Origin of the sequence: Mesorhizobium sp. M1D.F.Ca.ET.231.01.1.1, from assembly GCF_003999155.2 — a bacterium.
Classification (GTDB): Bacteria; Pseudomonadota; Alphaproteobacteria; order Rhizobiales; family Rhizobiaceae; genus Mesorhizobium.
In genome coordinates, this window is sequence record NZ_RZOZ02000018.1 from 1 (window position 1) to 57,671 (window position 57,671).

At 59.0% G+C, this 57,671-nt stretch carries 50 protein-coding genes (1 of these 50 running past the window's edge); 38 read left to right on the forward strand and 12 right to left on the reverse strand.

From position 1 onward, the window contains the following. The 9 genes from EN874_RS30115 to bhcD form a co-directional block, all read left to right on the forward strand. The coding region (locus tag EN874_RS30115; protein ID WP_135882253.1) for an alpha/beta fold hydrolase at positions 1 to 272 on the forward strand (272 nt) is incomplete at its 5' end. A 241-nt stretch (positions 273 to 513) separates the two neighbouring features. Then, complete coding sequence (locus EN874_RS30120) at positions 514 to 1,257, forward strand: SDR family NAD(P)-dependent oxidoreductase (RefSeq protein WP_245513779.1); 744 nt, start codon at positions 514 to 516, stop codon at positions 1,255 to 1,257. 36 nt (positions 1,258 to 1,293) lie between these two features. Continuing rightward, a complete protein-coding gene (locus EN874_RS30125) occupies positions 1,294 to 1,710 on the forward strand; it encodes a heme-binding protein (protein WP_127426777.1) in 417 nt (138 codons plus the stop codon). Between the two features lie 34 nt (positions 1,711 to 1,744). Further along, a complete protein-coding gene (locus EN874_RS30130) occupies positions 1,745 to 2,191 on the forward strand; it encodes an OsmC family protein (RefSeq protein WP_127426778.1) in 447 nt (148 codons plus the stop codon). Positions 2,192 to 2,318: 127 nt separating this feature from the next. Further along, a complete protein-coding gene (bhcC, locus tag EN874_RS30135) occupies positions 2,319 to 3,482 on the forward strand; it encodes a 3-hydroxy-D-aspartate aldolase BhcC (protein WP_127426779.1) in 1,164 nt (387 codons plus the stop codon). 112 nt (positions 3,483 to 3,594) lie between these two features. Next, complete coding sequence (locus EN874_RS30140; protein ID WP_127426780.1) at positions 3,595 to 4,662, forward strand: DUF4392 domain-containing protein; 1,068 nt, start codon at positions 3,595 to 3,597, stop codon at positions 4,660 to 4,662. Between the two features lie 47 nt (positions 4,663 to 4,709). Beyond that, a complete protein-coding gene (gene bhcA, locus EN874_RS30145; protein WP_127426781.1) occupies positions 4,710 to 5,900 on the forward strand; it encodes an L-aspartate--glyoxylate aminotransferase BhcA in 1,191 nt (396 codons plus the stop codon). A 15-nt stretch (positions 5,901 to 5,915) separates the two neighbouring features. Next, on the forward strand, positions 5,916 to 6,863 hold the full coding sequence (gene bhcB, locus EN874_RS30150; protein WP_127426782.1) for a beta-hydroxyaspartate dehydratase BhcB: 948 nt from the start codon (positions 5,916 to 5,918) through the stop codon (positions 6,861 to 6,863). Between the two features lie 79 nt (positions 6,864 to 6,942). Then, on the forward strand, positions 6,943 to 7,908 hold the full coding sequence (bhcD, locus tag EN874_RS30155; RefSeq protein ID WP_127426783.1) for an iminosuccinate reductase BhcD: 966 nt from the start codon (positions 6,943 to 6,945) through the stop codon (positions 7,906 to 7,908). Between the two features lie 246 nt (positions 7,909 to 8,154). Here bhcD and EN874_RS30160 read toward each other — a convergent pair whose 3' ends face one another. Genes EN874_RS30160 through EN874_RS30175 form a run of 4 tightly spaced genes read right to left on the reverse strand, consistent with a single transcriptional unit; the run spans position 8,155 to position 11,992 of the window. After that, positions 8,155 to 8,700 carry a thioesterase family protein gene (locus EN874_RS30160; protein WP_348631756.1) on the reverse strand — a complete coding sequence of 182 codons (546 nt, stop codon included), beginning with the start codon at positions 8,698 to 8,700 and terminating at the stop codon, positions 8,155 to 8,157. Further along, a complete protein-coding gene (locus EN874_RS30165; RefSeq protein ID WP_168247669.1) occupies positions 8,693 to 9,211 on the reverse strand; it encodes a thioesterase family protein in 519 nt (172 codons plus the stop codon). The genes EN874_RS30160 and EN874_RS30165 overlap by 8 nt, the downstream gene beginning before the upstream one ends. Position 9,212: 1 nt before the next feature. Further along, entirely contained in the window at positions 9,213 to 10,892 is a 1,680-nt protein-coding gene (locus EN874_RS30170; RefSeq protein WP_127426785.1) for a biotin carboxylase N-terminal domain-containing protein, read from the reverse strand. Between the two features lie 20 nt (positions 10,893 to 10,912). Further along, a complete protein-coding gene (locus tag EN874_RS30175; protein WP_168247670.1) occupies positions 10,913 to 11,992 on the reverse strand; it encodes an ABC transporter ATP-binding protein in 1,080 nt (359 codons plus the stop codon). 219 nt (positions 11,993 to 12,211) lie between these two features. Here EN874_RS30175 and EN874_RS30180 point away from each other — a divergent pair, with 219 nt between their 5' ends. The 10 genes from EN874_RS30180 (at position 12,212) to EN874_RS30225 (ending at position 24,106) form a co-directional block, all read left to right on the forward strand. Then, positions 12,212 to 13,297: an extracellular solute-binding protein gene (locus EN874_RS30180; RefSeq protein WP_127426787.1), complete on the forward strand. Its 1,086-nt coding sequence runs from the start codon at positions 12,212 to 12,214 to the stop codon at positions 13,295 to 13,297. 22 nt (positions 13,298 to 13,319) lie between these two features. Further along, positions 13,320 to 13,970: a TetR/AcrR family transcriptional regulator gene (locus EN874_RS30185; protein WP_127426788.1), complete on the forward strand. Its 651-nt coding sequence runs from the start codon at positions 13,320 to 13,322 to the stop codon at positions 13,968 to 13,970. A 32-nt stretch (positions 13,971 to 14,002) separates the two neighbouring features. Continuing rightward, positions 14,003 to 15,574 (forward strand): AMP-binding protein, encoded by a 1,572-nt coding sequence (locus EN874_RS30190; protein WP_127426789.1) that lies wholly within the window; start codon positions 14,003 to 14,005, stop codon positions 15,572 to 15,574. A 2-nt stretch (positions 15,575 to 15,576) separates the two neighbouring features. Continuing rightward, positions 15,577 to 17,124, forward strand: coding sequence for a carboxyl transferase domain-containing protein (locus tag EN874_RS30195; RefSeq protein ID WP_168247671.1), 1,548 nt, complete (start codon positions 15,577 to 15,579; stop codon positions 17,122 to 17,124). Then, positions 17,121 to 18,809, forward strand: a complete 1,689-nt coding sequence (locus EN874_RS30200; protein ID WP_127426791.1) for an ABC transporter permease subunit — start codon at positions 17,121 to 17,123, stop codon at positions 18,807 to 18,809. Before EN874_RS30195 ends, EN874_RS30200 begins: the two co-directional genes overlap by 4 nt. A gap of 17 nt (positions 18,810 to 18,826) precedes the next feature. Then, positions 18,827 to 20,005, forward strand: coding sequence for a hypothetical protein (locus EN874_RS30205; RefSeq protein ID WP_127426792.1), 1,179 nt, complete (start codon positions 18,827 to 18,829; stop codon positions 20,003 to 20,005). Further along, positions 20,002 to 20,409, forward strand: coding sequence for an OB-fold domain-containing protein (locus EN874_RS30210; RefSeq protein ID WP_127426793.1), 408 nt, complete (start codon positions 20,002 to 20,004; stop codon positions 20,407 to 20,409). Before EN874_RS30205 ends, EN874_RS30210 begins: the two co-directional genes overlap by 4 nt. Position 20,410: 1 nt before the next feature. Then, positions 20,411 to 20,854, forward strand: a complete 444-nt coding sequence (locus EN874_RS30215) for a MaoC/PaaZ C-terminal domain-containing protein (protein WP_127426794.1) — start codon at positions 20,411 to 20,413, stop codon at positions 20,852 to 20,854. Next, positions 20,854 to 21,591, forward strand: coding sequence for an SDR family NAD(P)-dependent oxidoreductase (locus tag EN874_RS30220; protein WP_127426795.1), 738 nt, complete (start codon positions 20,854 to 20,856; stop codon positions 21,589 to 21,591). Before EN874_RS30215 ends, EN874_RS30220 begins: the two co-directional genes overlap by 1 nt. Positions 21,592 to 21,655: 64 nt before the next feature. Then, the gene (locus EN874_RS30225) at positions 21,656 to 24,106 is read left to right on the forward strand and encodes an FAD-dependent oxidoreductase (protein ID WP_127426796.1); all 2,451 of its coding nucleotides are present in this window, start codon (positions 21,656 to 21,658) and stop codon (positions 24,104 to 24,106) included. A gap of 272 nt (positions 24,107 to 24,378) precedes the next feature. Here EN874_RS30225 and EN874_RS30230 read toward each other — a convergent pair whose 3' ends face one another. The 4 genes from EN874_RS30230 to EN874_RS33895 all read right to left on the reverse strand — a co-directional run bounded on the left by EN874_RS30230 (position 24,379) and on the right by EN874_RS33895 (position 28,846). Further along, positions 24,379 to 25,884, reverse strand: a complete 1,506-nt coding sequence (locus EN874_RS30230) for an aldehyde dehydrogenase family protein (RefSeq protein WP_127426797.1) — start codon at positions 25,882 to 25,884, stop codon at positions 24,379 to 24,381. A gap of 191 nt (positions 25,885 to 26,075) precedes the next feature. Continuing rightward, positions 26,076 to 27,224, reverse strand: a complete 1,149-nt coding sequence (locus tag EN874_RS30235) for an alpha-hydroxy acid oxidase (RefSeq protein ID WP_245513761.1) — start codon at positions 27,222 to 27,224, stop codon at positions 26,076 to 26,078. Positions 27,225 to 27,287: 63 nt separating this feature from the next. After that, a complete protein-coding gene (locus tag EN874_RS30240) occupies positions 27,288 to 28,688 on the reverse strand; it encodes a cytosine permease (protein WP_127426798.1) in 1,401 nt (466 codons plus the stop codon). Next, positions 28,685 to 28,846 (reverse strand): hypothetical protein, encoded by a 162-nt coding sequence (locus tag EN874_RS33895; RefSeq protein ID WP_165349819.1) that lies wholly within the window; start codon positions 28,844 to 28,846, stop codon positions 28,685 to 28,687. Before EN874_RS33895 ends, EN874_RS30240 begins: the two co-directional genes overlap by 4 nt. Before the next feature lie 236 nt (positions 28,847 to 29,082). Between EN874_RS33895 and EN874_RS30245 the strand changes: the two genes are divergently transcribed. After that, positions 29,083 to 29,697: a helix-turn-helix domain-containing protein gene (locus EN874_RS30245; protein ID WP_245513763.1), complete on the forward strand. Its 615-nt coding sequence runs from the start codon at positions 29,083 to 29,085 to the stop codon at positions 29,695 to 29,697. A gap of 88 nt (positions 29,698 to 29,785) precedes the next feature. On the opposite strand, the gene EN874_RS30250 is transcribed toward EN874_RS30245, so the two are convergent. Continuing rightward, the gene (locus EN874_RS30250; RefSeq protein WP_127426799.1) at positions 29,786 to 31,369 is read right to left on the reverse strand and encodes an ABC transporter substrate-binding protein; all 1,584 of its coding nucleotides are present in this window, start codon (positions 31,367 to 31,369) and stop codon (positions 29,786 to 29,788) included. A gap of 542 nt (positions 31,370 to 31,911) precedes the next feature. Between EN874_RS30250 and EN874_RS30255 the strand changes: the two genes are divergently transcribed. From EN874_RS30255 to EN874_RS30290, 8 genes are all read left to right on the forward strand, one after another. Beyond that, complete coding sequence (locus EN874_RS30255) at positions 31,912 to 33,282, forward strand: MmgE/PrpD family protein (protein WP_168247672.1); 1,371 nt, start codon at positions 31,912 to 31,914, stop codon at positions 33,280 to 33,282. Between the two features lie 179 nt (positions 33,283 to 33,461). Beyond that, positions 33,462 to 34,910, forward strand: coding sequence for an NAD-dependent succinate-semialdehyde dehydrogenase (locus EN874_RS30260; RefSeq protein WP_168247674.1), 1,449 nt, complete (start codon positions 33,462 to 33,464; stop codon positions 34,908 to 34,910). A 633-nt stretch (positions 34,911 to 35,543) separates the two neighbouring features. Then, positions 35,544 to 36,743: an ABC transporter substrate-binding protein gene (locus EN874_RS30265; RefSeq protein ID WP_127426801.1), complete on the forward strand. Its 1,200-nt coding sequence runs from the start codon at positions 35,544 to 35,546 to the stop codon at positions 36,741 to 36,743. 65 nt (positions 36,744 to 36,808) lie between these two features. Continuing rightward, positions 36,809 to 37,561, forward strand: coding sequence for an ABC transporter ATP-binding protein (locus EN874_RS30270; protein WP_127426802.1), 753 nt, complete (start codon positions 36,809 to 36,811; stop codon positions 37,559 to 37,561). A gap of 7 nt (positions 37,562 to 37,568) precedes the next feature. Continuing rightward, positions 37,569 to 38,483, forward strand: coding sequence for a branched-chain amino acid ABC transporter permease (locus EN874_RS30275; RefSeq protein ID WP_127426803.1), 915 nt, complete (start codon positions 37,569 to 37,571; stop codon positions 38,481 to 38,483). Between the two features lie 53 nt (positions 38,484 to 38,536). Beyond that, positions 38,537 to 39,565, forward strand: a complete 1,029-nt coding sequence (locus EN874_RS30280) for a branched-chain amino acid ABC transporter permease (protein ID WP_245513765.1) — start codon at positions 38,537 to 38,539, stop codon at positions 39,563 to 39,565. 103 nt (positions 39,566 to 39,668) lie between these two features. After that, positions 39,669 to 40,925, forward strand: coding sequence for an aminotransferase class V-fold PLP-dependent enzyme (locus tag EN874_RS30285; RefSeq protein ID WP_127426805.1), 1,257 nt, complete (start codon positions 39,669 to 39,671; stop codon positions 40,923 to 40,925). 160 nt (positions 40,926 to 41,085) lie between these two features. Next, positions 41,086 to 42,522 carry an FAD-binding oxidoreductase gene (locus EN874_RS30290; protein WP_245513767.1) on the forward strand — a complete coding sequence of 479 codons (1,437 nt, stop codon included), beginning with the start codon at positions 41,086 to 41,088 and terminating at the stop codon, positions 42,520 to 42,522. A 39-nt stretch (positions 42,523 to 42,561) separates the two neighbouring features. On the opposite strand, the gene EN874_RS30295 is transcribed toward EN874_RS30290, so the two are convergent. Further along, positions 42,562 to 43,359 (reverse strand): IclR family transcriptional regulator C-terminal domain-containing protein, encoded by a 798-nt coding sequence (locus tag EN874_RS30295; RefSeq protein ID WP_168247673.1) that lies wholly within the window; start codon positions 43,357 to 43,359, stop codon positions 42,562 to 42,564. Between the two features lie 358 nt (positions 43,360 to 43,717). Between EN874_RS30295 and EN874_RS30300 the strand changes: the two genes are divergently transcribed. The 9 genes from EN874_RS30300 (at position 43,718) to EN874_RS30340 (ending at position 54,107) form a co-directional block, all read left to right on the forward strand. Then, entirely contained in the window at positions 43,718 to 44,440 is a 723-nt protein-coding gene (locus EN874_RS30300; protein WP_127426807.1) for an ABC transporter ATP-binding protein, read from the forward strand. A 236-nt stretch (positions 44,441 to 44,676) separates the two neighbouring features. Next, on the forward strand, positions 44,677 to 45,555 hold the full coding sequence (locus EN874_RS30305) for a 3-keto-5-aminohexanoate cleavage protein (protein WP_127426808.1): 879 nt from the start codon (positions 44,677 to 44,679) through the stop codon (positions 45,553 to 45,555). A gap of 357 nt (positions 45,556 to 45,912) precedes the next feature. Next, on the forward strand, positions 45,913 to 47,937 hold the full coding sequence (locus tag EN874_RS30310) for a hydantoinase/oxoprolinase family protein (RefSeq protein WP_127426809.1): 2,025 nt from the start codon (positions 45,913 to 45,915) through the stop codon (positions 47,935 to 47,937). 8 nt (positions 47,938 to 47,945) lie between these two features. Further along, the gene (locus tag EN874_RS30315; protein WP_245513769.1) at positions 47,946 to 49,643 is read left to right on the forward strand and encodes a hydantoinase B/oxoprolinase family protein; all 1,698 of its coding nucleotides are present in this window, start codon (positions 47,946 to 47,948) and stop codon (positions 49,641 to 49,643) included. After that, positions 49,582 to 51,072 carry an aminotransferase class III-fold pyridoxal phosphate-dependent enzyme gene (locus EN874_RS30320; protein ID WP_127426810.1) on the forward strand — a complete coding sequence of 497 codons (1,491 nt, stop codon included), beginning with the start codon at positions 49,582 to 49,584 and terminating at the stop codon, positions 51,070 to 51,072. Before EN874_RS30315 ends, EN874_RS30320 begins: the two co-directional genes overlap by 62 nt. A 43-nt stretch (positions 51,073 to 51,115) precedes the next feature. Then, a complete protein-coding gene (locus EN874_RS30325) occupies positions 51,116 to 51,568 on the forward strand; it encodes a PaaI family thioesterase (RefSeq protein ID WP_127426811.1) in 453 nt (150 codons plus the stop codon). Between the two features lie 16 nt (positions 51,569 to 51,584). Next, a complete protein-coding gene (locus EN874_RS30330) occupies positions 51,585 to 52,799 on the forward strand; it encodes a pyridoxal phosphate-dependent aminotransferase (RefSeq protein ID WP_127426812.1) in 1,215 nt (404 codons plus the stop codon). Positions 52,800 to 52,815: 16 nt separating this feature from the next. Then, complete coding sequence (locus EN874_RS30335; protein ID WP_127426813.1) at positions 52,816 to 53,709, forward strand: NAD(P)-dependent oxidoreductase; 894 nt, start codon at positions 52,816 to 52,818, stop codon at positions 53,707 to 53,709. Between the two features lie 176 nt (positions 53,710 to 53,885). Continuing rightward, on the forward strand, positions 53,886 to 54,107 hold the full coding sequence (locus EN874_RS30340) for a hypothetical protein (protein WP_127426814.1): 222 nt from the start codon (positions 53,886 to 53,888) through the stop codon (positions 54,105 to 54,107). A gap of 64 nt (positions 54,108 to 54,171) precedes the next feature. Here the strand turns inward: EN874_RS30340 and EN874_RS30345 are convergent, their stop codons facing one another. Together EN874_RS30345 and EN874_RS30350 are read right to left on the reverse strand one after the other, a co-directional pair. Next, complete coding sequence (locus tag EN874_RS30345; RefSeq protein ID WP_127426815.1) at positions 54,172 to 55,065, reverse strand: LysR family transcriptional regulator; 894 nt, start codon at positions 55,063 to 55,065, stop codon at positions 54,172 to 54,174. A 216-nt stretch (positions 55,066 to 55,281) separates the two neighbouring features. Beyond that, complete coding sequence (locus EN874_RS30350) at positions 55,282 to 56,112, reverse strand: putative hydro-lyase (protein ID WP_127426816.1); 831 nt, start codon at positions 56,110 to 56,112, stop codon at positions 55,282 to 55,284. Between the two features lie 555 nt (positions 56,113 to 56,667). On the opposite strand from EN874_RS30350, the gene EN874_RS30355 reads away from it, so the two are divergent. Beyond that, positions 56,668 to 57,671, forward strand: the 5' portion of a protein-coding gene (locus EN874_RS30355) for a GMC family oxidoreductase (RefSeq protein ID WP_127426817.1). Its footprint extends 655 nt past the window's final position; 1,004 of the gene's 1,659 nt are visible here — the first part of the coding sequence; its start codon is at positions 56,668 to 56,670; its stop codon lies beyond the right edge, outside the window.

Sequence of the window (57,671 nt, forward strand, 5' to 3'; positions counted from 1 at the left end):
TGGAGGGCGTGCCCGAAGCGCTGACGGCCATCGCCGACACCATCGCCGACAACAACGGACAGCGCCAGTCGATCGCCAACCAACTCGCCAATCTCAAATGCCCGGTGCTCCTGATCTGGGGCGACCACGACCAGATCGTGCCCGTGCCCCAGGCCGCAGACCTGCCCGCCAACGCAAAGCTCACCGTCATCCAGGACGCCGGCCATATGCCGCAGATGGAGGCAGCTTCAACCGTCAATATCCACATCACTCAAAACATCAAGGGTGAGTGAGGATGCCTCGACGCCCTATTCGATTATTTTTGAGGCAAACATGTAAACGTTAACATTTAGCGCACCGGCTGAAGAGGAGCGGCTTCCGCTTTGGGCATCCATCGACTGGGCTGCCGCTCGCAAAGTGAACTGAAACAAGCGAACCGGAAGGCGCCCGATACGCGCCATGCGACCTCGCCAACAGGAGTAGGAGGCCGCAAGTGTCTTTGAACGGATCAGGAGACGATCAATGTCCGAACGTATGGCTGGAAAGCGTGCTCTTGTGACCGGGGGGGTCGCCAACATCGGCCTCGCCATTGTCGAGGCGTTCGTCGCCGAGGGCGCGATCGTCTCGGTCGTCGATATCGACGCGGCGAGAGGTGTCGATCTCGAGCGACGCTTCGGCGGGAAAGTCAAATTCGTGCAAGCCGATCTTTCTAAAGAGCAGGACATCAAGGATGCGATCGCCACGGCTGCAAAATGGATGAACGGCATCGACACCTTGTGCCTAAACGCCGGCATCCAGCTTTCGGGCAGAGCCGAGACTTTCTCGACTGCGGATTGGGACAAGGTATTTGCAATCAACGTGAGAGCGAATTTCGTCTTTGTGCGTGAATCCCTGAGTTTTCTCAGGCAGGGCGGAAAGTCGTCAGTTGTCATGATGTCCTCGCTTGCCGGCAAGCGCGGAGCACCAGGTCTAACGTGCTATTCGTCCTCGAAGGCCGCGGTCATCGGTCTGGCGACTACCCTTGCGCTTGAGCTGGCATCGGAGGGCATTCGCGTCAATGCCGTGTGCCCCGGATGGATCGACACACCGTTCAACCAGCCCGTCATCAACTTTATGGGGGGCCGCGAGAAGCAGGAAGCGGCTGCCAAGGCCGTCATCCCGCTCGGCCGGCAGGCGACCGCGCAGGAAGTCGCGCCGCTGTTTGTCTATCTCGCTTCCGATGAATCCTCCTACGTGACCGCGCAGGCGATCAACGTTGACGGTGGCATCTACAACTAACCTGCATCTCGGCACCAACCAGGGCAAGCAACCATCATGACCAAAGCTATTACGCATGAATCCGCATTCAAGGCTCTCCAGGCCGGCGCGGCAAAGGCAAGAGAGATGTCGGAGCCGTCGTCCCTGGCGATCGTCGACCAAGGCGGCAATTTGCTGGCCTTCATGCGAGTGGACGATGCCGCCCTCTCAACGGTGGAGATCGCCCAGAGCAAGGCCTACACGGCGCTCGCTTTGCGTTCCCCGTCCGGAAACTGGCTCGAGGCCGTTCAGCCGGGTGCCCCGCTCTATGGTCTCGAAGCCTGCGGCGGCAGGCGGCAGTTCGTGGTTTTCGGCGGAGGCTTACCGGTGCGCGACGGCAAGACCGTCATCGGTGGCGTCGGCGTGTCCGGCGGCCCTGCCGAGACCGACGTGGCAATCGCCGAAGTCATGATCGCCAGTCTTCAGCTGGCATGAGTGCCGTAGACCCATCCAAGAAAGGTTATCCAAGATGTCAAAACACAAGGTTCGTCTGGAATGGACTGCCACGCCACATCCTCAGCAGCCGACATACGACCGCGACCATAAAGCAATCATCAGCCCGCAAGTGACGATCCCCGTGTCGGCGGCCGCGGAATTCCTTGGCAACGCCGCACTGGCTGACCCGGAACAGCTGCTGGTGAACGCGTTGGCAAGCTGCCACATGTTGTACTTCCTGGCGATCTGCGAAGGCAGCGGCTACAAGGTTACAAGTTATGTCGACGAGGCGGTCGGCGAGGTTTCCAAAAACCCGGAAGGCGCCCAGGCCGTCACGTCGATCACACTGCACCCTGTCGTGACCTTTGGCTCCGACAAGCGGCCGGACCGCCAGGCGCTGGAGCGTCTTCATCATCGTGCTCACAAGGGCTGCTTCATAGCCAATTCGATCAAGTCGAATGTGACCATCGACTTGGGTTGATCTTTGGCGGGTCAACGTCAGGTCCCTGCCGACGATCAACGCAATCCGGAAGCAGTCGATGTCGATGTCTCCAAGTAACCCTCGGGTGTGCCCGGCCGCTCTTGCCTCTTTTTTGGGAGATTAGGAAATGAACGTGGGAACGAACCTCAAAGACATGGAAGTCGGCTTCGACGTGCCGGCCCTTCCTGGAATGAGCGTCGACGAAATCCAGACCCCTTGCCTGATCCTCGATCTTGATGCGCTCGAGGCCAACATCCGCAAAATGGGTGATTATGCCAAGGCCCACAAAATGCGCCATCGGGCCCATGGCAAGATGCACAAGTCCGTGGATGTCCTGCGCCTGCAGCAGGAACTGGGCGGTGCCGTCGGCGTCTGTTGTCAAAAAGTATCCGAAGCGGAGGTGTTTGTTCGCGCAGGGGTCAAGGATGTGCTGGTGTCGAACCAGGTTCGTGATCCGGTAAAGATCGATCGTCTGGCGCGCCTGCCGCTGCTTGGGGCGCGGATTATCGTCTGCGTCGATGATCTCCAGAACGTGGGCGAGTTGTCGGCTGCGGCCCAGAAGCACAATACCTTGATCGAATGCTTCGTCGAAATCGACTGCGGTGCCGGACGCTGCGGCGTCACCACGAGCGCGGCCGTGGTCGAGCTTGCCAAGGCCATCAATGCCGCGCCGGGCCTAAAATTCACGGGTGTTCAGGCCTACCAGGGGGCTATGCAGCACATCGAGAAGTACGAGGATCGACAGGTCAAGCTTGATGTCGCGATTGCACAGGTCAAGGATGCCGTCCAGGCACTTAATGCCATTGCCCTCGAGCCTGAGCTTGTCAGCGGCGGCGGCACGGGCAGCTATTATTTCGAGAGTACTTCTGGCGTCTACAACGAGCTCCAGTGCGGCAGCTATGCCTTCATGGATGCTGACTACGGCCGGGTTCTCGATCAGGCAGGAAAGCGGATCGACCAGGGCGAATGGCGCAACGCACTCTTCATTCTCACCAGCGTCATGAGCCACTCGAAGCCTGATAAAGCCATCTGCGACGCCGGGCTCAAAGTGCAGTCAGTCGATTCCGGATTGCCCTTTGTCTACGGCCGCAATGACGTGAAATACGTCAAGGCGACGGACGAGCACGGCGTTATCGAGGATCCGAACGGTGTGCTGAAGGTAAACGACAAGCTGCGACTGGTTCCCGGCCACTGCGATCCAACCTGCAATGTGCACGATTGGTATGTCGGCGTGCGCAACGGCAAGGTCGAAACGCTGTGGCCGGTTTCCGCCCGCGGCAAGGCTTATTGAGCGGCGGTCCCTCGGCCGCTGGTCCTGCAGGTGAGACCTGGCGTTGGGCCGAGATCGGAAGCGGCTGTTCCGGCTATCGCGACCGCGCCAATTTTGAATTGGAGCAAATACCATGCTTGATCCGCTGAGTCAGAGCGGCAAAAACATCGCCAAGACGATCGAGAACTTCATGACCCTCGACCTGACCGGCGTCGGGTTGATCGGCAGCATCTATGACGCGCTGCAGAAACGCCAGCCAGGTCCGGCGTGCATGAACGCTGCCAGTCTGATCTGCGAGCGTGTACGGCAGGTCAGCGGCCCGGTCGTGATCGCGACGGGTTTTCCCGAAGGTGCCGGTGTGCCCGAAACCGACGGCCCGGTTGGGGCCGCCCTCCTGGCGCGCGCCCTGTTTTTGGGGCTCGGTGTCGAGACCATCATTGTGACCGACAATGACTGGGTTGAAATGATGATCGGCACCTGCCGTGGTGCGGGGTTGGCGCCGTTGCCATTTCCCGCTGACGGGCTGATCAGACCGGTGGACTTCATACGCCCGGTCTACATCCGCGGCGTGCCGAAAGAGAAGGCCGGTTGCACGGCCATAACGGACGCGCTGCTCGATGTCACCAAACCCTCCCTGGTGATCTCGATCGAGCGGCCCGGCCGCAATGACCGGGGCCTGTACCACGGCCTTGGCGGCCGGCCACTCGACGGTCTTGTGGCCGACCTGGACCAGTTCTTCCTTCGCGCCAAATCCCAGAACATTCCCTTCATCGCGATCGGCGACGGCGGCAACGAACTGGGCATGGGCGTGATCGCAGATGATCTCAAGGCATTCTCGCCCAAAGCCGAGGATAGTGGGCATCCGGGCCGCGGTGGCGTTGCGGCCGCAACGGCAGCTGATCATCTCATCGTCTCGAACGTCTCCAACTGGGGTGCCACCGGTCTGATCGCGGCACTTTCTGCGCTCCTTCAGAAGCCGTCGGTCTTTCACGATGGCGAACTGGAACGCAGATGCATCGAGCAGTGCGTGGCCTTCGGCGGCGTCGACGGGATGTTTATGGGACCCGAGCCTGCCGTGGACGGCATTTCCGCGACGGAGTGGGCCGGGCTTGTCACCAGTCTGCGCAACACGCTCGAACGGCTGAGCGGCCGCGTCGTCGGCTGGAAGGGCCAAACAGGCGACTGGCGTCAATTGAAGTAATGCCAGGCGCGTTATCCAGGTCGTTCACTCATAGGAAGGTGCAGCCAATGTTCAGCCAGAATCCGATCTTCATCCCTGGCCCCACCAATATTCCGGAGGTGTTGCGCAGGGCCGTCGATATGCCAACCGTCGACCACCGCAGTCCAATGTTTGCGAAAATTCTGCATCCAGCCCTGGAAGGGGTGAAGAAGGTGATCAGGACGGAGCGGTCTGACATCTTTGTCTTCCCGTCCACCGGCACCGGCGGGTGGGAGACCGCGATCACCAACACACTTTCGCCCGGCGACAAGGTCCTTGCTACGCGTAACGGCATGTTCAGCCATAAATGGATCGACATGTGCAAGCGCCATGGACTTGATGTCGAAGTGGTGGTGCAGGAATGGGGCGAGGGCATTCCCGTCGGTCGCTTCGAAGAGATACTGACGGCAGATAAGGCTCACCGCATCAAAGCAGTTCTTGCCACCCACAACGAGACGGCGACAGGCGTTTGTTCCGACATAGCCGCAGTGAGGAAGGCTATGGATGATGCAGGGCATCCGGCACTTCTGTTTGTCGACGGTGTAAGTTCGATTGGATCGATCGATTTTCGCATGGATGAGTGGAGGATCGATGTCGCCGTTGCCGGAAGCCAGAAAGGCTTTATGCTGCCGCCAGGCTTGGCGATTGTCGCATTTTCGCCCGTTGCGCTTGAAGCGGTCGCAAAGTCAAGGCTGCCACGCACATTCTTCGATGTTCGGGACATGGCGAGCGGATATGCCAACAACGGTTATCCCTACACGCCGCCGGTTGGTCTGCTGAATGGTCTGAAGGTTGCAACCGAAATCCTCTTGGACGAGGGCGTCGAGAACGTGTTTTTGCGCCACCGTCGCATCGCGGAAGGCGTCCGCCGTGCCGTCGATGCATGGGGCCTGCATCTTTGCGCTGCACGGCCCGAACTTTATTCCGATACAGTCAGTGCTATCCGAGTTCCGGAAGGTTTTGACGCCAACAGGATCATCGCGCAGGCCCTCCACACCTATGGCGTCGCGTTTGGAACGGGGCTCGGCGACGTCGCCGGCAAGGTCTTCCGGATAGGTCATCTTGGAAGCCTGACCGATGTGATGGCCCTCTCGGGTATTGCCGCGGCGGAGATGGCCATGGTCGACGTGGGTCTTGACGTGAGGTTGGGATCGGGCGTCGCCGCCGCGCAGGAGCACTATCGACGCAATCAAGCCAGGCATCACCCTTTGGCGGCCTGAAGGCGGATCGGACACATGAAAATTCCAACAATTGGTGACGTGCTGACTGCTCGCGAGCGGATTGCCCCGTACTGTCACCGCACGCCGATCTTGACGTCGCGCGTGCTCAACGAACTGAGCGGTGCCCAGCTCTATTTCAAGTGCGAGAACTTTCAGAAGGCCGGAGCTTTCAAGGTCAGAGGTGCCTCCAATGCCGTTTTCGGCCTGTCGAAAGATCAAGCAAGGAAGGGCGTTGCGACCCATTCCAGCGGAAATCACGGGACCTGCCTTTCATACGCCGCCGGGCGCCGGGGCATAGCCTGTACTGTTGTCATGCCGCGAACTGCCCCCCAGGCCAAAAAAGATGCCGTCAGTGGATACGGTGGCCGTGTTGTCGAGTGCGAGCCGTCGACATCCAGCCGCGAAGCGGTCTTCGCCGATGTGGTGGGGGAGACGGGGGCCGAATTTGTCCACCCCTACAACGACCACCGTGTGATCGCGGGCCAGGCCACATGCGCGGCCGAACTGGTGGATCAGGTCGAAGGGCTTGATGCGGTGGTCGCGCCAATTGGGGGAGGGGGGATGGTTTCTGGGACTTGCCTGACGCTCGCAAGCCTGGCGCCGAAGGTAAAGACCTTCGCAGCCGAACCTGAAAAGGCTGATGATGCATATCGCAGTTTCAAAGCTGGGCACATCATCGCCGACGATGCGCCGGACACCGTCGCGGATGGGCTCAAAGTCCCGTTGAAGGAACTCACCTGGCATTTCGTCAGCAACTACGTCAGCGATATTCATACTGCATCCGAACAAGAAATCGTCGATGCCATGAAGCTGATCTGGAAGCGACTGAAGATCGTCATGGAGCCTTCAAGTGCCCTACCACTTGCCACAATCTTAAAGCACCCCGAGGTCTTTTCGGGAAAGCGAGTAGGCGTCATCATCACAGGCGGCAATGTCGACCTGGAAAAGTTGCCGTGGAACTAAGGCGATGCGAGCGACGCTTTCGGCCGAGCAGATCCGTGGCGCGGTCGGGCAATCGCTCGCGAGCCAACAGGGCTGACCCATGATCATTATTCCCGAACACGCAATAGCTGAGCTCGTCTCGCCCGCAGACTGCTTGACCGCGGTCGAAGGGGTGTTTGCTTCCATGTCTAACCGGTCGGCCTACAATTTTCCCGTTGTTAGGGAAGCAATCGGCCATGCCGACGCGTTGTACGGCTTCAAATCCGGGTTTGATCGGGACAGGTTGGTTCTGGGTCTCAAATCCGGCGGGTTCTGGCCCGGCAATATCCAGCGCGGCCTTGCCAACCACCAATCGACGATCTTTCTTTTCGACGCGGACACTGGCCGGTGTCGCGCCGTCGTGGGCGGCAATCTGCTGACCGCTATGCGGACAGCCGCGGCATCAGCGATTTCGATTAAGTATCTTGCACGCCCGAAAGCGAAGATTATTGGCATGATCGGCGCCGGCCATCAGTCGACCTTCCAACTCAAGGCCGCTCTCGACCAGCGGCCGTTCGAAAAGGTCGTTGCCTGGAACATCGATCCTTCAATGCTGGTGCGCCTGGAGGCGGTTGCGAAGGAAAGAGGTCTTCCATTTGAATCAGTCGATCTTGACCAATTGGGTCGGGAAGCTGATGTGATCATAACGATCACTTCTTCGTTCAAGCCCATTTTGATGGCATCGCAGGTCCGGCCAGGTACCCATATTGCCTGCATGGGGACCGACACCAAGGGCAAACAGGAAGTGGAAGCCGAACTCATGGCCGAGGCGACCGTTTTTGCCGATGAGATCACGCAATCGGCGACAATTGGCGAGGCACAGCACGCGGTGGGGCAAGGCCTTATTTGCCGGGGCGACATTGTCGAGATCGGTGCGGTAATCCGCGGCGATCATTTTGGTCGGACCGACGCCGAAGAGATTACTCTGTTCGACGGAACAGGCGTGGGATTGCAAGATTTGGCCGTCGCCTCGGCAGCCGTCGAGAGGGCGATCTTGAAGGGCATCGCCTTAGACGTGGATTTCTAGGAGGCCGCAGTTGCGGTGGGCTGAGTGCGTATTCCGGTGATGCCGGACGGCTATTCCAATCTACTTGGCCAGATCCTAGTTATCTTGCACTGTACTTCGGGCGACAGGCGCTCGACTGAACACGGTCACGAACGCCACGAGCAACAGGTGCAGTCATTGCCGCTGGCCCGGGCTTTAGCGCCCATACGAGAGCGGCCGATAAGACAGATCCAATCTGACTATCGTGTTCTGGCGTAGGCAGAAGCCCTAGTTCAGTTCAATGTGCCTGCCCGCTCGGTCAGGTGTGGGCAAGATTGAATGGGCGTCTGTCATAGCCTGGATTTTCTTCCTGACCTCGCTTGGAAACGGCGTTACCTTCGGTCCGGACAGATCTACATGCAATGACAGGGTTTCGGACGTTGCCGCCAGCCAGCCGTCGACGTGGTGGATTTCCTGGTAGGTGCTTATCCTTTTCTCGTCGTGGTCGAGAACCTGCAATTTGACCACTATTTTGTCGCCCTTGTGCAAAGGGCGAACAAAGCAAAGGTGTGTTTCCGCGGTGTAGTAAGAGAGCCTGAGCAGCTCAGTGTAGGCCGCACCCATCCCCATAAGCTCAAAGGCGCCTTCCGCACCGCGGTCGAAGATGACACCATAGTAACCGAGCGTGAGCTGGCCCTCGGAATTGCACCACTCGGACTCAAGCTGAATGGGCCGAGAGATATACGGTGAAGGTAATGTCATGAGGGTCCTCGCTGTCTTCAAGCGTTCCAAGCCGGTTGACGCGCATTCTTTGACCGGGCGCTGGTCACGCATCCACGCTGCCCAACTGAGCCCCTAAGCCCTTGGGCCGCAGGATTGGCCTCCACTTACCAAGGGCTTTTTCCAGGCAATCCGACATGTAGGGGGTCATAGGCGTTCTCTTGCGCCTTGACGTATCGACATGCAGCATCAAGTGCTCGCCCGTCGCCACGGTCAGATCGCGAGCCAAGTCCACCACATATTGGTAGATGTGCAAGCGCACGGAATCATATCCGATCATTTCAGTAAACACGCGTAGCGGCGTCCCTACGCGACATTCCTTCAGATTGCGCATCACCCCGTGAACGGAAAAGAAGCTGTAGCCCTGTAGGCGGTAGTCCTCGGTGAAACCAAGAGCCCTCAAAAAGTTTTCGCCCGCGTCAGCCAAAACCTTGTAATACTGCCATTCCGTCATATGACCGTTGTAGTCGATCCAGATCGGATCGACGGCGGTCTCCAAAGTCAGCAACGCATTTGCCTGCGGCGTCTCGTCGGGGGCTCCCGCATTGAACCTGGCGACGGGCACGTCAGTTGACCCCCATGATATCAGCGTCCATTTCAATGAACGATCCCTGGCCGACATTTATCTTGGCAACGATGCCGGCGATTTCGGCCACGACGGGCTGCTCCATCTTCATCGCTTCCATTATGGCCACCGTGTCCCCTGGGCTGATGGCATCTCCCTCTTGAACGCATACCTCCATTATCAGGCCCGATAGCGGCGCCTTGATGCCGATGCGATAGGGCGGCGGCTCCGTTTCCGAGGAGGCAGACAGCTCCTGCTCGTCAGGCAGGGCCTCTGGAAGCCTGACCGCCGGCGCCGCGCTTCCCACGGTGAATGACTTTGCTGCCTCGGCCAGTCGTTCAAGTTCGGCGTCGATCCAGCGGGTATGTACTTTGAAGTCCTCAGCGACAGGTGCAGAAAACTCGGGAGATATCAGGATGGCCTGGTGGAGAGGCGTGATTGTCGTAAGGCCTGCAACCCGGAGCTCGCCCAGCGCGCGCCGAGCTCGAGCCAGGGCGTCTGCCCGATCCTGGCCGGCAACGATGACCTTGCCAATCATGGAATCGTAGTACGGGGGCACCGTGTCGCCATCGGCATAGCCGAAATCAATGCGAACGCCTGGCCCGGCCGGGAGTTGCATGCCAGCAATGTGGCCGGGGGTCGGGCGGAAATCGGCCCAGGGGTCTTCAGCATTGATCCTGAACTCGATCGCGTGTCCCCGAACTGCAGGAAAGCTCGCTGGCAGCGGCTCGCCCTCGGCGATCCTGAACATCTCTCGAATGAGGTCGACCCCTGTCACTTCCTCCGTCACTGGATGTTCGACCTGAATTCGTGTGTTCACCTCCAGGAAGAAAATGTCGCCATCGCTTGTCAGCAGAAACTCGCAGGTTGCAGCCCCTTGATATCCGACCGCCGAAAGAACAGCCGAGGAAGCCTCTGTCAGCCGGGCGGTTTGCTCGGGCGTAAGGAACGGAGCCGGGGCTTCTTCCACCAGTTTCTGATGTCGCCGTTGCAAAGTGCAATCGCGCGTCGACACCACGGCCACGCTGCCGTAGGCATCCGCCAGGCATTGCGTTTCGATATGCCGGGCATGCTCGATGTAGCGCTCTATGAAGCACTCGGGCCGCCCGAATGCGAGCTCGGCTTCGCGGCGCGCGGCGGCGATTTGCCCTTCGAGGTCAGCCTTGTGGCGAACGATCCGCATGCCCCGCCCGCCACCGCCGTTCTGAGCCTTTACGATTACCGGCAAGCCATGTTCCTCGACGAACAGGCGCGCTCTTTCGGTTGTCAGCTCATCCTCCTCCCAAGAAGGAAGCAAGGGCGCTCCGGCGCGCCTTGCAATCGCTCGGGCGGCGACCTTGTCGCCCAACTGCGCGATAGCCTCAGGCGAAGGCCCGATCCAGATCAGGCCGGCCGCTTGCGCGGCCGCCGCAAATGTTTCGTTCTCCGAGAGCAAACCATAGCCCGGATGAACAGCGTCAACTCCGGCCCGTGCCGCGATGGCAAGGATCGCCTCCTGGTTCAGGTATGTCTCGCGCGGGGCGTTTCCCTTCAGGACGTGGCATTCGTCAGCGCTTCGCGCATGCATGGCCTGCCGATCGGCTTCCGAGGCAATGGCAACGGACGTGTAGCCGGCGTCCTTGCAGGCGCGCACTATGCGGAGTGCGATTTCCCCACGATTGGCTATCAGGATTTTCTTCATGGTATCGCCCATCAAGTTCGTCAGCTATCGAGAAGAACGGCAGCGGAGCGGTCCCATGTGATTGAGACTTCCTCGTCCGCCTTCGGGAGTTCAGTCTTGCTGCACTCGACCAGGATTTCTTTGCCGTCAGGTGCCACGACCGTCACGAGGCATCTGCTACCCAAAAACAGGGTCCGCCTGACCTTGACTTTCAGGGGCTGCGCAAGCGCAGCGTCGGCTGCTCGGCCCGGATTGAAAAAGATGTCTTCGGGTCTCACCAACAGCGCTAGGCTCGACGCTTTCGCCCGCTCGGCTGTGCGTTTGGCCAGGCTTACGGGGCCATAGGTGGTCATTGCGGTGTCGTCTTGCACGAACTGGGCATCGATCAAATTGGCCTCACCCAGGAATTTCGCGACGAACCGCGAGCGCGGTCGCGAGTAAAGATCACTTGGTGTGGAATACTGCAAAATCTCTCCGTGTGACATGACGGCAATCTTGTCAGAAAGGATGAAAGCCTCCTCCTGATCATGCGTCACGTAGACCGCGGTGATGCCGGTTCGCTGCTGCAGTTCGCGAAGATCTGCGCCGAGTTGCTGGCGCAGCCGGCGATCCAATGCACCCATTGGCTCGTCTAGGAGTAGAAGCGACGGACGATAGGCCAATGCGCGTCCAATCGCTACCCGTTGCTGCTGACCGCCGCTCAGTTGGCCAACCGTGTGCTCGGCGGAGTGGGACAACTCGATCAGGTCGAGAATCTCTTTGACGCGCACCTCTCGGTCAGTGGCGCTCCAATTGTGCAGCTTCAAGGGGTAGGCAATGTTCTCGGCGACATTCATATGCGGAAAGAGCGCATAGTTCTGAAAGACAAACCCGATGTTGCGGGCCTGGACGGGCAGGGCGGTGACGTCCGTATCGCCGATGCGAATATGACCCCGGGTAGGCGTAATCAGACCGGCGAGGGCACGCAAAAGCGTGGTCTTTCCAGAACCTGACGGTCCCAGCAACGTACAGAACTGGCCGCCCGGCACATGCAGCCTCGTGGACTTCAGGCCGACGAAGCCGTTCGGGAATCGCAATTCGAGCTCGTCAATCGTGATGCTGTTCGCGGCGGTCGGCGACAAGGCATGTTCAACAGTTCGGGAAGCTCGCATAACAGTCCGTTTTATCACGTTTGTCCAAAAACAGGTCAGCGCTTGGCGGCCGCTGGGCGATCATAGCGCCCTCAATGTCCCTAATGCAAGGCGGCTTCCGTGCTAACTTTGCTCAATTTGTGCCTTGACGGCTCCACGCTCCGGTGTTTTTAATATGACAGTTGTAATAAAACAAGGAAGGGGAATGGCATGACATCGCTTAAGGCACTTGCATGCGCGCTGATTTGCAGCGTTGGCGCACACTCAATTGCATTCGCGGCAGAGGTTTTACCCAAGCAGGTGCGCGACAAAATCAAGGGCGAGCTTGTCTGGCATGACGCATCCGGGGGAGCGACGACCCGGGCCCGGGACGAGACCACCAACAAAGACTTCGCCGGAGAGACCGGCATTACAATCAAGTCGGACTTCAACGCCGATACCACGAAGTTCTTCGCCGCGGAGGATTCCGGTGCCCAGATTCCGTGGAGCTTGATCGAGTTCCCGACCAAGGGCGATTTCATTCGGGCGCGTGATGCCGGGTACGTCGAGAAGCTCGATCCTTCGATCGTCGACTTCTCCAAGTTGGACAAGGACGCCCACGACGATTACGGCGTCGATGTGATGCGTTACGGCATTGTCCTGACCTACAATACGCAGAAGTTTTCCGAGGCCAATGCCCCGACCAGCCTGCGCGACCTGTATGACCTTTCCAAGTTTCCGGGAAAGCGCTGCATGTTCAAGTACCCGCAATTCGGCGCGGTCCTTGAGTCCGCACTTCTTGCCGACGGCATTTCGCGCGAAAAGCTCTACCCGCTCGATCTCGACAAGGCCTTTGCCAAGCTCGACTCGATCAAGTCCAGCATCCTTTGGTGGAGCAATGGCGACGATGCCATCCGGCTGCTGTCGAGCGGTGAGTGCTCGATAGGCGTAGCCTGGAGTGGCCGCGTCTACAATGCCGTGAAGAACGACAAGGCGCCACTTGCGATCGCCTGGCAGGACTCGCTTTATTCATCGGCCGTCTATGCCGTGCCGAAAGGAGCTCCAAACGCGGTCGCGGGACAAGCAATGATCGCTCATTTCATTGCCGATACCGAAGGCCAGAAGGCTCTGGTGAAGCAAATCACCTACGCAACGGGCATCGCAGACCTGGCGCCGGCCGACTATGGCGAAGATGTTGCGGCGTGGATTGTAGCGGGCGACAATGCCAAGAAGGCGATTCTGGAGAACGCCGACTACTACGCCAAGAACCTTCCTGACGTGGTTGATCGGTTCAATCGTTGGGTCGCTCTGAACTGACCCTGCCGGAGACCTTCACGCCATGCCACGGATTGTGAACCACAACGAACGGCGACGCCAGATATGCGATGTCCTTCTGGACATCGTGGCCGAGTCCGGGATGACGGGGGTCACTATCCGTGCCGTGGCGGAACGCTCGGGCTGGTCGACCGGCGTCATCGGTCATTACTTCCACGGTCGTCAGGACCTGTTGCTCGGTGGTTTGCGCCGGGCGGCCGAAATTCTGGCAGAGCACAATACGCGGGTCCTCACCACACTCGATGGCCTCCAGGCGCTCGAGCAGATTCTTGAGGGCAGTGTTCCGCTAGACAGCCGGCGGCTGGCCCTGAGCAGAATTTTCTTCTTCTTCTTCGTGGAAGCAATAACCGACAAGCAGTTACGCGAAGAGGTCGAGTCTTACCTGGTAGGCTGGCGCAAGTCGGTAGCGACCGCTTTGCGGCGCGCTCAAGAGCATGGCGACCTTCCAGGCGACATCGACCGAAAGGCAATAGCGACGGACCTTGTTGGACTGGCAGATGGCCTGAGCCTGCATGCCCTCCTCGACGAGGATGTAATGGCCCGATTGCGTGAGCAGTCGCCGGTGCGTTTCTGGATCCGGCGCCTCACAACCATTGCGTCGCCTGGTGGCGCAAGCGGTCCTGCGTCGCCAGTTGAGATGCGTGCGACTGGCTAGCGTCGCTCGTCAAACTTTGTGGAAGCAACACCATGGTCAGCTCTAATCTGAGTGCGCTCGGCTGCGTATCGTCGATCCTTGGGGATTACGGCCCCCAGGCTCTGCAGCAGCCCGACAAGGTTGCGCTTGTCTGGGAGAATGGCTCACGGACATATGCTCAGTTGCGAGAGCGAGCTCTTCGGCTTGCCGCTGCGCTGCGCGGCATGGGTCTGCAGACCGGCGATCGCGTCGCGACGCTGCTGTTCAATCGCGGCGAGACCTTCGAGCTTTATTTTGCATGCGCCTACGCGGGACTGACTTTCGTTCCCGTGAGCTTCCGGCTGACCTCACCCGAGATAGCGTCGATCCTTAACGACTGCGAAGCCGCCGTGGTCTTCACGGAACCTGATTTGATGGCCACGCTCGAAAGCGCGCTGCCGTCCCTCGACCGGCAGCCTCGCATCGTGATGCTGGAGAATGTTGCTGGTGGTGCCGAATTCGAAAGGCTGGCCACAACGATCGCACCGATTGGCGCACCCATCCCAAATGATGTGCACATGATCCTCTACACATCAGGCACGACCGGTCGTCCCAAAGGGGTTGCCATGCGGTCCCAGGCGATCGTCTGGTGCGCCATGCAGCAGGTTACGCAATTCCGCGGCCTCGACCATAGCTCTGTCATGCTGCTCAACGCACCTATGTTCAACACGGCTGCGATGAACGAAAGTTCTGTTCCGACCTTTTTCGTCGGCGGCACGGTGGCGATCATGCCCAGCCGCGGTTGGAGCGCCGGGCGTCTGATCGACTTCATCGGTCGGTGGCGTGTGACCCACGTGCTTATGTTTCCCTCGATGTTCCGCGATCTGATCGCCGCCGACAACGATGAGCGCGTGCCTCTCGATACAATGTCATGGTGGTACACAGGGGGCGAGAACTGTCCTCCGGCGCTGATGGCCGAAGTCCGCCGGCGCTGGCCGCACATCAGCCTGACGATCTCGTACGGATCGACTGAATCGGGCATGGCGACGCTTATCGAAGGCGACGACATCGAAAGGCACCCCGGCTCAGTCGGCAGGGTCGTGCCCGGACAGTCGATCCGCCTTCTCGATCCCGACGGCGCAGAGGTGCCTGTCGGTGAGGTGGGCGAGGTCTGGACGGCGGGTCCATCGGTGATGAGGAACTATTGGCAAAGCCCTCAGCTCGATGCTGATACCGTTCGCGATGGTTGGCTCAAGATCGGCGACCTTGCCCGCATGGACGAGGGAGGTTGGATCTACATTGTCGGTCGCACCAAGGACCTGATCATCTCCAAAGGGCAGAATATCTATCCGGCCGAAATCGAGAATGCGTTGCGGCAGCATCCCGCAGTTCTCGATGTCGCGGTCGTCGGCGTGCCGGATCCGGAGTTTGGCGAAGCCGTGTGCGCCTGCGTGATCTTGCGCAAGGGAGAGCTCGCCGGAAAGGACGAAATCCTCGGTTTCGCGCTACAGCGCCTCGCCTCATACAAGAAGCCGCGGCACATGTTTTTCATGGAAACATTTCCAGTCCGCAACGCGACCAAGATCGACAAAGCCGAGCTCGCCCGTATCTGCGCGACGATGCTCGCCGATAGCGTAGGAGCATGACCATGGCCAGCCTTCCGCATGCTGAGTGGACGCCCTTACTCGAAGAACTTGAGCGGCGCCGCGTCGTCGCCATGGCCTCAGGCGGCCCTGACCGAGTGGCGCGCGAGCACAAGAATGGCCGATCGACCGCGCGTGAGCGCATCCTCAAGCTAGTCGACGACGGAAGCTTCCTGGAGATCGGAACTTTCGTGACTACCCCGACGAAGGACGGAGCATTGCTGGCGTCCACATTTGTCTGTGGGCTCTGTGAGATCGACGGGCGTCCCGTTGCCATCGGGGCAGAGGACTTCAGTGTCGAGGGAGGCGGCGTTGGCGTGCACCTGCCGCGCTACAAAGGTGGCTGGACCGGTTTCATTGAAGAATTCGCGTTCGGCTATCGTATCCCGCTGATTTTGCTCATCAATGGCGTGGGCGGCTCCGTCATCCTGCAGGAAGCCATAGGCTATCCGGAGCTGCAGGCGGCCAAGCCAACTTTTCCAATGTTCGACATCATGGAACGGGTGCCGGTTCTGACCGCCGTCCTTGGCCCGACGGCAGGGAGTTCTGCTGCCCGAGCGCACCTGTCGCATTTTTCCGTAATGACCAAGGACAACGGCTGCCTGTTCGCCGGCGGACCACCGGTCGTCAAGCAGGCGCTGGGGCTTGAGATCGACAAGTTCGCGCTGGGCGGCGTCGACGTGCATGTCCGCACCTCCGGCATCATCGACAATCAGGCGCAAAATGAAGACGATGCCCTGGCCATGCTGCGGCAGGTATTTTCCTATCTGCCGAATAATGTGAGCGAGGCTCCCTCCGTCCAGCCAACCTGGTCGGCGAATGACCAGGAAGAGATCCTGGCGATCGTCTCCCCAAGTGCCCGCCGCATCTATGATGCGCAGGCACTGCTGCGCTGCGTGGCGGACACCGACAGTTTCTTCGAGATAGCACCCGACTATGGCCGATCAGTGCGCACGGGTCTCGGGCGCATAGAAGGGCATGTGGTCGGCTTGATTGGCTCGGACAATCGGTTCCTGGCCGGCTCGCTTGATGTGTCTTCCTCGCTCAAGCAAATGAAATTTGTGGAGCTGTGCGATCGCTTCCACATCCCGATCGCCTACCTCGCGGACGTGCCGGGCTTTCTGGTCGGGCCGAAAGCCGAAGAAGCCGGCGTCCTGAAATTTGGTGCAATGGCGTTGCGGGCGATCCAGAAGGCACAGGTTCCCGTCTACACCGTGCAAGTGCGTCGCTCCTATGGTCTGGGCGGAGTAGCCACCGGTAGCGCCAACCCCATGAGCTTACGCCTAAGCTGGCCAAGCGCTGCCTGGGGCGACATGCCGGTCGAGGGCGGAGTCGAGGCCGCATTCCGTTCAGAGTTGAATGCGGTTGCTCCTGATGAGCGGCCCGCCTTGAAGGAGAAGCTCACCAAGCGGTTTGAAGCGCAGACTTCCGTCTGGCGCGCGATCGAAAACTTCTCCGCCGAGGAAATGATCGATCCCCGTCATACGCGCGGCCACCTGGCCCGGCTTGTCAAATTATTCTACGCGCGCCCAGCCACAAGTCCGGCGTCATGACGAGCGCAGTTGCGGTCGGCGGCGGACGCGTTGCCATGCGAGCTCGGCGCCTCGCTTTGGTGGCGCCGGCAGGTGTTCTGTTCGGCTTGATGCTGTTCTGGCCCCTCTACAGCATCCTGCTGCGCAGCCTGAACCAGCGTGGCCGGGCCGTCTTCGACAGCATCTATTGGGGGAACTATCTAGCGATCGCGAAGGACGACCTGCTCCGGCAGGTGGTTTTGGAAAGTCTGATGCTTGCGATCGCCGCGACGGCAATCACCGTCATGCTGGCCTTCCCGACCGCCTACATCATTTCACGTCTGTCGCGCCAGATGTCATCACTTATGATGGTCGTCATCGTGATGCCCTTCTGGGTGTCCATCATCGTCAGGCTCTTTGCTTTTACGACGATCTTGGGGCAGCAGGGAATCATAAACACAGGCCTTGCCGCGTTCGATCTCGGGCCGCTGCCGCTCCTCTACAATACCTTTGCGACCATCACCGGCATGGTCGCCTATCTGCTCCCGTACCTGATACTGATCCTGGTCTCCGCCATGCGAGCAATCGACGTCTCGCTGCTGACCGCGGCTCGAACGATGGGCGCCGCCGAGCGCCGTGTCTTCCTGGATGTTTATTTCCCGCAGATACGGCCGACATTGCTGAGTGGGACCGTGCTCGTGTTCGTGCTGGCGCTGGGCTTTTTTCTAACGCCTGCGATCCTTGGCGGGCCGCACAACCTGACCATCCCGATCTTCATCCAGCAGCAAATCCAGATCTATCAGTGGGGCAAGGCTGCGGCGATGGGCGTGGTGCTGCTGCTGGTATCCACGCTGGGCTACCTGATCGCCCTGCGCGTTGGCGGCAAAGGGATATTGGCTCCGGTCCAGTCAGGCACGCGCGGTGCAGCGGCAGACGAGCCACTAAGGTTGACTGGAACCACTCTCATTTGCGCGGCTGCGCTTGGCGCGGTGATGATCATTTTGATCCTGCCGCTCCTCATCGTCATCCCCACTGCCTTTACCGAGACGACCCAGATTCGTTTTCCGCCCGTCGGCTTCACTTGGAAGTGGTTCGCCGAAGTCGTCACGTCCGACACTTGGGTCGAAGCCTTCCTTAAAAGTGTGCGGGTTGGCTTGGCGACCGCGGTTTTATCGACATTGTCCGGTCTTGCGCTCGCACGCGCCGGGGCGCGCATGGGCTCCGGTTTCTGGCAGGGCGTGATCCAGGTGATTGCAATCGCGCCGCTGATCGTTCCCGTGATCCTTCTGGCGATCGGCATTTTCGATGTCCAGGGCAGACTGGGTCTGATTGGTACCGACGCGGGGCTGGTCCTCGCGCATGCCGTGCTTTGCGTTCCGCTGACGTTTTTGGTGCTGGCTAACGCCCTGTCCTTTGTCGACATATCGATGGAGCAGGCGTCATGGACCATGGGTGCCGGCAACATAAGAGCCTTCTGGTCCATCGTCGTGCCGAACATCATCCCCGCCGTCATCGGTTCCTTGATCATCTCCTTCGTGACGTCTTGGGACGAAGCGGTCATCGCGATGTTCCAGACCAGTTTCGACAAGACCCTGCCGGTCACCATCTATTCGCTCCTGCGCAGCGGCATCACCCCCGCCGTATCGGCCGTCGCGGCGATTGTTACAGCTCCGGTCCTTGTAGGCGCACTGATCTACGGCGTTCGGTCCGCCAGAAAAGCCGGCTGAAAAGAAGAGGAACGCGAATGAGTTCAAACGACAGCTTTCCAACAGGCTCCGCCTGCATTGTGGGCGCCTACGAGTCGCCACGGCGAAAGGCACCCAACATCCATCCTTTCCAGATCCACGCGGAGGTAGTTGCCGGGGCGTTGGCGGATGCAGGCTTGACGGTCGCCGATGTCGACGGCTTTGCCACGGCTGCGTCATTTCCTGCCGAGGCCGGCTGGCAGCTGTCAGCGGTGGAAGTCGCGGAATATGTCGGCCTACGCCCGTCCTGGCTTTGCAGCACCGACATCGGAGGGGCAATGACGCTGAGCCACGTCGGCAATGCCGTTGCTGCCATCCGTGCCGGCCTCTGCAAGGTTGTCGTCATCAGCTACGCTGCCTCGGGGCGATCTTGGCGCCTGCCGGCGACCGACTTCAACACCGGTCCCACCGGTCCAGGCCAATATGAGGTTCCATACGGGGTCTCGACGATCTCCGCCTATGCGCTTGCCGCGACCCGCTATATGCACCAGTTCGGATTGAAACCGGAGCAATTGGCGCAAATCGCGGTGCAGATGCGGGCGTACGCCAACCGCAACCCGCAAGCCATGTATCGCGACCTGATCACTGTCGACGACGTCTTGTCGTCGACCATGATCTCGACACCCCTGCATAAACTCGATTGTTGCGTGGTGAGCGATTCTGGCGGCGCGATCATCGTGACATCGCGTGATCAAGCGCGCGACACCCGACGCGGTGGCCCGGCGGTGCTCGGTTTTGGAGAAGCAATCAGCCACGGGCAGATAAACCAGATGGCTGACCTTACAACCACAGCCGCCGAGTTTTCCGGACGCCGCGCCTTTGCCAGTGCTGGGCTGACGCCCGAAGATATTCGCGTCGCCCAGATCTACGACTCCTTCACGATCACAGTGGCTTTGACGCTCGAGGCGCTCGGATTTGTCAAACGGGGTGAGGTTGGTGACTTCATCGCCTCTGGCCAGCTCGGTCCCGACGGTCGTCTGCCGATCAACACGGATGGCGGAGGTCTTTCTTCCAACCATTCCGGGCGCCGCGGCATGTACGCCGTGATCGAAGCGGTCCGTCAGCTGCGCGGAGATAGCCCCGGCCTGCAACTGCGCTCTCCTGAGCTTTGCCTCGTCAACGGTACCGGCGGTTGGCTCTCGGCCACCGCCACGCTGATCCTGGGAGCCGCAAAATGACTGAGATGGATTCGATCCTTCCCGTACAGGACGCGGTTTCGAGCGTTTGGTTCGATGCCGCCAAAAACGGCAAATTGCTGTTGCAGCGCGATCCGCTCAGTGGTCGCTTCCAATATTATCCACGCGCTCACGTCATTGGCGCACCCGACCGAGAGCCGGAATGGATTGAGGCGTCGGGTGAAGCCACGCTTCATTCCTACACGATCGTGAAGCGGTCGGTTCACCCGCAGTTTGCCAGCTTCATACCCTTTACCCTGGCCATCGTCGAATTGGCTGAGGGCCCGCGCATGACGACATGGATTGTGGACGTGCCGGAAGAAAATCTTCGCTGCGACATGAGCCTGAAGGTCGCCTTCCGCGAAATACACCCCGGGCTGATCATGCCCTGTTTTACAAAGGTCTGACATGGAAATTACATTCGACAGGATCGAAGTCGGCGCCGAATATATTTCGGCAGGCCGCACCATCTGCGAAGCCGACATCGTCAACTTCGCCGGTGTCACAGGCGATTTCAATTCCCTCCATATGGACGACCAGTGGGTCAGGGCCAACACGCCTTATTCGGGCCGCATAGCCCATGGACTGCTGGTTCACGCCATTGGTGAAGGATTGCGCTGTCCCGAATTGGATAGCTGGGTAATCCTGGCTTTCCTGGAGACGCAAAGACGCATGCTCTTGCCGGTCTCGCCGGGCGATCGTCTTCAGCAGACCTATCGGGTCGCTTCGAAAAAACCGACATCAAAGGATCCATCAAAAGGCGTCGTCGAAGTTGATGTCGTGATCACCAACCAGAACGGAGAGACCGTCCAGTCTGGTTACAACAGATATATGATTGGCGGAGCAGCCTGATGCGTGGTCTGAAGGACAGGGTGGTGCTTGTCACCGGCGCGGCACAAGGCATCGGCAAAGCCACAGCCAAGCGGCTGGCTGATGAAGAGATGGTGGTGGCCGTGGCGGACCGCAATTTCGCCGGCGCGGAGGCGGTAGCCGGGGAGATCTCTGCTGCGACGGGTCAGGCGCTAGCGCTATTCCTGGATGTTACCAGTCGTGTGAGCTGGACTGAATGCGTCGCGCGCGTGGTGGACACATTCGGAGGCCTGGATGGGCTTGTCAACAACGCAGGGATGACGCGTGACAGTTCGCTGTTGAAGATGAAAGACGACGATTGGAATGATGTGATCGACGTCAATCTGCGAGGTCCTTGGCTGGGATGCCAGATCGCGATTCCGCACATGACGGCCAAGGGCGGTTCTATTGTCAATCTTTCATCGGAAGCGCGGTGGGGAGCGTTCGGGCAGTCCAACTACTCATCCGCCAAGTCCGGCCTGGTAGGCCTGACCCGCACCGTCGCATTCGAACATGCTCGTCATCGCGTGCGGGTGAACGCGGTCGCGCCCGGAACGATAACCACGGCGATGGTGGAGGCGGTTCCAGCTGATGTCCGCAAAGGCTGGTTGCAGAATATCCCCCTGCGTCGGGAGGGGGATCCTTCTGAAATCGCTTCCGTGGTCGCCTTCCTTCTTTCCGATGATGCAAGCTATGTCACAGGCCAGATCATCGGTGTGAATGGCGGGTCCATCATCTGACAGCTCCTTCGATCACTGCCCCTCGGGTCGACTGGGCATGATCAGCAATCCAAAGGCATGAGACATGAATATTCCTTCCAAGGCTGACGTCGTGATCGTTGGCGGTGGGGTCGCGGGCTGCTCGATCGCCTACCACCTGGCAAAAATCGGCATCACGGATGTGGTGCTTTGCGAGCGCCGTCAATTGACGTGCGGCACGACCTGGCATGCCGCAGGTTTGGTCACCCAGTTGCGCGCCACGCAACGCATGACAGAGCTGGCGAAATATACTGGCGAACTGTTCATGAGCCTTGAGGAAGAGACCGGCCAGGCCACGGGCTACAAGCGAAACGGCTCGTTACGCATCGCGACAACGCCGGCCCGGTATGAGGAATTGGCGCGAGGCGCCTCGATGGGGCGCAACTTCGGGCTTCCCGTCGAGGCCATGACGCCGGGGGAGATCAAGGAGCGATGGGGGCCGGTCAATCTCGACGGCATCGTTGGAGGGTTCTGGTTCCCGCATGACGGTCAAGTCAATCCGGCCGATGTCACAATGGCATACGCGAAAGGCGCCAGAACCGGTGGGGTTCACATCATTGAAAACTTGCCAGTGACGAAGATCCTGGTCGAGAACGGCCATGCCGTGGGCGTAATGACCGAACAAGGCAGGATCGACGCCCGCACTGTCGTGATCTGCGGCGGTATGTGGTCGCGGGATTTGGCGGCCGAGATCGGCGTCACCATGCCGCTACACGCTGCTGAACATTTCTATGTGGTCACCGAGGCAATTCCCGATCTGCCGCGCAACCTTCCGGTTATGTTCCTCGGGGACGAGTGGACCTATTATAAGGAAGATGCCGGCAAGCTGCTTGTCGGGTTTTTTGAGCCGGTAGCAAAACCTTGGGGCCAGAACGGCATCTCAACGGATTTCTGCTTCGACGCCCTTCCAGACGATATCGACCACATCGCGCCGCATCTGGAGGCTGCGGCCAATCGTGTGCCTCTGCTGGCCCAAACCGGGATGCAGCTCTTTTTCAACGGGCCAGAAAGCTTCACCGCTGACGGCCGCTATCTGCTCGGCGAGACGGCTGAAGTCTCCGGGCTATACTGCGCTACCGGCTTCAATTCGCTCGGAATCCTGTCGTCAGGCGGGGTGGGTAAGTCGCTTGCGGCCTGGATCCGTGACGGTCGGCCGCCGGTCGAACTGATAGACGTTGACGTACGCCGCACCCAAAGCTTCCAGCGAAACCGTAAATACCTCGAGCATCGCACCGTGGAGACTTTGGGTCTCAATTTCGACATGCATTGGCCGAGCCGACAGTTCGTCTCCGCCCGCGGTGTGCGGCGCTCTCCCTTTCATGACCGGCTGGTCGCAGCCGGAGCGTTCATGACCGAGGCGGCGGGATGGGAACGACCTGGCTTCTACGGCACGGCGCAAGAGGTCGCGAATATTGAGTATTCCTACTATCGCCCGAGCTGGTTTGCCAATGTCGGTGTGGAGTGCCGCAACACGCAAGAGAATGTGACACTTTTCGATCATAGCTGTTTCGTGAAGTATCGGGTCGAGGGCCCCGATGCCCTCAAGACCATGAACTGGATCTGCGCCGGGGATTGCGATGTTGAAATTGGTCGCGTCGTCTATACCCAGTGGCTGAACGAGTCCGGCGGCATTGAGGCCGACGTCACCGTTACCCGCATGGCGGAGGATGCATTCCTCATCGTGACGGTCGCCGTTTCGCAACGGCGCGATCTGGCTTGGTTCAAACGGCACCTGCCAGAAGGTGCGCGAGTTTGCATCTCGGATGTCACCTCCGGCCTTCCGATGATTGCATTGATGGGCCCAAAGACGCGCCAGCTCATGTCGCGCGTCTCACCGGATGACTTCGCCAACGATGCCTTCCCCTTTGGCACCAGTCGCGAGATCGATCTTGGCTATGCCCGCGTCCGCGCCAGCCGGCTGACCTTCGTCGGAGAACTCGGCTACGAAATCTATGTCGAGAGCGAGTTTGCCGCGCATGTTTACGAAGAGATCCTGGAGGCTGGACGAGATCTGGGCCTTCGACACGGCGGCTTCTTCGCTCTGAATTCCCTGCGCATGGAAAAGGGATATCGCCACTGGGGTCATGATATTGGCGAGGAGGATACGCCCTACAATGGTGGTGTGGGGTTCGCGGTCTCGCTCGATAAGTCCGGTGGCTTTCTAGGCCGAGATGCTCTGATCAAGCAGAAATCCGAAGGGATCACGAAACGCCGGCTGGTGCAGGTAAAGCTGTCGGGCGGGCCAGAGATGCCCATGCTCTATCATAATGAGCCGCTCATGCGCGACGGCAACCTTATTGGTTCCATCACCTCTGGTGCCTACGGTCACCGAGTTGGCGCGTCACTCGGGCTTGGTTATGTGAACAACGCAGAAGGGGTCACGAAGGAGTGGCTGGCAACAGGCAGGTGGGAAGTAGAAATCGCGATGAAACGCTATGCCGTGGAGGTTCAGTTCGGGCCTTGGTATGACCCGCAGAACCTTCGTGTACGCAATTGAAAGCTCTGATGCGTTTCGGGGAAAGCTGCGCAGCGGTTTTGGGAAACGATCCGTCAAACAAAGCCAACTCGTTGATGTCGCGAAAGTTTTAGATTCGCGCACACCAACTTCGCTAATCCGCGTCGCCGCGCCAGTGGCTGGCGCGGGATGGCGACGATGCCCTGAATATGCAGCGAGCCTACGTGCAGCGTGCAGCCTAGTTGCCGGGACGTTCAACGCACCATGCTGCGATGGTGCGTTGTCGCCACTAATGGAGCCTGCGGATTGTGCCCTTATGGGCGAAAGCTCTCCTCTTTGGAGTATGGAAACCACCAAAAGTCCTGCGTGGACGCCTTGGGATCGATCATGACGAATTTGGTGTTTTGAAACTGAGCCAAACCCTCCGGCCCCAATTGCCGCCCGGTTCCAGAAAGCTTGCGCCCTCCAAATGGCAGGGCATCATTGTCCAGCAAGGGTGCATTTATCCAAACGATTCCGGACTCAAACTCCCGGACGGCACGCATGGTCTCGTCCATGTCGAGGCTGTAGAGGTAGGCGCCGAGGCCGAAACGTGACCGGTTCGCGAGTGTCATTGCTTCGTCGAAGCTCGACACCGAGCAGAGCGGGGCAACCGGTCCAAACGACTCTTCATTGAGAATTTCAAACTCTGGAGCAACGTCGGTGAGAACGGTTGGTTCTACAAACCATCCCTGATTCATATGGGCTGGACGACCTCCTCCAGCTTTTACGCGAGCTCCCTGTTGACGGGCATGCGCAATCATCGCCTCGAAGCGGTCTCGCTGCTTACGGGTTGCCATGGGACCAATATCGACATGGTCAAGGCCGTTGCCGATCCTTAGCTTCTTCGTCTCAACGGCCAACTGTTCAGCGAATTTGTCGTAGATCGATTCATGAACGTAAAACCGCTCAGCCGACGTGCATACCTGGCCGCAGTTCAAGTAGGCGGCAAATGCCGCTCCACGAGCCGCTATCTCCAGGGGTGCCGACGGCATGACGATAAAGGGATCATTTCCCGAAGCTTCGATGAGGCAAGGCTTGAACGTTTCGGCGCATGTTCTTGCAACCTGCTGCCCCACGCTGACAGAGCCCGTATATGCTACGCCGTGGGTTTTAGGGCTTGCCACGAGGCGCTGGCCGACCCTAGGACCTCCTGTAACAACCTGGAACAATCCAGGGGGAAGCGTTGAAAACAGCTCGGCAAATTTGAGCGTCGTGAGACTTGTCTGCTCATGCGGCTTCACGATCACGGCATTGCCCGCTGCGAGTGCGGCTGCTGCTTCCCAGCAAAGAAGCACGAGAGGAAAATTGAACGGTAGAACGATCACCACCGTCCCAAGCGGCTCCTTGACACTGAAATGAAATTGCCCGGGCACGGTTGTGCCAGCCAACCTCCCGGCCTCGTGGCGAGCCATCTCGGCATAGTAGTCAATCGCAGTAGCGCACCAAGAGACCTCATCGACGGCCTCCTTGTACGGCTTGCCTTCTTCAAGCGTCAAAGGCAGGCCATAAAGAGCCTTCTTGCTCCTGATATTGGCGGCGATATCATGGAGTAAGACAGCCCGACTTCTAGGATCGATTTCCCCCCACCGCTTCCTGGCGGACATGGCGGCCTCGAGGGCATCATCTATCTCGGCGTCAGTTGCATCGGCGATCCATCCGACAGGCCTTTCGGTCGCGGGATCAATGACATCAAAACGGGTCGCCGATTCGCTTCGCACGTAACGTGCATCGATATAGAGCGACCCGGAGAGCCGCTCGAGTTCCGAAATTGCGTTCATATGTGCTTCCTTCCCTCGGGCTGATGGGCGTTTAATAATTTTAACGGTATGTCATTTTTTTTTAACGCACAAGGGAGCGCCGCGAGCCGGTCACATCGATTTCAATGAGATTGGGGCACCATATTCACCCGAAACCAGCATTGGGCAGGAGACGGAGTTGCGAATACTTGGCGGCCTAAGAGGCTGGATCCCTACGCCTTTGCAAGCAGGCTGCGATCGATTTCTTTCAGCGATCTGCAGCCACTCATAGCCATTGCCACATCGAGCTCCTCACCAAGATTTTGCATCATCCGCAGGGCGCCCGCCGATCCAGCTATAGCGGTGCCATAGAGCAGGCTTCGGCCAAGCAGAACCGCCTTCGCTCCGCTCGCAAGCAACTTGAAAATATCCGAGCCTCGCTGCACGCCGCTGTCTGCAAGGACGGTCAGACGATCACCAACCGCATCAGCAATGTCAGGCAGGACCTCAATAGGCGCGACGGCTCCGTCGAGGTTTCGTCCCCCGTGGTTGGAGACTACGATACCATCTGCGCCGATCTTCAAAGCCAACAGGGCATCGTCTGTGCGCAGGATCCCTTTGATGACCAGATTTCCCTTCCAGTTCGTCCGAATGCGACGGACGCAATCCCAATCCAGATTAGGCGCCAAAGACATCGAACGCGCACTCCCTCGGCTCAGGATGTTGGCCCTATATTCAGAAGGATAGTTGGCGAAGTTCGGCAGGCCCCCAGCCGCAAGATAGCGGCCTAGGACCCCGACCGCCCATCGCGGATGCGTCGCTACATCGAAGACATTGCGCGGCGCGAATCTGAAAGGAATATCGAAGCCATTGCGGACGTTGTATTCCCGCTTTGGAAGAACCGGTGTATCGACGGTCACAACCAATGTTCGGGCGCCGTTTGTCCAGGCTTTTTCAATAAGGTCTTGGGAAAGTTCTTCCCTGTCCCACAGATAAAGCTGAAACCAGATCGGCGTGCCAACAGCTGTTGCAATCTCGCCAACCCCGGTGATCGCTTCTGTCGCTGCACAAAAAGGGATTCCATATGCTGCTGCTGCTCTGGCCAACTCGATCTCGCCTTTGAACCAGACCAGACCTGCGAATGCGGTCGGCGCAGCCAGCAAAGGCGCGCTATAGGTTTCGCCGAAGATCTCGACCTTCTGCGAACGAGGGCTTCCTCCCGTGAGCACTCGTGGCAGGATTCTAGCCGCTTCAAACTGGCGCCTGTTGTGGCGCAGGCTGAACTCATCTCCTGTCCCGCGATCCACGAATTCAAAGATGCCGCGGGGAAGCTTGGCCTTGGCCAATTCTCGCGCCTCACTGTAGTTGAGAAAGTCGACCAAGAAGTCCCTCGATAAGCCACAATGTGGCGGGGGTACCGTACCCCCGCCAGCACCGAGCAGAGCTCAATATCCTCCCTTTCCGGCCGGGCGCACGAAAAGGATCGTCAGAAGCCAGTAGACACCTCCGCCCACGACGGCGGTCGGAAGCGATGCCGTCAGATATTCATAAGGAAAGCGGCTCGCGTAGGATATCGGATTGAGAATATAGTTGTAGGTCACAAATCCGCAGACCATTGCAATGATCGAAGCAGGATTGAAGCCTCCCCAGTATCGATACTCGGCGTTGGGGCCGGTCTCAAAAAGGCCACGAACGTTCACGTTGCCACGCCGGATGAAATAGTAATCCACAATTTGGATGCCGCAAAGTGGAGCAAATCCAAGTCCGATAAACGCCAGGAAAGTCCCGAAGTTTGCAAAAAACATCTCAGGTATTAGCAGCCCCACGATAGCCACTGGCGCCAAGGAGATCGCCAGAAGTACCGGCCATGGGGATCTCGACAAAACGGGAATGTGGCGGAGTCCTATCGAGGAGGCGTAGACGCCGGCTACTGCAGTTCCGAGATTGGCCGCTGCCACGAAAATCAAGGCGACAACGCCGTAAATCGGTCCGCCGATTGTTCTCAACCACTGCGCGGGATCGGAGACCTGAAGAACCAGAATGCCTGCTATTCCGATCGCGCACAAAAGCGGAACCGGCGCGCCCATTCCTAGCATGATCGGAAGAGCGGCGGTGCGCCCGTTGGGGGCCATTCGTACCATAGCGCCTATATAGGGCCACCAGGACAGCAGCGAGACGATGCCGATCTCGATCCCCGTTACGTAGTTCCATTGCGCGTCGGCGTTAGCAGAAGCTGGCACGGCCGAGATGAGCTTATCCCATTCGTGGGTAAGCAACACGTAGAGCATCCAGAAACCAATGAACACATGGGCGACCAGAACCTTTGCGACGCGATCGACTCCCAGAGAGCCTTTCAGCAAAAAGAAGAAGGTCAGGGACACAGCAACGACAACGGTGATTGGCACCAACACGGCGCCAGATCCTTCGCTGATAATGCCAAGAGCATAGAAAAGCTGTGTGGTCGACCGCCCAAAAAATATCAGCAGCAGCGAGTTCCAACCGACAATCGATATGAATTGCAACATGGCCGGGATGATCCACCCCGAGGTACCGAACTGGGGCTTTGCCGAGGCGATTGAATCGACACCGAAACGGATACAGACTGGAACTGCCGCTAGAGCAACGATAAGCATGCCGATCATGCTTCCGGCGAAAAGTGTGGCAAAGCCCTTCCAGAAACCGAGGTAGTAGCCGACGTACTCCCCGATGATGTAGCACCAGGTTGCCGCGGCAGCGGTGGCGAGAGAAATGCCCAATCGCCAGCCTCCCCATGTGCGCTCACCTGGCAAAAGTGGCCACGCGCTCTTGTCGGCTTCGACCAAAAAGTCATCAGCAACCTTTGTCATGCCAAGCCTCCAACCAGAAGCAGGATGACAGGTAGCACCACCCCAAGAGCAATCAGCGCAATCCAGGCCGTCAAATCAAAATCGGCGCTCAAGCTGTCCTGAGCCTCGATGAGGGCCAGGCGTCTCTCAAGCTCGGGTTCAAGTGTTTCGGTTCGCATAGTTTCCCTCCCTGCTATGTTTGGTTCATGCCTTGCACGCCCTTTCACAAGAGGCGATGTTCTTTACGACGACCTGTCAGATGCCGCCGCTCTGCAGGCTCCCGGCGGAATGCTGCTGTCAAAAATTTCATCCATATTGGCATAATTTATTTAACAAACAAGAGGCTTGTCGCCGCTTGACGCGCTTGTATTCGCGTTGCATCCCATCAGAAATGTTTGGTTGTGGAGCATGGCACTTGGCACGCAGACAGTTATCGACCGCAATCCGCGACCGGCGGGGCGCAAAGCAGACCGACGAGGCGGCCGATTTGGCTGTGGGAGCGCGCCTAAAGGTTCTGAGAGAGGCCGCAGGCATTTCCCAACGCGAACTGGCCAAGCGGTCTGGTGTGACCCACGCTACGATATCGCTTATCGAACAGGAGTCGCATGCGCCATCGCTGGTTTCTCTGCATCGCATTCTCCAGGCCTTTCCTGTGAGTTTGGCGGACTTTTTTGCTCTGCCGATCTCCCAGACAAATGTGATTTTCGCCGAAGCTCAGGAGTTGACGGTCGTCTTCCGCGGTGAGACGGACATCCGCATGCTGGCCGCAGAACGCCGAGACAAGCGGCTGCAGTTGTTTTTCGAACACTACCAGCCAGGCGCGGGAACCGGGGAGGAACCGATCATTCACCAGGGAGAGACGGCGGCCATGGTGATCCAAGGTACTGTCGAGGTCGAAGCCGGTGGTTTAGTTCGCCGCATTGGACCGGAAGGCGGATTTCAGGTCCTTAACGGCGAGCCGTACAAGCTTAGAAACATCGGAGATGAGATTGCTGTCGTTGTGTGTGCATGCACTCCTCCAATGATTTGAGATGGGGCCGGCGGTGCGCAATGCGCCGGCAAGAAGCGCCTGAGGGATCGTGAGGCCGCGACGCGAACTCGCGAAGGCAGGACCCGAGTCAGCCGGTTACCCAGCATTTCGACAACGCATAGCCGCCCATCAGTTCCTCGTTGCCATTGGGAGCCCATCCGCCGACCTTCGGCCCGACAGCGTCAATGAAGTCATTGAACATGGGTACAATAACTCCACCCTCGTCGCGTACAATCGACCCCATGTCGGCGTAGATCGCCTTGCGCTTGTCGTGGTCAAGCTCGGCGCGCGCCTGGAACAGCATTTTGTCGAACTTCTCGTTGAAGAAGCGCGTGTCATTCCAGTCGGCCTTGGAGTAATAGGCGGTAGAAAACATCTGGTCCTGGGTCGGCCGGCCACTCCAGTAGGAGGCGCAGAACGGCTGTTTGTTCCAGACGCTCGACCAGTAGCCGTCGCCCGGCTCTCGCCTGACTTCGATCTTGATACCGCACTTGGCGGCGCTCTGCTGATAGAGTTGCGCGGCGTCCACCGCGCTTGGGAAGGCGACGTCTGATGTGCGCAAAAGCACCGAACCACTGTGGCCTGATTTCTTGTAGTGGAAAGCCGCCTTTTCGGGGTCGAACTTGCGTTGCTCAAGTTCCGTGTAAAGCGGATAGGCCTTGTTGATGGGCGTGTCGTTGCCAACTGAGCCATATCCCATCAAGATTTTCTGGACGATCTCCTCACGATTGAGAGCGTATTTCAGAGCCAGACGCAAATCGTTGTTGTCGAATGGAGCAGTGTTGCAGTGCATGATGAAGACGTAGTGGCCCCTGCCGGCAACGTTGTGGACTGTAACCCCCGGTACCCGCTTGATCAGATTGACGATCTTTGGCTCGACGCGGTTGATCATGTGGACTTGTCCACCTTGCAGGGCTGCAGTGCGGGCAGTCGTGTCATTGACGACAATGATTTCAATCTGATCGGCAAAGCCACGATCATCGCGCCAGTAGTTAGCAAATTTCTCGCCGCCAAGCCGAACGCCGGCCTCGTTTACCGCGATTTTGTACGGCCCGGTGCCAATGCCCGCAGTTGGATTGTCCTTACCGCCGTTAGGCTGGATCATCAGGTGGTAGTCATCCATCAGGAATGGCAGATCGGCATTGGGATCCTTCAACGTGAATACGACTGTGTCGCCGTCTGCCTTGACGCTTGCGATGCCACCCATGATGCCCAGCGCACCTGACTGGGATTTTGCGTCTGAATGACGCTCCATCGTCGCTACGACGTCGGCCGGCGTCATTTCCTTGCCGTTGTGGAACTGCACGCCCTTGCGGATCTTGAACGTCCAGACCTTCGCGTCCTTCGAGGAACCCCACTCAGTGGCGAGTGCCGGCTGCGCCGCGCCGGCGGCGTCAATCTGGACAAGTTGCTCGCCCCACTGGCGCCCGAAGCAATAAGGCACTTGGCTTGTCCATACGGCCGGGTCAAGGCTGTCTGTCGTAGCGCCGCCCTGCATGCCAGCCCGCAGGATGCCGCCCCTCTGTGGCGTCTGTGCCTTCGCGGGGCTCGAGATCGTGGAACTGGCGATTAGGGCTGTTATTCCGGCTGCCGCTGCGCCACCAATGAATTCGCGCCGATTGATTTCGCCGACGGTAGCCAGACAATTTGTAGCTTTGCGCTCAGTCGACATGCGTAGCTCCTCCCTTGCCGCGTTGTGCGGCTTCTAACGAACGTTAGATCCCGAGCCCGAGACTATCGTCGGCTGCTAAACTGTCAAGACGACATGTAGAGTTTTTTCTTGGATATCTGCCCGGCGGAGCCGGGTCATGTCGTGTTCAACAACGCCACAAGGTGTTTCATTCTGTGAAGTTGCGAAATTCCGCCACGGCTCCCGAAGCGCTGGCGGTTATCGGTTCTGGGCAGATCGTACAATCGAGTTGTAGGATTTATGCTGGAATAATTGGAATTTCCCAACCGTCGCAGGACGAATCTATCGGTCCTTGTTGAATGTGGCCGGGTGCCTGGAGTGGGCAAAAAACTGCCGCTATCGATCGGTGCCGCGGCGCGCAGAAGGAGGTCGCTTGATGTTCCTTGTTTTGAGACGGAGTCCCCAGCGCGATTAAGGTTTGACACCGAATCCACTCTGTGGTTAGGTTTGAAAAAATGGATATTTGTCCCGAAATACGGGATTTGTGGGCGAAAGGTTGTTTTCGCAATTGTAGGAGGGCACCAATGGGAGCTCGGACCACGCGTGAGATCGCGGAATTCGTTGTAGCCACCGGCTTGAGGCATATCCCGGCCGACGTTGTCGACTACGCCAAGATCCTGGGACTAAGTCACATCGGAATGAATGTGGCCGGAACCCGGATGAAGGTCGGGCAAACTGTGATCCGCTATGTGCAAGCAAAAGGCGGAGTCACTGACGCTGGCATATTTGGCACCGGCATCCGGGCGCCAGTCGAGTATGCAACGATTGCTAATGCCAACGCTGCTCATGCGACCGAGCTCGAGGACGACAGTTTTCCCGAGACGATGTATTCGTGTGGTCACTGGCCGCCGGTCTTTGCTTTGTCAGAGAAGCTTGGCTTGTCGGGGGCGAGATTGCTTGAAGCATTGATCCTGGGCTACGAGGTCGCCGCACGGCTTGGCTTGGCCTTTGACAAAGGAATGAAAAAGGGTTGGGCGAGTTGGGCAGCGCTCGGGACCATCGGAAACGCTGCGGCAGCTTCAAAGCTGATGGGGCTTAATGTCGATCAGACCACCACAGCGATCAGCCTCGCCGCGTCTCAGGCCGCGGGAATCCTGAAACAGACTGGCAGTGGGGCTCATATCGTCGAAGCCGGCTTTTCGGGTCGAAACGGGATCTGCGCGGCCGAGCTCGCGGCATTGGGTTACACCGGTCAGTCAGATATTCTGGAAGGCTCCCACGGCTTCGGCTATCTGTGGGCCGACACGCCGGAATTTGATCTCGCCCTCGGTGATGGCTATCGCATCTACGCGGTCGGCATAAAGAAATACCCATGCTGCTTCTTCAAGCATCGCAACATGGATGGACTTCTCGAACTGATCCGAGAGCACAAGATCAAATGGATCGACGTCGCAAATATCGACCATGGGATCAATGTCACGCACGCGCAAATCCTCAAGTATGACCAGCCGACAAGCGCTGAAGAGGCGCGATTCAGCCTGCCTCATTGCACGGTCGCCTGCTTCTTTGACGACACAGTCTTCCTAAGCAGCTTCTCCGATGAAAAGGCCACGGATCCCAGATGGCATGAGGCGCGCAAGAAGGTCAGCGTGACGGTTCACCAGGACTGGCCGAAGGGAGGGGTGGAAGCGTTCGACAGTCCCATAACCATCACCATGAAGGACGGTAGGGTTTTCTCGAAACTGTGCCACGACTCGCCAGGCGAACCGGATAACAGCCGCTTCGGAATCAATGAGGTCCTCGCCAAATTCGGCAAATGCATGGATTTTGCGAAGGTCTTCTCGGATCGGGAACTGAAGGAAATTGAATCGCTGGTCGTCGGTATCGACGAGGTGAAGGACGTTTCCAAGCTGGCTGCACTTCTCACTTTTCCGCAACGGTTGCAGGCGAACTGAGCAGAAGGCATCGGTTGGCTGCTGGGTCAGGTGAGGCCGGATTTCAAAGGAATGCTTGCGAGATAGGCGCCCGTGATGAGCCGGACTTGGCGTGTCTGTTGAATGTGTGCTTTCGCCAGCGAAACGGCGCCCGAAGAAGACGGTGGATGATGCTGAACCGGGTTGAGACAGCTGCACAACTGAACTTGGCGGAGCCAGGTCTTTTCAGGGAGGCCGCCTACGTTGCGGGCGACTGGCTGCCTGCGGACGGGCAGGGCATCGCCGTGACGGACCCGTTCGACGGCAAGTTACTCGGCCATGTTCCGGACTTGGGGCCAGTTCACGCCCGTCAGGGGATCGACAAGGCGCACGAGGTCCAGAGGGAGTGGGCCGCGCGCACCGCAAAGGAGCGAGCTCGTATCCTCGGAAGATGGTTTGACCTGATTGTCCAAAATGCCGACGATCTGGCCAAAATCCTCACTGCCGAGCAAGGCAAGCCACTCGCTGAGGCCAAGGGAGAGGTCCTCGGCAACGCAGCCTACCTGGAATGGTTCTCAGAAGAGGCGAAGCGCATAGACGGAGACGTCTTGCCCGGCTCTTCACCCAGCCAGCGCATCATGGTGTTGAAGCAGCCGGTTGGTGTCTGCGCTGCCATAACGCCTTGGAATTTTCCAAACGGAATGATCACACGCAAAGCCGGACCAGCGCTTGCCGCAGGCTGCACAATGATCCTGAAGCCCGCCGCTCAAACTCCGTTCTCTGCCATAGCCCTTGCGGTGCTTGCTGAGCAGGCGGGAGTTCCAAAGGGCGCCTTTTCTGTGATCACCGGCGAGGCTCGGCCGATTGGCGAAGAGCTTTGCGACAATGCCAAGGTCGCGAAGATAACCTTCACGGGCTCCACCGCCGTAGGGCGCTGGCTGATGTCGCGCGCTGGCAACAGCATCAAGCGGCTTTCTCTCGAGCTTGGCGGCAATTCGCCCTTCATCATCTTCGAGGATGCCGACCTCGACCGCGCCGTCAAAGGCGTCATGGATTCAAAGTTCCGCAACAGCGGCCAAACTTGCGTGTGCGCCAACCGGATCATGGTGCAAGAAAGCGTGGCCGAAGCTTTTCTCGAAAAGCTGGGCAAGGCTGTCAGGCAACTATTTCTTGGTCGGGGCACCGCCGACGGCGTAACCCAGGGGCCGCTGATAGACGAAAAAGCCGTTCTCAAGGTCGAACAGCACATCGCCGACGCGCTCGCAAAGGGGGCTCGTCTGGTTCTGGGGGGAAAGCGCTCCTGCCTTGGCGGCACCTTCTATGAACCGACCATCCTTGTGGATGTGAACTCCTCGATGCTGGTCACCAAGGAAGAGACGTTTGGGCCGCTTGCGCCTATCATGACCTTCAAGGATGAAGCCGACGTGATCGCGATGGCCAACGACACCGAGTACGGCCTCGCCTCCTACTTCTTTTCCCGCGACATCGGCCGCGTCTGGCGCGTTGCTGAGGCTCTGCAATGCGGTATCGTCGGCGTAAACACAGGCTTGGTCTCCAACGAATTGGCCCCATTCGGTGGGGTGAAACAATCGGGACTAGGGCGCGAGGGGTCGAAATACGGCCTCTCCGAATTCCTGGACATCAAATATGTCTGCATGGGCGACATATAGGAGCGCCATCGATGTGACGGGCCCGACGGACCCATGCACGGAACCGGTCGTGCCAACACCCGAGCAACACCAGACGGTAAGCGGCGTGCTGAACCCCGGTCCACGGCCCTGCTATCCCAGAAAAGAGATGCGTGCTGATTGACCCGTCATCGCCGCAGCAACGGCGATCGAAGTCTTTCCGTTGCATCTACATTGGCGGCCCGAGTGGTGATGCCGAGAGGATAGCTGAGCCTTCAATGAATGGCATGATGCACTACAGGACGCTTGGACGCTCGGGTTGAAATATCAAATCTGGCCATGAGCACACACGGCGAGGCAGACGACGCCACTCGAGCTGGGTGGCTTGTCGATGCGTGCCACGCCGGGGGACATCAGCGTCTCGTCTTCTCTTCAATACGGCCCATGGGAGCTCCGCGCGACGTCGGAGACATCCTCTCTGTAAGGCTGTCGCGCCCGCGCATCGATGCATAGGCGGGCCTTTGGGAGTGTCTCGTAACAAGCCCCGTCGTCACCATCTGATCCGCTCAGCCATCGCTGGAACCGTTTGACAACATTGGCGGCCTATGCTCAAATACCAAAGACTAGAACTAAGTTCTAGTTTTCGGGAAAAATCACATAGTGGGAGCGAGAAAAATGAAGGGGAATTTGCTAGGCATAGGGCTCGGGGCGCTTGTTTTAGCCCTGGTTGGCTCAAACGCGTTGGCCGACGATGCTGCGCCGATCAAGATCGGCTTTGCGATCGCGCAGTCGGGATGGATGGCCAATTACGACGTTGGTCCGTACAAAGCGGCGGTGCTCAAAATCGAGGAAATCAACAAGGCAGGCGGCCTTTTGGGCCGGAAGATCGAATATAAGGTGATCGACACCAAGACCGATCAAACCTTGGCCGCCACTGCCGGCAACGCGCTTGTCGACTGGGGCGCCGACATGATGATCGTGCCGACAGACTATGACTACGGATCTCCTGCAGCGCTTGCGGCCCAGACTGCCGGCAAAATCGCCATTTCGCCCGGCGCTGGCGACCCCAAGATGGGGGTCCAGGGCGTTGGACCGCTTGTCTTCACGGCGCACACCGCTGCCCAGACGCAGGGCATCGTCATGGCTGAATACGCTCATCGAAAGATGGGACTGAAATCCGCCTATGTGCTCGAAGATGTCTCGATCGAGTACAGCAAGTCAGCCTGTGCTGGTTTCAACGCTGCGTGGGCCGCGGAAGGCGGCACGGTTGCCGGTACCGATAGCTTCAAGAATGACGATCCCTCCATCGCCTCCCAGATCACGCGCATCAAGGGCTTGGCAACGCCTCCCGACGCAATCTTCCTTTGCACCTATACCCCCGGGGGCGGCGCTGCAGTTCGTCAGATCCGCGCAGCCGGTATCGACGCTCCGATCCTGTCCGTTACCGGCATGACCGACAATTACTGGCTGGGCGCGGTGCCTGAGCTCAAGGACTTCTACATTCCCGCCATCATGTCACTCTATGGCGACGATCCACGTTCCGAGATCAATCAGTTCCTCAAGGCCTACAAGGCCCGCTGGAACGAGGATCCCACCTCTTCGTTTGCCGTGCTGGGCTACAGCTCGATTGAGCAGTGGGCGCATGCGGTCGAGGAGGCCAAGACCACGGATTCCCAGGCGGTCGTCAATGTCATGAACCATTATCATGATCAGCCGTTCACCGTCGGCCTGACATCCTATACCGATCAACTCCATATCCAGGTTGATCGCCCGCAGTTGATCATGAAGGTGGAAAACGGCTCCTTTCATGCAGTGGAGATGTTCCGGAACGATTTTGTCCCGGACATGAAGCTCCTCTTCCGCATCGGTCAGTAAGAAGCGACACTCTCTCTTGAGGGCAGCAAGGGCTGCCCTCAAGGACCTGTTGAACGGACACGACCATGCAAAAAAGCGCCAAGCAAACTCTCGAAGCCAAGGACGTTCACGTGGTCTTTGGCGGTCTGCGGGCGCTCAACGGCGTCAATCTGACTTTGTCGCGCGGCACTATCTTGGGCTTGATCGGCCCCAACGGTGCGGGCAAGACAACTATGGTCAATGTTTTGAGTGGCTTCCAGCGGCCGCACCAGGGTCGGGTCAGTCTGGATGGGGTCGATGTCTCGACGCTCAGTCCGCGCAAGGTTGCGCAAGCAGGCATCGGGCGCAGCTTTCAGGCGGCGCGTTTGTTTCGCGACATGACTGTTGAAGAGAACCTGACGGTCGCGGGCCTTGGCATAGGTCTGTCAAAGTCCGCCGCTACCGAGCAAGCTCGCGACATCCTCGATTGGATCAGCTATCGCCACGGCTACGACCGCCGATGCGAGTCGCTGCCCTATAGTGACGAACGCCGCGTCAGCATTGCACGCGCGCTTGCCCTGCAGCCTTCCTTTGCCCTTCTCGACGAGCCCGCCTCCGGCATGAATGACCGCGAGTGCGAGCAGCTGATGGAGGTGATCGTCGACATTCCAAAGAGATTTGGCTGTGGCGTCATGCTGATTGAGCACAACATGCAGGTCATCATGGGGGTGTGCGAGAGGATCCACGTTCTCGACGGCGGCAAGAGCCTCGCTGAAGGCACGCCAGAACATGTCAAGAAGGACCCGGCCGTGCTCAGAGCCTATCTGGGCGACAAGGCCAGAGCCAACGCAGTCATATAGGTCGGAAATGGCAAACTTCCTCCAAGTCCTAATCGACGCCATCGCTCTTGGCAGTCTCTATGCGCTGGTGGCGCTGGCCATCGGCCTGGTCTTCGGTGTGATGCGACTGATCAATTTCGCTCAAGCCGACTACGTCACGATCGGGGCATATTCGCTGGTCGTGCCGACTGCTTCCATAACTCCTCCATTGTTGTTTGGAGCGCTTCCCACCGGTCTGATGATTGCCGGGGTTGTGGTCACGGTGACCGTGTTGGCCTTGTTGACCGAGCGCATCGCATTTCGGCCATTGCGCAATTCCAATCCAACGACGCTGCTGATTGCCTCATTTGCAGTGAGTTATTTCCTGCAGAGTCTCGTCACGCTGCTTCACGGCGGCCGCCCGAAAGCTGTCAGCATTGGGGGCAGCCTGACCAGGGCAGTCGAGTTTGCGGGTATCCGGGTTCCCGGCGTCCAGTTGCTGACAATGGGCGTGGCGCTCACGCTCCTGGTCGCACTTGTCTTTTTTCTGAAAAGGACGCCGATCGGGGTGCAGTTGCGTGCCGCGGCCGAGGATTTTCAAATGGCCAGGCTTCTGGGCGTGCCTGCCAACCGCGTCATCGCCATAGCCTTTTCAATCAGCGGCATGCTGGGCGGCGCGATCTCGCTGCTTTTCGTGATCCAGACCGGTACGCTCGATATCAAGATGGGCATGATGCCGGTCGTCTACGGGTTCTTTGCCACGGTGATCGGCGGCATGGGATCGCTGCCCGGCGCAGTCCTCGGCGGCTTTATCGTCGGGATCGTCAGTGTTTTGCTGCAGACCTATCTGCCTGTTGACTTGCGCGCTTTCCGCGATGCGGGGGTCTTCACGCTGGTAATCCTCATTCTGCTTGTGCGGCCCCAGGGGCTGATCGTGACGAGCGCGGCGAAGGAAAGAGTGTGATGCGATACCTGCGCTTCTGGTTTCCTGTTCTGGCGCTTACCGTTCCGCTGCTGTTGCTGGTCTTCCTGTCCGGGCAGTTGGCGAGCGCGAGCGTCCAGCGTCTTGTCACAGAGGCCTTGATCCGCCTGGTCTTCGCAGTCGGGCTCTATATCTTCGTCGGCAATTCGGGGGTCGTGTCCTTCGGACATATGGCTTTCGCGGCCATCGCCGCCTACGCAACCGCCTGGCAGACGTGCTGCCAGATGCTGAAACCGATCACCATGTCGGGTCTTCCGGCCTTCTTGCGCGACAACACATACCCGCTGCTTCCCGCTGCCATCACCTCGGTTGCTCTGGCAGGCCTTATCGCTTTTCTGTCAGGCCTGATCCTCATGCGCTTGTCGGGCCTTGGAGCGTCCATCTCATCGCTGGCTCTCTTGTTCATCCTCAATGTGGTCTATTCCAATTGGGAGAGCGTCACCATGGGCACGTCCACCATCGTCGGGCTGCCGATCTACGCGACGCCTTGGATTGTTCTTGGCTGCGCCATCGCCGCCATCATCGTGGCCTACCTTTTCCAGATATCGCGATGGGGGCTTGCGCTGCGGGCTACGCGCGAAGACGAAGTGGCGGCAGCCGCGTGCGGGATTTCGCTCTACTGGTCCAGGCTTTTTGCCTTCACCATCTCCGGTCTGGTCGCTGGTCTGGGCGGCGTGCTGCTCGCCCATTTCATGGGAACTGTGTCGATCACCTCCTTCTACCTCAGCCTCACTTTCCTCATCGTGGCCATGCTTGTCGTCGGCGGAATGCGCAGCCTTGCCGGGGCTGTCGTCGGGGTCGCGGTCATCAGCCTTGTCATCGATCTTCTGCGGGCCGCCGAGGCGGGCTTTTCGGTCGGATCGCTAGAGCTTTCCTTGCCCGCCGGTACGCAGGAACTGATCCTCGCTGCGATCATGCTTCTCATTCTCATCTTTCGCAAAGATGGAATCATGGGAGGACGCGAGCTCCAATGGCGCGCGCGACGTGAACAGAGTGTTTGCCCGGCCGAGGGCGCACGCAACGGGTTCGTCTCGCTCGACGAGCCTGCAGCAAAGCGAAGCTAAGCCAGATCCGACAGACTCCGGGCGCGCACCCTGACGTGTTCGGCGTCAGCACATTTCCACCTGACATGCGCAGGTGCAGCAAAAACGTTTTAAGGAGGCTCAATTGAAAACCATCCCCGAAAAGGGCGTCGCCAGAGATGTCGTCATGCAGGAACTCAGGCAAATGAAGTCGCTTGATTTCGATTGGCGCGCGGGCCGGGTACCATCCTACACTTATTTCCTTGATGATGAGGCTCTGGACGTCCAGCGCGAGGCTTATGGCGAATTCATTGCCGAAAATGGCCTTGGAGCAGGGCGCGCTTTCAAGAGCCTGGAGGTGATGATCAACGACATCAAGTCGATGGCAAAGGAGCTTTTCAATGCGCCTGAAGATGCCGGCGCCTCCTTCACCTCAGGCGGCACCGAAAGCGTCTTCATGGCGGTCAAGACGGCACGCGACCTTGCCCGGCACAAACGGGGCGAGCCGCACGGACGCTACAACATCGTCGCATGTGTCACCGCGCATCCCTGTCTCAACAAGGCTGGAGAACTCCTCGGGGTCGATATCATTCGAACTCCGCACACCAAAGAGTTCAGGGCCGACCCATCGCTGATGCGCTCCGCCATCACCGACAAGACGATAATGCTGTTCGCATCGGCTCCCAACTATCCGTTCGGCACCTTTGATCCGGTCGCCGAGATCGGCGAGTTGGCACAGCATTCGGGTCTTCGGCTTCACGTTGACGGCTGCTGGGGCGGATTTCTCTCCCCCTTTGCCGAGCGCCTCGGCTACCCTGTGCCGGCGTGGGACTTTCGCATTCCAGGCGTTTCCAGCCTGTCAGCCGATCTTCACAAGTTCGGCTACGCAGCCAAGGGAGCCAGCCTGGTGTTGTATCGATCAGCCGATGATCAGGACCATGAGGCGTTTTCGTTCAGCGGGTGGCCGCGTGGGACGTATTCCACTCCCACATTCCTTGGCACCCGCGCTGGCGGCGCCATCGCGTCTGCATGGGCAGTAATGCACTACCTTGGCATGGAGGGCTATCTGCGTGCAGCCAAGCTCACGATGGAAGCGACCACGCAGCTTATCGCCGGCCTGAACAGTATTCCCGATATCGAGTGCCTGACACCCAATGGCGAGAGCAACCTGATCTCCTTTGTGTCGCTGGACCCTGCGCTTGACATCTACGCAGTCGCAGATCGCCTTGAAGAGCGCGGTTGGCTACGCGGGCGCATGCGCGAGCCCAAGGCCATCCAACAGGGCGTCAACCCGGCTCATCTGGCTACTGTCGAAGAGTATCTAGCGGCGGTGCGGGAAGCGATCGAGTTTGTGCGTCTCAGTGCTCGCGCACCTGTCGCTTACGACGAACACAGCTACTAAAGGCCGTCCGCTACGAAGATCATCGCCTCCAGGCCATGATCTTCGGCCCAGCGGACGTCAACTGGGCATCATGGGCCGGGCTCCAGGGGGGTAATTGGCCGCTGGCCACCGGCTCATCGCAGTGGGCGACGACGCCTTTCGCTGATGGAGGATTTGCATCGTGGCAGACCACGGTTTGATCGGTGAATTGCGGGCGGTTCTGGGAGAAGCAGCGCTCAAGACCGAAGCCCAGGATATGGCACCCTATGTTGCCGACTGGCGCGGGCGGTATCGGGGCACGGCGGCTTGCGTCATCGAGCCCGCCGACGTCGATGGCGTGGCAAGAGCAGTACGCGTGATCGCAGCCCGCGGTGGCAGGATCGTGCCCCAAGGTGGCAACACGGGAATGGTTGGCGGTGGCGTACCCGGCTCCGACCCCGCTGTCATGGAGGTCGTATTGTCGTTGCGGCGAATGAACCGCGTCCGTGACGTCGACGTCTTGGACAACGTGCTTGTGGCTGAAGCTGGCGTCATTCTCAAGAACGCACAGCATGCCGCGCGAGAGGCTGGGCGCCTTCTTCCAATTAGCCTTGCCGCAGAGGGCAGCGCACAGGTCGGTGGAGTGGTGTCGACCAACGCCGGGGGCATCAATGTGCTTCGGTACGGTTGTGCACGCGACTTGTTGCTCGGCCTTGAGGTCGTTTTGGCGGACGGCTCGATCTGGAATGGTCTACGGCGGCTGCGCAAGGACAATACCGGCTACGATCTCAAGCAGCTCTTTATCGGTGCCGAAGGAACGCTTGGCGTTATCACAGCCGCAGCCTTCCGACTGTCTCCGCTCCCGCAAGCGCAAGCGTCAGCCTTTCTGGCCGTCCCAAGTCCCGAGGCTGCAGTTCGCCTGCTTCGCCACCTCCAGTCGGAATTGGGGGATTGCCTCTCGGCTTTCGAGCTCATCGAGCGCGTGTGCATGGAACTCGTCCTGGGATCCATTTCGGAAACACAATCGCCGCTGCACTCGACGTCGCCGTGGTATGTCCTGGCTGAGTTCTCGACACCCATGAAAGGGCTGGCAATCAAGGAAATGGTCGAGCAGTGCCTGACAACGGCCTTTGAACTGGACCTTGTCAGCGATGCCACGCTTGCGCAGAACGAAACCCAACGCGCCAAGCTTTGGCGCATCCGTGAGGAGATCACCGAAGCGGAACGGCGTCATGGACCGAGCGTAAAGCACGACATTTCGGTTCCGGTCTCACGTATGGCCGATTTCCTCGCCGCTGCTCCGGCAGCAGTCCTGGCCGCCGTGCCGGAGGCAAGGCCACTGGCATTTGGCCATGTCGGTGACGGTAACGTACATTTCAACGTGCTGGCGCCCGAAGCGACAGCCGACCGTATCAGTGCTGTCGTCTACGACCTGGTTGCCAAGCTCGGGGGTTCAATAAGCGCCGAGCACGGGATCGGGCGTTCCAAGGTCGCATTGTTGCCTCGATACAAGGACGACCTGTCCCTGTCTCTGATGCGGCGCCTTCGGGCGACACTGGATCCAACCGGCCTGTTCAATCCCGGCAAGCTGGTTTCGATGCAAGGCGCGGCCGCTCCCGGCGACATGGAACCAATCTGACAGGAGAGAACATTTTGCCCGGCAAGAGGCCTGGACCGGCTAGGCCGGGCTATGTTTTCCCTTTGTCCTCAAAGACAACAAGGGAGCAAGCGATTTGGTCATGTCAGACAAGATGTTGAGGATTCCTTCCGGTTCCTCCTGAATTCGTCTTGTGATCGGTCCTGTAACACCAACTGAATATATTACGCCATCGACAGGAATCTTGATCGGGACTGCGACCGCCGACATGCCTTCGTGAATGCATTCGATGCATTTGGAGTATCCAAGCGCCTTCGCCTCGGTGATTTCCTTCCTGACCATATCCGGATCAGTGCATGTGTTTCGGGTAAACGCTTCGAACGGTCGGGCTAGAGCGGCGTCGATCAGGGCAGCGTCCTGATGAGCAAGAATAACCTTGGCACTTGCCGCAGCATGGGGTGGCAGCTCCTGCCCAGGAACGACGTAGCTGCGCCACCTCGGATCACCCGCCGCGGAGGCGACAACAAACACGCGATGGCCTGCCAGTTTGGCGAGGTAGAAAGACCCGTCGGGAAGCCGGGAGGTCGCCTGGACCAAGGTGGGCAGAACCGCAGCCTCGATCCAGTCGGATTGGCCGGCGGCATGCAGCAAGCGAGTGAGCCGCGCACCGAGAGACAACGTTCTCTCCTTGTGATCGCCGCCTTCGACAAGCCCTGATCGGGCAAGCACTCTCAACAGACGGTGTACCGTTGATTTCGGCAACTGGAGGGCTTGCGCAATACCGGTCGACGTTAGTTCTCCTGGAAAAGCCGCGATGAGTTCCAGCAACGAGACATAGCGTTCGAGGGGCCCCGCGGCGGATTCCGCTTCCTCTGGCATTCTGACCATCTCCCATCAAATCGGCCGTTAAACTCCGCCATGTCCGAAATTCGGAACAGGGTTCAGCAACTCGGTACTTTGCCTATATAGCTGTCAATGCCGAGACACACAACCGAGGGGCGGGCTGCCGGCGAGCGCGATGGGCATGAGGCTCTGGGCTTTGTGCGGTGGTGTCAATGATTTGACAAGCACCGCCGGCCTATGTCAAGGTTGCGAAAAAAGAAACTATTTGCCGATTTTCGGGAATACGGTTAGCAGGCAAAGCAAGCCATTGGCCGACAGAAGAGCTGCTGCGATATTCCGCATCAAAATCGCAATGGCGTTTCGCAGGACACAATTTGATTCTCGGGAGGTCGATATGCTGGACGTCAAGCAACTCTTTGCAGGCTACGGACGGCTCACGGCCTTGAAAGGCATAGACCTCTCCGTAAAGCAGGGCGAGGTCGTGTTTGTCGTAGGTCCAAACGGTGCCGGCAAGTCCACTTTGCTGAAGACGATTGCCGGGCTCATGGCCCCGACGTCCGGTACGATCACCTTCAAAGGCAGCCTGATCAACGGCAAGGCGCCCGAACAGCTTTGCCGCTCTGGCTTGGCACTGATCCCGGAAGGCAGGCACATCTTCAAGACCCTTACGGTCGAAGAGAACCTGGCGGTCGGCGCAATGATCCGTCGCAAGTCGTCCGATCGAGACATCGACCTGGCACAGGTGCTTGACACGTTTCCGATCTTGCGTGACCGGTTCAAGGGCATAGCTGGACACCTCTCAGGTGGCGAGCAGCAGCAGCTAGCCATTGCTCGCGCCATTTTGCAACGACCCTCGCTGTTGATGATCGACGAGCCCTCTCTGGGCCTGGCCCCACTGGTGATCGACCAAGTCTATGAGAGCCTTCGCAAGCTCAACACCAGCGGTCTGACGCTCCTGATCGTGGAGCAGTCAACCGGCCGCATCATGGAACTGGCCTCGCGAATTTATGTTTTCCGCAATGGGAATGTCGTGCTCGAGGGCACGCCTGAAAAGCTGTCCAGCGGTGAGGCGGTCGAAGCGGCATATTTCGGCTTTGGTGAGGAAGTGTCTGCCTAGCGGAGTGGCTCACATTTTAATCTGCCGATGGTGAACGCAACGGCTGCCGGGGAGCACGACTTTTGCCCCTCGTCGAAGTCCTTTCCGGCACAACGCAAGCTCGGCATGATCGCGGCCGTTTGACAACAGCGGGCAATCATGGAATATTGCCGTTAAATGGATAGTAGTTCCGTTTAATAGAACTTTAGCGCTGGATGCGATTGTCTTTCTGAGCGCCCTTGAGAGAAAAAAGTGACATGGCTAAGCCAGTGATACTGACTTGCGCGGTAACCGGGGGGGACGACGTCGCTAGCAGATACCGGCAATTGCCCGTTACGCCTCGCGAGATCGCGGACGCAGTTGTCGAGGCGGCCAAGGCGGGCGCGGCGATCGCCCATATACATGTGCGCGACCCTGAGACCGGCAAGCCAAGCATGGAACTGGATCTGTACAGGGAAGTGGTGGATCGGATCAGGGAGTCCGACACCGACCTGGTGATCAACCTAACGACCGGTCCTGGCGGGCGGTTTGTTCCAAAGCTCGACGAGAGGAATGGCTTTGATGTCGGCTCGAATGTCAGGCCGCCTGCTGAACGAGTTCGGCATGTGGTGGAACTCAGGCCAGAAATCTGCAGCCTGGACATGGGTTCCCTGAACTTCGGCCGCGGCGCGCTCATCAATACGCCAAGCCAGATCGAGATCATCGCTGCCGCAATCCGTGATACCGGCGTTAAGCCGGAACTCGAAATCTTCGAGCCTGGTCATCTCGCTCTCGCGATGAAGATGATCAACGATCAGGTGGTTCCCGAGGACGCGTTTTTTCAATTCGCCATGGGTATCCCCTGGGGTGCGCCGGCGACCGCCCAGATGCTTTCATACTTTGTCGGCGCGATGCCACACGCCAGCAAATGGTCGGCCTTCGGGATCGGGCGCCATGAATTCTCCATGGTGGCCCAGTCTTGCCTCATGGGCGGGCACGTCCGCGTGGGATTGGAAGATAACTTCTACCTCGAGAAGGGGGTGGAAGCCAAATCCAACGCCGAACTCGTCGAAAAGGCTGCAAAAATCCTGCGGCTGCTGGGCGCGGAACTCGCCACCCCGGCCGAAGCAAGAAATCTCCTCGGTCTGAACAGGTAGGGCTGAAGCCTGAAGGCCGCGCGAACGGTCTTCTTGCCACTATTCTGACAGGCGCGCCTTTTCACAGTCACGCAGTGGCGATCGACCACGCTCGCGGCTCCGCCAGCCTCGGCCGCACGTTCTTGACTTAGCGTCTGCCTTTCCAGGCTCTGAAATCGAACAGATTGATCGAAGTGGCGCCAGCGCACCTAATCGGTCGCTGCCAGTCTTCTGGCTTGGCTCGCCGCCGGTCTTCGGTTCAGCGTCAATTCCACAGACTGCGACGCAATCCTCTCATTGACAAATGCGGTCAACTCTGATGACATATCATTTATTAGAAAACAGTTCCGATTTTCGGAAAAAGCTGGATGGCCTGTCATGAGCATAAGCGTTGGCGTGGATGTCGGAGGCACGTTCACGGATTTCTTCCTGATAGATCCCCAGAACTCTACCTTTCGCACCGCCAAGGTTCCCACCACGGTCGATGATCGTTCACGCGGCTTCCTGTCCGGGCTGGAAGCTCTTGAGGCGCCGGCCGCCAAAATCGACTGGCTGATCCATGGCACCACCGCAGGCACAAACGCCGTCCTCGAGCGAAAGGGGGCTCGCTGCGGACTTATCACCACCCGCGGGTTTCGAGACGTCCTCGAGATCGGTAGACGCACCAGGCCCAACGCTTACGGTCTTTCGGGAAGCTTCGAGCCCCTCATAGAACGGGATTTGCGACTGGAAGTCGCGGAGCGGACCGACGCCAAGGGCAATGTCGTCACGCCACTCGACGAACAGGGGGTACAGTCGGCCGCACGCCGGCTCCTTGAAATGGGTGCTGAGGCCGTCGTCGTGATGTTCCTGCATTCATATGTCAACGAGCATCACGAGGTTCGCGCGGCCGAGATCCTGCGTGAAATGTGGCCCAACGAGCATGTCGTTGCCAGTCACGAAATCATGCGTGAGATGCGCGAATTCGAGCGTGCCAGCACGGCTGCCATACATGCATCGATCGGGCCGGTCGTCAGCCGATACATCTCCGATGTCGCCACCCAGCTAAAGGAGCGCGGCTTCAGGAAGGAACTGCTGGTCATGCAGGCCAATGGCGGCATGATGGCGTCTTCGCTGGTAAGCCGCCATGCCGTCCAGACAGTCATGTCGGGGCCAGCCGCCGGGGTCCTGGCCGCCGCCGCGATAGCCAAGCATGCCTCGATAGACAATCTAATCACCGGCGACATGGGTGGCACCAGTTTCGACGTGGCCATCGTCGCCAATGGCGAGCCGATCGTCTCGGCGGAGAAAGACCTCGCCTACTCGGTCCCGATCCGCATCCCGATGATCGACATCCATACGGTTGGCGCGGGTGGTGGAAGTATTGCCCGGCTGGACAAGGCGGGCATGATACGCGTCGGCCCTGAAAGTGCGGCCTCTTTTCCTGGGCCGATCGGGTTCGGGCGCGGCGGCACGGAGCCAACCATTACCGATGCCAATTTCCTGCTCGGCCGCCTCAACCCGCACGCGATAACCGGATCTTCCGAGGATGCGCCGCTCGACCGGATCTCCTCGATACTTGAGGAAAGGATTGGCAGAACGCTTGGCCTCGACGGATACGAGACCGCCGCCGCGATCCTTGAAGTGGCAAACGCCGAACTCGCCGGAGCGATCCGGCTGGTGTTGATCGAGAAGGGCCACGATCCCAGGGACTTTGCCCTGATGCCGTTTGGCGGCGCCGGGCCGTTGCATGCCGTCGCGATCGCACGGGAGCTAAACATTCCTCGCGTCCTGGTGCCACGCTATCCAGGGCTGAATTCGGCCCTTGGGTGTGTGCTGGCTGACGTTCGTCATGATTTCGTGCAAACGGTCAACGAAGTCCTTTCCGAGGTCGATCCCGCGGGAATCCAGGAAGTCCTGTTCGCACAGGAACAGGCTGGTAGGGATCTGCTCGCGCAGGAAAAGGTCAGCGTCACACGGGTAGACGTAGCTCACGAATTCGATCTCCTTTTCCGGGGTCAGTCACATGCGCTCCGCGTGCCCATGCCTGGCGAGAACTTCGATGCTGGGGCGCTGCATGACGCCTTCGTGGCCAAGTACAAGGCCCGGTACGATCTCTCCCTGCCGGAAATGCGACCCATGCTGGTCAATGTCCGCACGGCGATTGTCGGTGTGCGTGAACGCATCGACCTGCAGATCTTCAAGCCGCCGCACGGCGTGATGGATGACGCGCGAACCGGCTCAAGAGACGTCTATTTCGACGGAAAATGGCTGAAGACAGCCACCTATCTCCGGGAAAAATTGCCCCAGGGCGCGGTCATCGAAGGCCCTGCCATCATCGAGCAGCCAGACAGCACGCTCGTCCTGAACCCCGGAGCCAGGGCCCACGTCGACGGCATCGGGAACATCCTCGTCCACGTATGAGCCCACAGATGAAGCTGACTAGGGAATTCACCGAAATGTCTGAAGCTGCACTGCGCGAAAAGAAGATCCCCATTCCGGTGAGCGTCGATCCGGTGACGCTTACGGTCGTGGAGAAGGGTCTTCAGCAGGTTTGCACGGAGATGGACCTCGTTCACGAGAAGACATCATTTTCTCCGATCATTGCCGAGGCCTATGACCGCGCCAACGGCATCTATCACCGTCAGGACGGGCGCATGATCGCCCAGGGTGAACTCGGTCTTCCGATCTTTCTTGGTCAGCTTGCCGTCACGACGAGCTCAGTCATCAAGATGAGGGACGATCTGCAGGACGGAGATGTCATCGTTGTCAACGATCCGTATATCGGTGGCTCCCACCTGATGGACGTGCGCATGGTGCGGCCGTTCTTCTACAAGGGGCGGTTATGGGCCTACCTGTCCAATGTCGGTCATTGGCGCGATACCGGCGGGGTGGTGCCCGGAGGCTTTACGACCCGGTCAACCGAAATCCACCAAGAAGGATTGCGCATCCCGCCAGTCAAGCTGGTCCGGCAGGGCAAGATAGAAGCCGACATTCTTCAGTTCATTCTCAACAACATTCGCGTGCCCTCGGACTCACTCGGCGACGTGAAGGCTCAGATCGCGGCCCTTGGAGCTGGCGCAAGACGGCTTACCGCCTTGCTCGATCGCTATGGCGAGGACGTCGTGGACAGCGCGGTCGCCGAGCTTGAACTGCGCTCCGAACGTCTGATGCGCTCGCATATCGAGACGATACCCGATGGCTCCTACAAAGGGGTCGCGTTCGTTGATAGCGATGGGGTCGTCAACGAGCCTCTCGAAATCCGTGCAAGCGTGACTGTATCTGATTCTGACATTCATGTTGACTTCGAGGGGTCAAGCGCGCCCTGCGAAGGCCCCATGAACACGGTCTGGGCCACGACGCTCAGCGCTGTCTACATCGCGTTGAAACATATCTTCCCCGACGTGCCGATGAACGCTGGTTGCTTTCGTCCCATCGGGGTGACGCCGCCCCATGGGACCTTTCTTTACGCGGAATATCCAAAGGCGACTGCCGGATCTGCCGCCGAAGTTTCCCAACGCATCATCGAGTCGATCCTGCTTGCGCTGGCTCCGGCCATTCCCGACAAGATCTTCGCAGCCCCCGCCGGCACGAGCGGCAATCTCAGCCTTGGCGGCATCGACCCCGACACAGGTGAATCCTACGTCATGTATAACTTCTCGGGCGGGGGCTACGGTGGATGGTGGGCCGGCGACGGCATAAGTAACGGATGCGCCACGATAGGCATTTCCAAAAGCCAGCCCGTCGAGGTGCTGGAGCTGCGACATCCGGTCCTGTTCGAACATTATGCGCTTCGCGAGGGATCAGCCGGATCAGGTAAGTACCGGGGCGGTCTCGGCGTCAGCTATCGCATGAAGCTGCTGCGGGGCACCGGGACTGCGTCCTTCCTGATGGACCATGGCAGGCAAGGCCCCCCCGGCACATTGGGTGGGAAAGCTGGCGCGCCTAACGAGATCGCGATCTCGCGAGGGGGGAAGGTCGAGATCCCCGAGCACCTTTCCAAGGGTGAGGGCTATGTTCTGCGGCCCGGTGACTGGATCGACGTGAAGACGCCCGGCGGCGGAGGATATGGCGATCCACTTGATCGCGATCCGAGCCGCCTCGAGCGTGACAGGAAAAACGGCTACTGAGCCTGAGCCGAGGCGAGACGGCATCGTGTCGATCGCCGGGCTTTTGCGCGCCGCGCCCAACTTTTTGCAGGATCACGACATGCGTTCGAACGGCAGCCCGAAGGAAAAGCTTGAAGATGCCATCCAGCGGCTGAGGCGGGAGTTCTCAACCGCGAATCCGCTTAGCGAAACTGCTTCGCTAGAGGCACGAGCCGTCCTGCCCGGCGGCAACACCCGCTCCGTCCTGTTCTACGAGCCGTTTCCGCTCACGATGAGCTGCGGGCATGGTGCCCGGGTCACGGATCTTGATGGGCACACCTATATCGATTTCGTAGGCGAATTCTCGGCAGGATTGTACGGACACTCAGACCCGAAAATCCAACAGGCTATTGTCGAGGCGCTGGACGGCGGCGTCGTCCTGGCCGCTCCAAACAGGTACGAGGCAAGGCTAGCAGGTGCCCTCAAGCAGCGGTTCGCAAGCCTTGAGCTCATGCGCTTCTGCAACTCCGGAACCGAGGCGAACATCCTCGCCATTGTCACTGCACAGCACTTCACGCAGCGGCGCAAATTGATGGTCTTCGATGGCGCCTATCATGGCGGGGTCCTCGTTTTTGCTGGCGGAGGGAGCCCGATCAATCTGCCCTTTGACTACATCGTCGCACCCTACAACGACTGCCAGGCAGCGTCCGACCTTATCAGGCAAAACGCGGCCGAACTTGCGGCTGTTATCGTCGAACCCATCCTGGGCGCAGCTGGCAATATTCCAGGTCAACGAGAGTTTCTCCACACCTTGCGGGACGAGACCGAGGCCGCTGGCTCGCTGTTGATCTTCGATGAGGTCAAGACATCACGCTGCGGCGCCGGCGGAAAGCAGGGTCAACTTGGTATTCGCCCTGACTTGACGACGCTCGGAAAATACATTGGTGGCGGACTGCCGACCGGCGCCTTTGGCGGTCGCGCCGATATCATGGAGGCCTATAACCCCTACCGGGGTGATGCGCTGCGCCACGCAGGAACGTTCAATAACAATGTCTGCTCGATGGCAGCGGGGTTGGCTGGGCTCACCAAGGTATTCACAGCCGAGCGCGCGGACAGCTTTCACCAAGAAAGTGACGGGATGCTGCAAAGGCTTGCGGCCATTGTCGAGGGCAAGGGGATTCCGCTCCAGTTTTGCGGGGAGGGCTCGCTGTTTACGATGCATCTTGCCAAGAGAGCGCCGCAGAGAGCACGAGATGTCAGTCCCCTCAGTCGCCAGGTGGGGCTGCTTTTCCACATGTATGGCCTGCTCAAGGGAGTGGCTATTGCCGGCCGAGGCGATTTCTACCAATCCCTGCCAATGGACACCGCCGATCGCGAGCAGGCAATCGATGTCGTCGGCGCGTTCGTTTCAGAGTTCGGAGGTCTGATCTCGGACTTGGCGGAAGAAGACATCGGCCGCTTAAATCATTGAACCAAGTGACCTCTGCACCCGATGGCTTGAGGAGAAATCCCATATGGACCACACCCTGGCCAAGCAGGCCTTCGATGCCGCTCTGATCTCACACAAGCCCGAGTTCGGCGCGTTCTTTCTTGCGCGTCTACTGGAATTGGAGATTTCATATCCAGAAGAGACCTGCGTCATCAGCTTTCCCATCCGCGATTTCGCGTTCAATCCCCAAGGTTCACTGCACGGTGGGGTGATCGCAATCGTAATGGATATCTCCATGGGGCATCTGCTTCACGAAAGCTATGGCCGCGCGGGCGCGACACTTGAAATGAAGCTTCAATACATGCGCCCGTTGAAAGCGGGACGGGCAAAGTGCGTAGCGAGGTTTTTGCAGCGCGGGAATAGCATCGCGTTCCTGGAGTCTAGGCTGACCGATGACGAGGGACATCTGGCGGTGGTGGCGACGTCGACCTGGAAGTGCAGTGCAGGCCCCAAGCCTGCGCAAACCGAAGCCCCGTAGACCCAGGAAAAGTGCGATGTCGCTGCAAAAGAGATTTCTCCAGCTTGCAACCGACCATGCCCCTGGTCAGGAAGCGCGCAGCCAATCGTCGTCAACAGGAGCCGCGATGCTCGGCGGGCCGATCGCAGGTGCGCCGGTCGATTTCTCGCACGGTGATGTCGATGCATTCCGGCCAAGTCCTGGATCGTTCGAAGCCTTCTCGGATGGGGTGGCTACGGGGGGTAAACAGGCCTACACCGAATATCGTGGCGACTTCGCCATCCGTCAGGCGGTCGCCCAGCGACTTGCTGCCTTCACGGGGGCTTCGGTGGATGGACGCGACGGCCTCATCATCACGCCTGGAACCCAAGGAGCGCTCTTCCTTGCGATCGCCTCTACGGTGTCGCGCGGCGACAAGGTCGCGATCGTGCAGCCCGATTATTTTGCCAATCGCAAGATTGTTGAGTTTCTTGAGGGCCATTGCTTGCCGGTCCGCCTCGATTATATGGATCGGCAGGCAAGCGCAGGCCTCGATCTCGACCAGTTGGAAGCTGCCTTCAAGGCAGGCGCAAAGGTTTTCCTTTTTTCCAATCCGAACAATCCCACGGGCGCAGTGTATTCCCGCCAGGAGGTGGCTCACATAGCTGAGCTTGCAAACCGGCATCGTGCAACCGTCATCGTCGACCAACTCTATTCGAGGCTGACCTATACTGGTGCCCAGTTTGCGCATTTGAGAGCTCAGACGACGGATGCTGCAGAGATCCTGACGATAATGGGTCCATCCAAAACGGAATCGCTCAGCGGCTATAGATTGGGAGTGGCATTCGGATCCCAATCCCTCGTCGATCGAATGGAAAAGCTGCAGGCGATCGTCTCGTTGCGGGCGGCCGGTTATGGCCAATCGGTCCTGGGAACATGGTTCAATGAACCGCAGGGGTGGCTCACTGAACGAATTAGGTTGCACCAAGGTATCCGGGACGATCTGCTCAGCGTGCTTCGCTCAACCGATGGCTTGACCGTCCGCAGCCCCGACGCCGGCAGCTATCTGTTTCCTCGCTTGCCGCCTCTTTCGGTGCCCCATCTGGACTTTGTCAGGTTTCTTCGACTGCAGGCAGGTGTCACGGTGACACCCGGCACAGAGTTCGCTCCTCATTGCGGCTCCAGCATTCGCTTGAACTTTTCACAAGACCATATGGCCGCGATCGAGGCAGTGAAACGGCTCGGAGAATTGATCGAGCGCTATCGTCAATAGAAGAAGGAAGGTCATCTTGCGGATTGCGGTGGTTGGGTGCGGCGAGGTCGGGCTGGTCTATGCGAAGAGCCTGAGCACTGCAGGCCATCTTGTTGAGCTGTGCGATCCCAAGCCAAGCGCCTTGGCTTTTGGCTTTTCAGATGAGGTCCGTGCACCATTGCGCGAAGGCATGGGGCGCTGGGTTGCGAGCGTTGACATTGTCTTGTCCTGTGTGACGGGAACAGCGGCGCAAACGGTCGCGAGCCAGACCCTACCGATGATGAGGACGGGGGCGCTATTTGCCGACATGACAACGTCGGATCCAGGCCACAAGAGGCAAGCCGCCGAGCAAGCCGTGGCACTAGGTGTGCTGTTCGCCGATGTCGCCATCATGGGTGCAATTGCGCTTTCTGGGGTGGGCACGAGACTGCTTTGCGCAGGAAGCGGGGCCGCCAGGGCGAGTTCGCTCTTTTCCTCAATCGGATCGCCTATGCTCATTGTCCATGATGGAGCCGCTGGCGATGCGGCCACCTTGAAGCTCCTGCGGAGCGTGTTCACAAAGGGACTGGAAGCGCTCGCCGTGGAATGCCTGCTTGCTGCGGAGCGCCAGGGAGCAACCGAAAGGCTTTACGAGGCCTTGGCCGATATTGATGAGGTACCGCTGCGCGATACGATCGAGGCATTCGTGCGGACCCACGTCATTCATGCAGCCCGGCGCATGAAGGAAGTGGAGGAGGCCGAGAGGCAGCTTCGGAATGCAGGAGTGCCGGTCGATGTCCTGCCCGGCGTTCGACATCGTTTTCAGCGTACCGCCCGCTACATCGACGACAATCACATTGGCAATACAAACCCGACCGCCACGGAGGCGCTTTCTTGGCTCCTGGTCAACGCTGCCGGCGGGGACCAAGCCCAATCTCAAGATGGCTCGTGACGGGCGTACCAGGGCGCGCAGTCTGATCGGCTCCGACTGAGGCACTATCCGAGACGGTCCGACAAGATCATCTCCTCGGCGGCCGGCAAGCAAATGCCAATGTAAACGTTGACATAACGAGGCTCGTCCGATATTTACAAATCAATTTTCGGACGATGGCTGGCACGGAGGGCCAAATGCACTACAGCCAGCGGCAGACGAGGTATTTGGCTGCTACGGCAATCCTTCTGTTGCTTAGTGTGGTGGACGGAGCATTGTTTGATTGGCGCGGCACCGCGGCCTTGGCCAATGTCGTCGTGCACAGCGTGGAGAAGCAGGCCGAAACTGCCGAAGCCAAGGTTGAGATTTACGACGCGCTATGGGCCGGCGTTCTGGGTGTGCCAGCGAAGAAGCGATAGCGCTCGCGCAAACAACAAATGATGGCCCTTAAGCGGCTTCTTTGTGAGTGGTCGCGGCACCTCCCTACTTGCCCTTGTATTGCCTGGCCACCTGCTGGGCGATCTCTGCCACGATAGAGTTCAAGGGCATATCGGCGCGCTTGAAGAAGCTCGCCGTAAACGACAACACTGGCATTTCGTGTCCAGTCTCGACGACTCGCAGTTGCCCGGCAGACATGTGTTCTGCGACCACTTCATTCGGAATTGCAGCAACGCCGATCCCGTCCAGGGTCATACGGATGATCGATGAGAGCGAGGAATTGGCGAAAACGCGTACCTTGTGCAGATGCGCCTTTTCGAAAAGCTCCTTCAGCTGCAAGTAAGGTCGAGTGCGACGGGCGAAGGTAATGATTGGGAATGCTGTCAGGTCCTCCAAAGTCACAGCGCCCGGCTTCAATGGCAGATTTGCCGGCACGATCCAACTGAGTGGGTAGTCGCAAAGCGGGAGGTTTGTCGCATTTCCTGCGTTGACGGGGCCAATAAGCAAAGCGACGTTGATACTACCCTCGGCCAGCGCAGTCGCCAGATTGGCCGATCCATCAACGCTGATTTCCAGCGTTATCGATGGGTACTCCTGGTTCAGACGTTTCAGCAGATCCGGCAGCCAGGTATGTACGATGGTGTCCGACACCCCGAGCTGAACCATCCCCCCAAGCCCGTCGCGACCGGCGACAGCCAACACCATTTCGGTACGAAGCGCCATTATCCGCTCGACATAGCCCAACAGCTCTCGGCCCTTTGCCGTAAGATGACTGCCTCGCTTGTCGCGCTCGAGAAGCCGTACTTTCAGCTCTTGCTCGAGCTGGGCTATCCTGGCCGACACGGCCGGCTGCGTGGTGTTGAGCTTTTCAGCCGCTCGATGAAATCCGCCGGTCTGGGCAACCACATAAAAGGTCTCCAGCGTCCGCAGGTCGATCATGGGCCACCACTCCTTAGGACTAGTTAGCCCCAAGGGTGAGAGAACCCAAGCCGAAAAATGAAACGGAACTGCGGCCTTTGATTTTTAGGAGCTGCCGCGTCGGGGAGGAAGACTCCGGCCGAGATCAGGTCACGGCGGAGATGGAGTGGCTGCGGCCGGCCAACGCAATTGCAGCCAGTCGCATGCTTGAGCATCGTTCCATGGCGGTCCAAGCTCTTACACCGAAGCCGGTTCAAATTTGAAGCGGCCATTGAGGAGGTCGTCCTCACGGATATCGGTGATGAGCATGCAGCCGGGGCTATGGGTGATGGCAATGGGAGGCTTTGCTTCTGCGAGCGCCACTTGCGGCGTCACGCCACACGCCCAAAAGAGTGGGATCTCACCTTCCTGGATCGGTACAGCATCGCCGTAATCAGGTCGTGAGAGGTTCTTTATCCCGATCGCCGCCGGATCCCCGAAGTGCACAGGGGCACCGTGGACCTGGGGCATTCGCGAGGTGATTTCGATGGCGCGGATGGCCGCCAAGGGCTTCATCGGACGCATCGACACGACAAGCTTGCCCGAGAAAGGACCCGCAGGAGAGCAATCGATGTTTGTGCGAAACATCGGCACATTACGGCCGAGATCAATATGTCGCACAGCGATTCCCGCATTTTGCAAAGCCCACTCAAACGAAAAGGAACATCCAATCACGAAGGACACAAAATCGTGGCGCCAATGGGCAGTGACGTCCGTCGTTTCCTCCACAAGCTTACCTTCTCGAAACACCCGATAGCTTGGCACATCCGTACGAATATCAATGCCGGAGCCAAGGCTCGGCAAGGCGGGATCCCCCGGCTTCCCCACGGCAAGCAGGGGACAAGGCTTGGGGTTTGCCTGGCAAAAACGCAGAAAATCGGCCGCCCAGAACTTCGGCAATATGACCAGATTGCCTTGGGCAAAACCAGGGGCCATGCCTGAAGTCTGATGGGTTATGCGGCCTGCGCGTATATCGGCGCGAATTGCTTGCGCGTCGCGCGCCGCGATCGATTCCTTTGCATCTAACATGGTCCGGCCGATCCTCTCCCGGTCTTTCTTGGGCGCAAGAATTTGTCCTCGAAGCAGACAGCGTCAAATCTCGATATTCGATAACCTCAGATAGAAATTCTTGATCACGCAAGATTTGGACTACTGCTGATCAAATGCAGCATCACTCAAATGAGCGTCGACGGTTAGCCCGCGACAAGCAGCGCAGGTCTCGCAGGTGCCCTGTAGCGGCGAAAATTATCCGCCAAGAATCGCCATAGGATCATATGATCCTCTTGACATCAATCTGGATCATGCTGTTTACTGACTCGGGTTGCTGAGACGGCGGGAACGCAGCCTGTGGCCTCGACGGGTCCATGGCGCGGGCACCGCATAAGAGACGTTCCCACGAGAGGCTTTGTGTGTGGGCGAGTTGGTTCCAAGGAGACACGTCGATTTCGCCAGCTCCTCGTCACGACAGATCGAGCCAGCCAGCTCGGCCTATCGGGCCAAGGTCGGCTTTCGGCATCCGGTTCGTAACGGCGCTATTCCAAGGTGGGTGCTTACTGCCCTCAGGGACATAGAGGATTGGACTAGATGACGAATGAAGATCGAACGACCGTCTACGACGTCGTAATCGTCGGTGCCGGGCCATCTGGAGCGGTTGCCGCAAAACGCTTCGCCGAAGAAGGGATGTCCGTCATTTGCCTCGAGCAGGGCGAGTATCCCGACTACACCAAGCTTCGACACTCCGGCTTTGAATTCGAACTGACCAAGAACCAGTATTTCGCCTCCAATCCCAGGCGGCGCATGGCGCCCTCGGATTATCCAATCAACGTCGCCGACTCAGACGTCGAGCCGCTGATGTGGAATGGGGTTGGCGGGAGTTCAGTTCTCTATGCAGCGGCGTGGCATCGACTTAAGCCCAGTGATTTCCGGGTGCGGACGGTGGACGGAATTGCCGACGATTGGCCTTTGACCTACGCTGATCTTGAACCTTATTATGCACGCGTTGAGAATGATTTCGCCGTTTCTGGCGTGGGCGGCGATCCTGCCTATCCGCCAGGGTACGAGATACCGCTGCCGCCGTTTCCCCTGACAGATATGGACCGCAAGGTCGCGGCCGCCCATGACCGGCTGGGCTGGCATTGGTGGCCGGGCAGCAATTCGATCGCGACGGTCAAGCATAACGGACTACTGCCTTGCGTGCGTCGTGGTGCCTGCACTTGGGGCTGCTTCGATGGAGCCAAGGCTTCGGTCGACCGTACGCACTGGCCTTCCTGCATCAAGCTCGGTGTGAAGCTCGTCCAGAGAGCCCGGGTGCTGCGCGTCGAGACCGGCTCGGACGGCCTCGTCACTGGCGTCACCTATGTCGATCGGGAGACGGGACACACATATTTCCAGCCGGGTCGAACCGTCATTGTTTCTGCCAACGGCGTCGGCACGCCCAGGCTCTTGCTGAATTCCACTTCAAACGACCATCCAAACGGATTGGCCAACTCCTCCGGCCTGGTCGGCAAGCGCCTGATGATGCATCCGTATGGCACGGTAAGTGGCCTGTTCGATGACTTCTTCGAGAATTGGCAAGGCCCCTACGGGCA

Excerpts from the sequence above, each read along its gene's own strand:
- EN874_RS30120 (WP_245513779.1), top strand. The coding sequence starts at position 514 with ATGGCTGGAAAGCGTGCTCTTGTGACCGGGGGGGTCGCCAACATCGGC.
- EN874_RS30125 (WP_127426777.1), top strand. The coding sequence starts at position 1,294 with ATGACCAAAGCTATTACGCATGAATCCGCATTCAAGGCTCTCCAGGCC.
- EN874_RS30130 (WP_127426778.1), top strand. The coding sequence starts at position 1,745 with ATGTCAAAACACAAGGTTCGTCTGGAATGGACTGCCACGCCACATCCT.
- bhcC (WP_127426779.1), top strand. The coding sequence starts at position 2,319 with ATGAACGTGGGAACGAACCTCAAAGACATGGAAGTCGGCTTCGACGTG.
- EN874_RS30140 (WP_127426780.1), top strand. The coding sequence starts at position 3,595 with ATGCTTGATCCGCTGAGTCAGAGCGGCAAAAACATCGCCAAGACGATC.
- bhcA (WP_127426781.1), top strand. The coding sequence starts at position 4,710 with ATGTTCAGCCAGAATCCGATCTTCATCCCTGGCCCCACCAATATTCCG.
- bhcB (WP_127426782.1), top strand. The coding sequence starts at position 5,916 with ATGAAAATTCCAACAATTGGTGACGTGCTGACTGCTCGCGAGCGGATT.
- bhcD (WP_127426783.1), top strand. The coding sequence starts at position 6,943 with ATGATCATTATTCCCGAACACGCAATAGCTGAGCTCGTCTCGCCCGCA.
- EN874_RS30160 (WP_348631756.1), bottom strand. The coding sequence starts at position 8,700 with ATGCGTGACCAGCGCCCGGTCAAAGAATGCGCGTCAACCGGCTTGGAA.
- EN874_RS30170 (WP_127426785.1), bottom strand. The coding sequence starts at position 10,892 with ATGAAGAAAATCCTGATAGCCAATCGTGGGGAAATCGCACTCCGCATA.
- EN874_RS30180 (WP_127426787.1), top strand. The coding sequence starts at position 12,212 with ATGACATCGCTTAAGGCACTTGCATGCGCGCTGATTTGCAGCGTTGGC.
- EN874_RS30185 (WP_127426788.1), top strand. The coding sequence starts at position 13,320 with ATGCCACGGATTGTGAACCACAACGAACGGCGACGCCAGATATGCGAT.
- EN874_RS30190 (WP_127426789.1), top strand. The coding sequence starts at position 14,003 with ATGGTCAGCTCTAATCTGAGTGCGCTCGGCTGCGTATCGTCGATCCTT.
- EN874_RS30195 (WP_168247671.1), top strand. The coding sequence starts at position 15,577 with ATGGCCAGCCTTCCGCATGCTGAGTGGACGCCCTTACTCGAAGAACTT.
- EN874_RS30200 (WP_127426791.1), top strand. The coding sequence starts at position 17,121 with ATGACGAGCGCAGTTGCGGTCGGCGGCGGACGCGTTGCCATGCGAGCT.
- EN874_RS30205 (WP_127426792.1), top strand. The coding sequence starts at position 18,827 with ATGAGTTCAAACGACAGCTTTCCAACAGGCTCCGCCTGCATTGTGGGC.
- EN874_RS30210 (WP_127426793.1), top strand. The coding sequence starts at position 20,002 with ATGACTGAGATGGATTCGATCCTTCCCGTACAGGACGCGGTTTCGAGC.
- EN874_RS30215 (WP_127426794.1), top strand. The coding sequence starts at position 20,411 with ATGGAAATTACATTCGACAGGATCGAAGTCGGCGCCGAATATATTTCG.
- EN874_RS30220 (WP_127426795.1), top strand. The coding sequence starts at position 20,854 with ATGCGTGGTCTGAAGGACAGGGTGGTGCTTGTCACCGGCGCGGCACAA.
- EN874_RS30225 (WP_127426796.1), top strand. The coding sequence starts at position 21,656 with ATGAATATTCCTTCCAAGGCTGACGTCGTGATCGTTGGCGGTGGGGTC.
- EN874_RS30230 (WP_127426797.1), bottom strand. The coding sequence starts at position 25,884 with ATGAACGCAATTTCGGAACTCGAGCGGCTCTCCGGGTCGCTCTATATC.
- EN874_RS30240 (WP_127426798.1), bottom strand. The coding sequence starts at position 28,688 with ATGACAAAGGTTGCTGATGACTTTTTGGTCGAAGCCGACAAGAGCGCG.
- EN874_RS33895 (WP_165349819.1), bottom strand. The coding sequence starts at position 28,846 with ATGCGAACCGAAACACTTGAACCCGAGCTTGAGAGACGCCTGGCCCTC.
- EN874_RS30250 (WP_127426799.1), bottom strand. The coding sequence starts at position 31,369 with ATGTCGACTGAGCGCAAAGCTACAAATTGTCTGGCTACCGTCGGCGAA.
- EN874_RS30255 (WP_168247672.1), top strand. The coding sequence starts at position 31,912 with ATGGGAGCTCGGACCACGCGTGAGATCGCGGAATTCGTTGTAGCCACC.
- EN874_RS30265 (WP_127426801.1), top strand. The coding sequence starts at position 35,544 with ATGAAGGGGAATTTGCTAGGCATAGGGCTCGGGGCGCTTGTTTTAGCC.
- EN874_RS30270 (WP_127426802.1), top strand. The coding sequence starts at position 36,809 with ATGCAAAAAAGCGCCAAGCAAACTCTCGAAGCCAAGGACGTTCACGTG.
- EN874_RS30275 (WP_127426803.1), top strand. The coding sequence starts at position 37,569 with ATGGCAAACTTCCTCCAAGTCCTAATCGACGCCATCGCTCTTGGCAGT.
- EN874_RS30295 (WP_168247673.1), bottom strand. The coding sequence starts at position 43,359 with ATGCCAGAGGAAGCGGAATCCGCCGCGGGGCCCCTCGAACGCTATGTC.
- EN874_RS30300 (WP_127426807.1), top strand. The coding sequence starts at position 43,718 with ATGCTGGACGTCAAGCAACTCTTTGCAGGCTACGGACGGCTCACGGCC.
- EN874_RS30305 (WP_127426808.1), top strand. The coding sequence starts at position 44,677 with ATGGCTAAGCCAGTGATACTGACTTGCGCGGTAACCGGGGGGGACGAC.
- EN874_RS30310 (WP_127426809.1), top strand. The coding sequence starts at position 45,913 with ATGAGCATAAGCGTTGGCGTGGATGTCGGAGGCACGTTCACGGATTTC.
- EN874_RS30315 (WP_245513769.1), top strand. The coding sequence starts at position 47,946 with ATGAAGCTGACTAGGGAATTCACCGAAATGTCTGAAGCTGCACTGCGC.
- EN874_RS30320 (WP_127426810.1), top strand. The coding sequence starts at position 49,582 with ATGGCGATCCACTTGATCGCGATCCGAGCCGCCTCGAGCGTGACAGGA.
- EN874_RS30325 (WP_127426811.1), top strand. The coding sequence starts at position 51,116 with ATGGACCACACCCTGGCCAAGCAGGCCTTCGATGCCGCTCTGATCTCA.
- EN874_RS30330 (WP_127426812.1), top strand. The coding sequence starts at position 51,585 with ATGTCGCTGCAAAAGAGATTTCTCCAGCTTGCAACCGACCATGCCCCT.
- EN874_RS30340 (WP_127426814.1), top strand. The coding sequence starts at position 53,886 with ATGCACTACAGCCAGCGGCAGACGAGGTATTTGGCTGCTACGGCAATC.
- EN874_RS30345 (WP_127426815.1), bottom strand. The coding sequence starts at position 55,065 with ATGATCGACCTGCGGACGCTGGAGACCTTTTATGTGGTTGCCCAGACC.
- EN874_RS30350 (WP_127426816.1), bottom strand. The coding sequence starts at position 56,112 with ATGTTAGATGCAAAGGAATCGATCGCGGCGCGCGACGCGCAAGCAATT.